The sequence below is a fragment of the Pigmentiphaga sp. NML080357 genome (assembly GCF_002188465.1).
Classification (GTDB): domain Bacteria; phylum Pseudomonadota; class Gammaproteobacteria; order Burkholderiales; family Burkholderiaceae_B; genus Pigmentiphaga.
This window is the reverse complement of the sequence record NZ_NINW01000037.1, coordinates 56,139-112,127: the sequence shown is the minus strand read 5'-3', so window position 1 is coordinate 112,127 and position 55,989 is coordinate 56,139. Positions and strand designations below refer to the sequence as shown.

Below are 55,989 nucleotides of genomic sequence, written 5' to 3'. Positions count from 1 at the left end.
GCCGCGGGATGTGGTTATCTACAAGCAGAAACCGTCGGGGTTCTTCGGCACCAGCCTGGCGAGCTTCATGACCTTGCTGGGCTGCGACAGTCTCATCGTGACCGGCACGACCACGTCGGGCTGCATCCGCGCCACCGTGCTGGACGGGTTCAGCATGAACTATCGGATGATCGTGGCCGAGGAGGGATGCTTCGACCGCTTTCCCGTCTCGCATGCCATCAATCTTTTCGACATGAACGCCAAATACGCCGACGTGCTCAAGACCGCCGAGATCCTCGACTACCTGGATACGTTGCCGCCGGGGCTGTTCGATCTTCCCAAAGGGCAAGCCTGAGCCCCCTGGGCGTTGCCCATGGAAAGGCCCCCACGCTTGCACTGCGGTGGCGCTGCCTCCAAGGGGGCGCTTTTGATCTTGGGGCGGTCCGGCAATGAAAAAACGCGCCCCTCGGGGCGCGTTCCGCGACCGGCGCCTCGGGCCGTCAGGCAGCGGCAGTCTTGCGGCTGCGGGCCGTGCGGCTGTCGGCGGCCGCCTTGAACGTCGCGTTGGCGGCGGCGTTCAGGTTGGACTCGGCCAGGTCGGCGGCCTGCTTGGCGGCCTTGGTGACCGATTCGTAGGCCGAAGTAGCCGTGGCGAGCGAAGACTTCAGCAGGGCCAGCGCGCTTTCCGAGCCGGCAGGTGCATTCTTGGCGAGTTGTTCGACCGCTTCCGAGAGCTGGCGCTGCTGTTCGGCGATCTGGGCTTCGCCCAGGCGCGCGAATTCGCTTTGCACGCCGGCCACGATGTCATAGACGTGCTTGCCGTAGGCGAGCGCCTTTTCGGCGCTGGGCTGGGCCAGCGCCGAGACGAACGCCAGCGCTTCCTGGCCGTCTTTCAGGGTGAAGGCTTCCTGGGCCTTGAGCGAGGCTTCTTCGAACGTAGCCTTGGTGACTTTAAGGTGAAGGTCGACGAGCTTCTCGAAGCCGGCGAAAGCGGTGTTCTGTGCGGTGAGCAAGGTTTCGAAAGCGGCTTTTTGCGTGGCCAGGGCGCGTTCGGGGGTAGCGAACATGGTGGGGCTCCTTGTGGACTGTCTACGACGAGGCGACCGGGAAACCAGGGGAATACGCCCCAAACAGCCCGATCCTGGGGCACGCGCAATGTCGCCGAACGGACATTGCTGCGTTGCACAAAATGAATTGTAAGGGTGCATGAGGGAAAGTCAAGGCCTTTCGAAAAAAAACGGATGGCGCGGGGAGTGCCTCTGTAAGTGGCTGATTGATAGGAAAAATTGCCCTCTGGAAGACGGGCGGGCAGAAAGGCCGCGGCGCGTTGGCCGCCCCGGAAGCGGTGGCGAGGCTTGTTGCGTTGCGCCATGCCAACGCCGGCGGTGCGGCGCGCACCAGACCGAGGCCCCGGCATGGTGCGCGCTCCGGGCGTGGGGCTACACTGCCGCGTGATCCGATCCGAAAGGCTCCTGCCGTGGGTTCATCGCTGCCGTCCCGCCTGATTTCCCCTTTCTTCGTTCTTATCTGGAGCACCGGTTTCGTGGTCGCCCGCTACGGCCTGCCGTACGCCGAGCCGCTGACCTTCCTGGCGATGCGCTTTGCCGGCGTGCTGGCGGTCATGGCGCCCTTGTCCTTCTCGGCCGCCATCGCGTGGCCCGACCGGCGCCAGAGTCTCCATATGGCCGTGGCCGGCGTGCTGCTGCAGGCCGGCTACCTTGGGGGCGTCTGGATCGCGATCCACCTGGGCATGGCCGCCGGCCTGGCGGCCCTGGTGGTGGGCCTGCAGCCCTTGTTGACGGCGGTGGCCGGCCGCTGGCTGGGCGAGCCTCCCACGATCCGCCAATGGGCGGGCCTGGCGCTCGGTTTCGTCGGCGTCGCGCTGGTGGTGGGCAATCGCATCGGCACGCTCGGGCTGACCTGGCAGGCGTTGGCCTTTGCGGTGGGGGCGCTCGTGTCCATTACCGCCGGGACGCTCTACCAGCGGCGGTACTGTCCCCGTGTGGACTTGCGCGCAGGCCTGCTGCTGCAGTTCGGCGCGTCGCTGGTCGTGGTCCTGCCCGCGGCCTGGGCCTTCGAGACCATGCGGATCGAATGGACGTGGTCGCTGGTCGGGGCCTGGGCCTGGTCGGTGTTCGCGCTGTCGATAGGCGCGATCTGCCTGCTCTTCCTGCTGATCCGGCGCGGCGCGGCCACCCGCGTGGCCAGTCTCATGTATCTGACTCCCACCGTCACCGCGCTCATGGCATGGGCGGCGTTCGATGAGCCGCTGACCGCGACGATGCTCGCGGGGATGGCGCTCTCGGCTTTCGCGGTCGCCTGGGCTCAGGGGAAACGATAGGCCGATTCCCTCTGGCACCCTCGTTGCGATCCCTTACACTTCTCCTCACTGCCGCGGGAGTTGTCAGCTCGCGGCGCATACTTTCCACAGGCAGGAGATACAACAATGGGCATTCAGAAGAAAGCAATGTCCGCGGCGATCGGGGCGGCAGCCCTGGCCGGTGCGGCCGTCCTCGCGCCGGCGCAGGCGGCGGACCAGAATTATCCCACCCGCCCGGTCACGATGATCGTTCCGTTCGCCGCCGGCGGCCCCACGGACGTGGTGGCGCGCTCGCTGGCCGAGTCCATGCGCAAGTCGCTGGGCCAGACCGTCGTGGTGGAAAACGTCGGCGGCGCCGGCGGCACCATCGGTACGGCGCGGGTAGCGAAGGCGTCGAACGACGGCTATACGGTGCTGCTCATGCACATCGGCTTCTCCACGGCACCGGCGCTGTATCGCAAGCTGAGCTACGACCAGGCGAACGACTTCCAGCCGATCGGCCTGACCGTCGACGTGCCGATGACCATGATCGCGCGCGAGAACTTCCCCGCCAACAACATCAAGGAATTCCTTACCTACATCAAGGCGAATGCCGGCAAGCTGTCGATGGCCAACGCCGGCATCGGCTCGGCCTCGCACCTGTGCGGCCTGATGTTCATGAGCACCATCGGCGCCGAGTTCCAGACCATCCCGTACAAGGGCACCGCGCCGGCCATGAACGACCTGCTGGGCAAGCAGGTGGACTTCATGTGCGACCAGACCACCAATACCACCGGCCAGATCAAGGCAGGCAAGGTCAAGGCCTATGCCGTCACCAGCAAGACCCGGGTGCCGAGCCTGCCCGACCTGCCCACGCTGGACGAGTCCGGCCTGAAGGATTTCTCGGTGGGCATCTGGCACGGCCTGTGGGCGCCCAAGGGTACGTCGCCCGCCATCGTGGCCAAGCTCGAAAGCGCGCTGAAGGCCGGCCTGGACGACCCCGCCTTCAAGCAGCGCATGAACGAGCTCGGCGCCATCGTCCTGGCCGACAAGGCCACGCCGGCCGCGCTCGATACGCTGGTCAAGTCCGAGACCGCCAAGTGGGGCGCGGTCATCAAGAAGGCAGGTGTCTACGCCGATTGAGCCCGCGGCTCCAAGGCGTGGCGGCAACCCGCGAGCAACGGGTTGCCGCTTTTTTTGGCGCTGGCCCGGGGGCTTTTCCGGCCTTTTTGTAATTCTTGCCGTAGCTTTTAAATTACGACTTAAAATAAGTGCGCTAAGTCGTTAATTTAATAGAGATTTTTGAGCAAAAATCTGATAAGCTGCGACGCCTGGGCCGAGTCGTTACTGGAGGAAACATGGCGCGCATCAGAAAACGTATTGTGTCGGTCTCGTTGCTCTGCGCGCTAACGGCCAGTCTCGTCCTTCCCGGTGCCATTCCTGCTGTCCAGGCGGCTTCCACCACCACCAAAAGCGCCTCCAAGGCCAAGCCGGCCAAGAAGGTGACGGCCAGCAAGGCGAAGTCCTCCAAATCGGTCAAGTCCGCCAAGTCCTCCAAGGCGACCAAGACGGCCGCGGCCACGCGCCACGCCGTCGCGAAGAAGCGGTCCGCCAAGCGAGCCTCCAGCAAGGAAGTCGCTGCCGCCAGCATCCGCCACGCGTCGTACGGCCCCTCGTCGTCGCTCGAGGACGCCGATGGCAACCTGGCGCTGCGCTCCAGCGTGGCGTTCGTGCAGGACCTCTCTTCGTCCGACGTGCTGTTCGCCAAGAACGAAGGCGCGGTCGCTCCCATCGCCTCGATCACCAAACTCATGACCGCGCTGGTCGTGGTCGATGCCGGCCAGCCGCTGGACGAGATGATCGAGATCACGTCCGACGACATCGATACCCATAAATTCACGCATTCGCGCCTGGCCGTCGGCACGCGGCTCTCGCGCGCCGACCTGCTGCACCTCGCGCTGATGTCGTCCGAGAACCGTGCCGCCCATGCCCTGGGCCGCAACTATCCGGGCGGGCTGACGGCTTTCGTGCAGGCCATGAACGCCAAGGCCGCATTGCTGGGCATGCACGACACGCACTACGTCGAGCCCACCGGCCTGTCCAGCGAGAACGTCTCCAGCGCGCGCGATCTCGTCAAGCTCATGCGCGAAGGGGCGCAGCGTCCGCTCATCCGCCACTACACCACCGATACCGAGTACGCGGTCGAAGTGGGAGGGCGGCAGCAGACCTTCCGCAACACGAATCGCCTGGTGGCGCGGCCCGACTGGAACATCACGGTGTCCAAGACCGGCTTCATCAACGAGGCCGGCCGATGCCTGGTCATGCTCGCCAACATCGGCGGCCGCGACCTGGCTATCGTGCTGCTCGACTCCGTGGGCTCGCTCACCCGCACCGCCGACGCCCAGCGTATCCGCCAGTGGGTCCAGCGCGAGATCGGCGCGCTGTGAAGCAAGCAGACCGCCACTCCTTTCCAGCCTGGTAGTACCCCAGGATAAGGCGGGTCTGGCTCGCCAGTCCGCCCGCATTGCCTCCGCGAGGACGGCCGTAGGCCGCCAGGGGGTGAACCCCTACGGCTCGTAACCCAGCGCGTCCGAAATCTGCCCGGCGGTTTCGACCAGAGATTCGATCCAGCCGTCCTGCATCCGGTCGGCGGGCGCCGAGATGGACAGCCCGGCTATCAACTTGCCGGTGTCGTCGTGGATGCCCGCGGCGATGCAGCGCACGCCCATCTCGAGTTCTTCGTTGTCGCGCGCGAAGCCTTTGGCGCGCACCTGTTCGAGCTCGCGTTCGAGCTTGGCAAGCTCGGTCAGGCTATTGGCGGTGTGGCCCTGCAGGCCGGTTCGCAATGCATAGGAACGGACCTGGCGAGGGTCGTCGGCCGAAAGGAAGAGCTTGCCGGTCGAGGTCAGGTGCAGCGGCGCGCGGCCGCCGATGGCACGGACGACCTGCATGCCCGAACGCTCGCTGTAGGCGCGGTCGATATAGACGATTTCGTCGCCCTGGCGAACGGACAGGTTGACGGTCTGTCCGGTGAGCCGATGCAGCGTGCGCATGGGCGCGATGGCGGCATCGCGCACGTTGAGGCGGCCCTTGACCAGATGGCCCAGCTCGAGCAGCCGCATGCCCAGGCTGTACATGCCGCTTTCCACGCGGTCGACGTAGCGTCCTGCGACGAGGTCGTTCAGGATGCGATGCGCGGTAGAAGGGTGCAGGCCCGTCGCCTGGGCGAGCTCCTTGAGACTGACCGGATCGGGATGCTGGGCGAGGGCATCGAGCAGATGCATGGTGCGTTCGAGCACCTGGATGGCGATCTGCGGCGCGGGAGCCGCGGAGGGAGGGGCGAAAGCCGCTGCCTCGGAGGTCATGACTCTTGGCATGTCGTGAATGAGTCTCTACGCGATGACGCTAGTTTATCCCATATGGTGAAATGTTGTAAGCATGATTACACCGGGCATGGGCGGACTTGCCGCGTTGCAGCAGTCCATTTCTTGTAGGGCAATTATAACGCCAAAGCAAGGGGTTTTTGCGTCGCAGCATGAAAGCTGCGGACGCATGCCGGAGACCGGCAGCGCGCAGGACCCGGCAGCGGGGCGCCGCCGGTCCGCTACCGGCCTACCGACAGGGCCGCCACGCAGTCGCCGACCAGGGCCGGCCCGCGATAGATCAGTCCCGTATAAAGCTGGACCGCATCGGCGCCCGCCGCGATCTTGTCGGCCGCATGCCGTCCGTCGAGGATGCCGCCCACGCCGATGATCGCGAGCGCCGGTCCGGCGCGGCGCCGCAGGCGTTCGATCACGCGCAGAGACATCTCGCGCACGGGCGTGCCGGACAATCCGCCGGCCTCGCCGGCGTTGGGCAAGCCCTGGACCGCGGCGCGTGACAAGGTAGTGTTGGTGGCGATCACGCCGTCGATACCGTGGCGCGGAAGGAGTTCGGCAATGGCGTCGATCTGGCTCTCGTCCAGGTCCGGCGCGATCTTGACGGCAAGCGGAACGCGCCGGCCATGCCGTGCGGCAAGATCGTCCCGCGCCTCGCCGAGCTGGCGCAGCAGTTCCGACAACTCGTCCGCGCCTTGCAGGCTGCGCAGGTTCTTGGTGTTGGGCGAAGAGATATTGATGGTGACGTAGTCGGCATGCGGATAGACCGCCGCGAGGCCGGCGAGATAGTCGTCGGCCGCTTTCTCGATGGGCGTATCCGCGTTCTTGCCTATGTTCAGGCCCAGGATACCGCCGCGTGCACGGTAGCGGCTGCTGCGGACATTGGCGAGGAAGGCGTCCAGCCCTTCGTTGTTGAAGCCCATGCGGTTGATCAACGCCTCGGCGCGGGGCAGCCGGAACAGGCGGGGCAGCGGATTGCCCGACTGGGGGCGCGGCGTGACAGTGCCGATTTCCATGAAGCCGAAGCCCAGGCCCCCCAGGGCGTCGATATGCGACCCGTTCTTGTCCAGGCCGGCGGCCAGGCCCACGCCGTTGGCAAGCGCAAGCCCCATGAGCTCGACCGGACGGCCCGGCGCGGGCGTGCGGCGGGTCAATCCCAGGTCGTGCACGCGTTGCAGCGCGGACAGGGTCAGGGTATGGGCGGTTTCGGGTTCCAGGGCGAACAGGGCGGGCCGCAGCAGCGGATAGGCTTGGAAAAACGCGGACATCAGCAGGTAGGGATCAGGTGGAGGAGGACGGCGCATCGTCGCGATGGCCGTGGCGGGTGGACGCTTGCAGGCGCGAGGTATCGATGACGGCGGGGCCGCAGGCCGATGGGCCGGCATATTCGCGCCATTCGCCGTTGACGAGCATTTCTATGGGCTGGAAGTTCACCTTGTAGGCCATCTTCGGGCTTTGTTCTATCCAGTATCCCAGGTAGAGATGGGGTAGTTCCAGCAGCCGGCATTGTTCCAGTTGCCAGAGGATGTTCCAGGTGCCCAGGCTCCCCTTGAGGTCCGGGTCGAAGAAGGTGTAGACCGACGACAATCCGTCGGACAGGATATCCATGATGGAGACCATGCGCAGCCGGCCCTGCTGGTCGCGGAACTCGACCAGCCGCGTATTGACCCGGCTTTGCAGGAGGAACTGAGCGTATTGCTCGCGGCTGTCCTGGTCCATGCCGCCGCCGCGGTGGCGTGTCGACTGGTAGCGCTGGTAGAGCGCGTAGTGCTCGGAGGAGTAGGCCAGCTCGGCCACGAACACCTGGAGGTCGGCATGGCGTTTCCAGGTGCGCGCCTGGGTGCGGTTGGGGCGGAACCGGTTCACCGGCACGCGCACGGGCACGCAGGCCCGGCAGCCGTCGCAGTGCGGCCGGTAGGTAAAGACGCCGCTGCGGCGAAAGCCCATGCGCACCAGCTCGGAATAGACGTCGGCGTTGATCAGGTGGCTGGGCGTGGCCACTTGCGACCGGGCCATGCGATCCCCCAGATAACTGCACGGATAGGGGGCGGTCGCATAGAACTGCAGCGCGGCGAAGGGGAGTTCTCGAAGATGCGTCATGCGCGGTTCAGCCGGAATCGGCCGCAGCGTAAGGTGCGTCCAGGTCGACGATTTCGCCGTCGGGGCGCAGCCTGCCCGATCGCCACGGAAGATCGGGCATGCGGGCGGATTTTACAATCAGCCGCTCGAATTCTGCGCGCGGGATGACCGTCCCGCCCAGCGAGGCGAGATGCCGGGTGTCCTGCTGGCAGTCGATCATGTCCACGCCATGGCGCCGCAAGAAACGCACCAGGTAGGCGAGCGCGATCTTCGAGGCGTCGGCTGCGCGCGTGAACATGGACTCGCCGTAGAACATCCGTCCCAGGGCCACGCCGTACAGTCCGCCGGCCAGCTTGCCGTCGATCCAGGTCTCCACCGAGTGGACCTCGCCGCGGCGGTGCCACTCGCGATAGGCGCGTTGCATGGGGACGGTGATCCAGGTGGCCGGCCGCTCGTCGCTGCGCGGCGCCGCGCAGGCGCGCATCACCTCGTCGAACGCCGTGTCGACGCGAACGTCGACGGCCGGGTTGCGCTCGATCTGCCGCAGCTTCTTGCGCAGCGAACGCGAGGGGGCGAAGCGGTCGGTGAACAGCACCATGCGCGGGTCCGGGCTCCACCACAGGATGGGTTCGCCCGGCAGGTACCAGGGGAAAATGCCGCGCGCATAGGCCATGCGCAGGCGCTCGATGGAGAGATCGGCGCCGACCGCCAGCAACCCGGGCGGATCTTCCAGCGCGTGCTCGAGCGGCGGGAAGGGCGTATCCGGCCCGAGCAGGGCCGGCATGCCGGGACGTGACGGCGAGGGGCTCAAGGGGCGGGCGTCGGGATCGCGGGCACGGGCTCGGGGCCGCGCAGCAGAGTATCGCTGTGGACCTGGAACGTGCCGCGCTCGCGATCGGCGAAGAACAGCTTGAGCGCGGTGGAGACCGAACGGAACGCCAGATCGTCCCAGGGAATGTCGTTCTCGTCGAACAGGCGCGCTTCCAGGCTTTCGGGGCCGGGCTCGAATTCGGGGTCGGTCAGGCGCGCCAGGTAAAAGATGTGGACCTGGTCGACATGGGGAATGTCCAGGACCGCGAACAGCGGACCCATCTCGATGCGGGCTCCCGCTTCCTCCTGCGTTTCGCGCGCGGCGCCCTGGGCCGTGGTCTCGCCCAGTTCCATGAAGCCCGCCGGCAGGGTCCAGTAACCGTGGCGCGGTTCGATCGCGCGGCGGCACAGGAGGACCTGCTTTTCCCACACGGGTATGGTGCCCAGCACCATGCGCGGGTTCTGGTAGTGGATCGCGCCGCAGTGGTCGCAGACGTCGCGTTCGCGGTTGTCGTCCTCGGGGATGCGGCGGGTCAGCAGGCTGCCGCATTGGGAGCAGTAGCGTTGGGAGCGCGGGGCCGGGAAGTAGGTGAGGGCGCGTGGAGAAGCGGTCATGGCGTGTCCAGAGGGCGGAGGCGGCGCTGCGCCCCGGCGATTACGGGAAATCCGCGGATTTCCAGCGACAAGTATACGGAACCTGGCCCGGCGCCGATGCATGGATGGGGGTATGCCCGCAGTCGCCGAGAGGGGCCGCCGGCGCGGTGAGACGCCTCGCGCGCGGCATCGCCGTGCGCATTATAGGGGCTACCTCGAGGATCGGCCCGGCGGCGCGGCGCGTGGCACGCCCGGCTGGCGTTCGCAGCCCACCGCGTAGACCAGTTCGCGCAGGAACTGGTTGGCCGGATCGCCCGCCACGCGCGAATGCCAGTACTGGTGCACGTCGATAGCGGGAATCTTCAGCGGCAGGCCGACCTTCTTGATCGGCGCGATGGGGCGGAAGAGCTCGTAGACCTCCTCGGGGATGATGGCGATGAGATCGCTGGCCGCGACGATGAAGGGAATGGCCGCCACGTGCTCGGTCGTCAGCCGGATCACGCATTGCAGGCCATGCTTGCGCAACTCGTCCGTGATCCACGCGAACGTGATGGGCACCGACGGGGTCTGGACCTGGGGCGTTTCGCAGAATTGGCGCAGCGTCATGGCGCTGCCGATGCGAGGGTGGTTCTTGCGGGCCACGCAGACGTAGGCGCGCCGGTAGAGATGCTGCTGCATCAGGGCCGCCTGGGGACGCGGGATGTGGCCGGCCACTACGTCGAGCTCGCCGGATTCCAGCGCCGCCGCCATCGTGTCGGCCGATATCGGCATGGGCGCCAGGCTCGCCCGCGGCGCGACTTCGGACAGGCGCTTCATGAGCTTGGGCACCAGGACGATGGCGCCGATCTCGTTCACGCCGATGCGGAATTCCCGCTCGGTCTGCGCCGGATCGAAACGCGTGAGGCCCGAAATCTCGGTTTCGACGATGCGCAGCACCCGCGAGGCGGGTTCGGCCAGGCGCTGCGCGAACGGGGTAGGCGCCATGCGATTGCCCACCCGCACGAACAGCGGATCGGCAAAGCGCTTGCGCATGCGGTCCAGGTGATAGCTGAGCGCCGACTGCGTCAGTCCGAGCCGGCGGGCCGCGCGCGTGACGGTGCCGTCCTCGATCAGGGCCAGCACGGCGCGCAGGTCCGCGATCTGCGGTTCCTGGTTATCCGATTTATTCATAACCTCTATCAAGGTAATGATCTTTCCAGAGCTTCGCCGAATGCCTAAGCTGCTGTCAACTCAAAGAGGGGGAACCTCATGGCGGGAGACACGGTGCTGGATACCGACGTGCTGGTCGTCGGGGCGGGGCCGGTAGGACTGGCGCTGGCGATCGAGCTGGGAATGCAGGGGCGGCGCTGCCTGGTTGTCGAACAGCACGATCGCGTGGGCCTGGCGCCGCGCGCCAAGACGACCAACGTGCGTTCGCGCGAACTGATGCGCCGCTGGGGCGTGGCCGCCAAGCTTGCGCTAGCGGCGCCGTTCGGCGTGGATTATCCGTCGGACGTGGTATTCGCCACTCGCCTGGCCGGACGCGAACTGGCGCGGTTTCGCAATGCGTTCTATTGCGCTCCCGCGCGGGACGACCGTTTCCCCGAGCATGCGCAGTGGATACCGCAATACAAGGTCGAGGACGCGCTGCGCGCGCATGCCGAGAGCCTGCCCGGGGTCGCGGTGCGGTTCTCGACGCGGCTCGAGGCGTTTACGCAGAATGCGCAAGGCGTCGAGGCGGAGCTTGAAACCGAGGACGGCAGGCGGCGCGTGCGGGCCTCCTATCTCGTGGGGGCGGATGGCGCCCGCAGCACCGTGCGCGCGCGCCTTTGCATAGGGATGGAAGGCGTCTCGCCGCTTTCCCATCACCGCAACGTCATCTTCCACGCGCCAGGGCTGGCAAGCATGCATGCCCTGGGGCCGGCCGTCATGTATTGGCTGGTGAACCCGGAGGCGCCCGCCGTCGTCGCGCCGCTCGACCGCAATGACCTATGGACCTTCGGCTATGCGCGCCGGACCGAGGGCGACGACATCGGCGCCCTGATCCGCGCCGCGCTGGGGCTCGACATCGACGTGGACATCCGCCACCGGGACGAGTGGACCGCGCATCGCCTGATCGCCCCACGCTATCGCGACGGCCGCGTATTCCTCGCGGGCGACGCCTGCCACCTGCATCCGCCCTTCGGCGGCCATGGGATGAACATGGGCATAGGCGACGCCGTCGACCTGGGATGGAAACTGTCGGCGGTCCTCGCGGGATGGGGAGGGCCGGCCTTGCTGGACAGTTACGAGGCCGAACGGCGGCCGGTGCATCGCCGCGTGGTCGACGAGTCGGTGGAGAACCTCGGACACAGCTCGGCAAGCCTGTGGCGCGACGGATTGGAGGACGACGGGCCGGCCGGAGAAGCCGCTCGGCTCGAAGCGGCCCGGATCATAGGCGCCACCAAGCGCCAGGAGTTCGATTCGCTGGGCGTCGTGCTGGGGAGCCGCTACGAGCAGTCGCCGGTACTGGCGCACGAAGCGCGCGGCGCGGATGCCGGCTGGGATTCGACGCGCTACGTGCCCAGCGCGCGTCCCGGATGCCGTGCGCCCCACGTGTGGCTGGAGGAAGGCCGCGGGCCCGGCGCTTCGCTGTTCGACCATTTCGCCTTGCGCGGCCTGACGCTGCTGGCGACCCGTCCGGCCGCGCGCGAAGCGGCATCGACCGTCGCGCGAGAGGCGGCCGGGGTCGGCATCCCGCTGACCGTCGTGGCCCCGGAGGCCGACGGCTTGCGGGATCTGTACGGCGCCGACCTGGTCCTGATCAGGCCCGACCAGTACGTCGCCTGGCGCGGCAACGATCCCCTGGCGGGATGCGCCGCGCTGGAGGTCGCGGCGGGGCGTGCGCTCGTTCCAGTCTGAGGCGGCGTTTTTCCCATTCCCCGATAAAACCAGGAGACAACGATGAACACGCAACGACGCAGATGGAGCGCGGCAGGCCTCGCGCTGGCGGCGGCCTGCCTGGCCGGGCCAGCGGCGCATGCCGCGCAGGACTGGCCATCCAGGCCGGTGCGCATGGTCTTGCCCGCGGCGGCCGGGACGGCGCCCGACATCATGGCAAGAATGCTGGGCGACAAGCTCTCCAAGATCTGGCGGCAACCGGTCATCGTCGAGAACAAGCCGGGGGCGGGCGGCCTGGTGGGCCTGGCGGCGGTCAAGTCCGCCGAGCGGGACGATCACATGTTCGTCTTCACGCCGGCCTCGGTGCTCACGCTCACCCCCTACATGTACAAGAGCTCCCAGGTCGACATCGTGCGGGATTTCCAGCCGGTGGCGATGGTCGGCCTCAGTCCGATGATGGCGGCGGTGAGCGCCTCGTCGCCGGCCAATTCGCTTGCCGACGTGCTGGCGATGGCGCGCAGGCAGCCGGACAGTTTCGTGGTGGCGACGACCTTCCTGTACTCGGTGCCGAACCTGGCGGCCGACATGTTGTCTCGCGCCAGCGGCGTGCCTTTGCGCGCCGTGCCTTTCGCCAGCAGCGCCCAGAGCATCTCGGCCGTCGTCGGCGGCGATGCGCAGATGCTCATCGACGGTGTGCCGCCCATCGAGCCCATGATCAAGGGCGGGCGGCTCAAGCCGGTGGCCATGTTCTCGGAGGGCCGCGTGGCGAAGCGGCCCGACCTGCCGGCCGCCTCGGAGACTTATCCGTCGCTCGTCATCAACGGCTGGTTCGCCGTCGTCGCGCCGCAGGGAACCAGCCGGCAGGCCGTGGAGCGGGTCAATCGCGACCTGTCGACCGTGCTGGCCGAGAACGATGTGATCGACAAGCTGGACACGCTCGGGGTCTATCCCAAGACCATGTCGGTCGAGGCGTTCGGAACCTATTGGCGCGATGAGCGCATGCGCTGGGAAAAGGTGCTGCGCGACGTCAACGCCCAGCCGGTACAGCAATAGGAGGCCGACGTGCACAGGGGACTCGAAGCGGCCTATATCGGCATCGAAAGCACCGATCCGGCCCGGCTGGGCAGCTATTTGACCGAGGTGGTGGGCCTGATGCCCGGCCAAGCGGCATCCGATGGCGCCGCCACTTGGCGCCTCGACCACAAGGCGCAGCGCGTCTGGGTGCGCGAGGGCGCGCGCGGCGACGCGGTTTGCATGGGGTTCGAGGCGGCCGATGCGCGCGTGTACGACCAGGTGCTGGAGCGCCTGTCCGGGCAGGGCTGGCGCGTTGCCGCTGGCGCCCCGGAGGCCAGGCGGGCGCGGCGCGTACGCGAGCTGGCCGTGGTCGAGACGCCGTGGGGCGTGCCGCTGGAATGGGTGACCGGGCTGGAGGAGGCGGCCACCCCGTTTTCCAGTCCGCACTATCCGGAAGGCTTCGTCACCCGCGGCCAGGGATTCGGGCACTTCGTCTTCGTGGTCGGCACCGCCGACGAATACGAGGCCGCGCGCCGTTTCGCCCTGGTGGGACTCGGGCTCGCGCTCTCGGACTGGCTGCGCCTGCCCATGGGCGGGACCGAGATGCACGTCTCGTTCTTCCATTGCAATCCGCGCCACCACTCGCTGGCCATTGCTTTCCTGCCGGGCGCGGACGTGTCGCAGCGCCTGCATCACATCAACTTCGAAGTGGCGCACGTGCGCAGCGTGGGCATGGCCTACGACCGCGCCCTGCGTACCGGCACCCCGCTTGCCAATGCCCTTGGCCAGCACGCCAACGACGGCATGGTGAGCTTCTACAGCGTCAGCCCGGACAGGTGGCGCGTCGAGATCGGCGCCACCGGGCGCACCGTGGGGGACGACTGGAGCGACGTGCGCGAATACGACCGCATCAGCGACTGGGGGCACCAGCCGCCGGACGCGCTGGCGCAGGCATTGGCAGGACCGTTTTCTTCACACGCTTGAGCAGGCATTCATGAAACTCGTCACTTTCTCCCACCGCGGCAGGACCTCCATCGGCAAGGTCGCCGGCGCGCGCGTCGTCGACCTTGCCGCGGCCGATTCCTCATTGCCGGGCACCATGCGCGAATTGCTGGCCGGCGGGCGCGCCATGCTGCAGCGGGCGGCCGCCGTCGACCCGCAACTCGCTCCCGGCTATCCGCTGGCCGACGTCAGGCTCGAGGCCCCGGTGCCCAATCCCAGCAAATACCTCGCCATCGGCATGAACTACGGCAAGCACGTGGTCGAGGCCAAGCGCGCCGGCGTCGAGGTGCCCGACAGCCAGGTCTGGTTCAACAAGCAGGTCAGCTGCATCAACGGACCCTACGATCCGGTCCACATGCCGCGCGTCTCCGACAAGCTCGACTACGAGGCCGAGCTGGGCGTCGTGATCGGCACCCGGTGCCGCCACGTGCCGGCCGACAAGGCGCGCGAGGTCATCGCCGGCTATCTCGTCTGCAATGATGTCTCGGTGCGCGACTGGCAGCGGCGCTCGGCCACCATGACGCTGGGCAAGTCGTTCAACACCACGGGCCCCATCGGGCCTTGGATCGTCACCGACGACGAAGTGCCCGATCCGCTGGCGCTGACCCTGCGCATGCGCATCAACGGCGAAACGCGCCAGGAAGCCAGGACGGGCGAGATGATCTACAGCATCTACGAGCAGATCGCCTACCTCTCCACCGTCATGACGCTGGAGCCGGGCGACATCCTCGCCACCGGCACCCCGTCCGGCGTAGGCGCCGCCATGGACCCGCCCTCGTTCCTCAGGGTCGGCGACGTGATGCGCGTCGAAATCGACGGCATCGGCCACATCGAAAACCGCGTCGTCGCCGAACCGGCGTGATGTCCAGCAAGGAGCCAGCCGTGCCCAGAAAAGTCATCATTACCTGCGCCGTCACCGGATCGGTGCACACGCCCAGCATGTCGCCCCACCTGCCCGTCACGCCCGAGCAGATCGCCGACCAGGCCATCGCCGCGGCCCGGGCCGGCGCGGCCATCCTGCACCTGCACGCCCGCCATGAGGCCGACGGGAGACCCGCCTTCGAAGCCGAGATCTACCGTCAATTCCTGCCGCGCATCCACGCCGAAACCGACGCCGTCATCAACATCACCACCGGCGGCTCCCACACCATGACGCTGGAGCAGCGCCTGGCGGGCGCCATCGACGCCTCCGCCGAAATGGCCTCGTGCAACATGGGTTCCATGAACTTCGGCCTGTTCCCGGTGCTCGACAAGATGAAGACCTTCGACTTCGCCTGGGAGCGCGAACACCTGGAGAAGACGCGCAGCGCCATCTTCCGCAACACCTTCGCCGACATCGAGACCATCTTCGAGCGCCTGGGCCAGGCGCACGGCACGCGTTTCGAATTCGAGTGCTACGACGTGGGCCACCTGTACAACCTCAAGCATTTCGTGGACCGCGGGCTCGTGCGCGGGCCGATCTTCCTGCAGTTCGTGCTGGGCGTGCTAGGCGGCATCGGCGCCGATCCCGAGAATCTCGTCCACATGAAGCGCATCGCCGACAAACTGTTCGGCGATGCCTACCAGTGGTCGGTGCTTGCCGCGGGCCGTCACCAGATGCCCATGGTCACGCAGGCCGCGCTGATGGGCGGCAACGTGCGCGTCGGACTCGAGGACTCCCTGTCGGTGGGGCCGGGCGAGCTGGCCACGTCGAACGCGCAGCAGGTGAGCAAGATACGCGGGATACTGGAGTCGTTCGGATTGGAAATCGCAACCCCCGATGAGGCGCGGGCGATGCTGGGGCTGAAGGGGAGGGAAAAGGTCGCGCTGGCGGCGTGAAGGAACGCCCCGGCGAGGCCGCGGGAAGCAAAGGCCGGGAACGCCTATTGCTGCACGACGCCACCACACCATGGAGGCGTCATGAGAGCTACCCATTTCATTCTTTGCGCGGTCGTATCCCTGGCCTCGCCGCTTGCCCTGGCCAACGACAGCCGCACCGACAAGGCGGTCGACGCCGCCAAGCCGACCCAAGGCCACGGCAAGACCCACGACCGCGGCGCCGAACAGAAGGGCGCCCAGGAACTTCCTTCGGGGGCACAGACCGGCGGCATGCGTTCGGGCATCCCCGAGGGAGCCGGCCGCGGCGGCAAAGACCCTGCCGCCAACAAGCCGAGCACGACCGGTCCGGACCAGGCCGCGAAACCGGACAACCGGCGCGGCGCGGGGACGCAGGAGAGCCGCGATTCCTCATCGCGGTAGCAGGTGGAGCGGAGCGCCGTCGCGACATGTCGACGGCATGGCGGCAGATTGTCGCGGCATTCTGCTCGCCAGCAATGCCGACCCTATCGGATGCAGCGCACATCGCTTCCCAGGAAAATAATCAAGCCAGCCGACCTCCCGGCTGACAAGCCAGGGACAGAGGGGACGGATGGGATATATTTGAGTCGCTTCCCAGGGCCAAAAAATTTTTAGGGCTCCTGTAACGAATTATTTGCCCGGTAAGAAGTTGATTCGAGATTGCAATGAGTGACCGCCTTCACACCCACTACGACAATTTGAAGGTGGCGAGAAATGCGCCCCCGGAAGTCATTCGCGCGGCGTACAAGATCCTCGCGCAGAAATACCATCCCGACAGAAACCCCGGGGACGCTGCCGCTGCAAGGGCAATGAAGTTCATCAACGCCGCATACGAAGTGCTGTCGGATCCGGACAGGCGGCGAGAGCACGACGAATGGATTGCAGCCAATGAAGCGGATATGGCCCGGCAAAGCCAGGCTGGGAAGAAAGATGCGCACCCGCATTTTCCACAGGGACAGACCGGAGGCCGGCCGGCCCGCGCCGCCACCTCATCAAGACGCCGGGACAGCGGCGAAAAGCCGCGAGGACGGGCCGTCACGTGGGGGCTGATCATTGCCGTGCTCATAGGCATCTACTACCTGGCCATGCCGACGAAGAAAGGACCGGCGCGCGTGCCGTACTCTTCGGCAGATCCCGTGCAGGCAGAGCCCGCCCCGCCGGCATACGCACCGCCGCTGCTGGCCCCGAACGGGCAGCCTTGGCCCGCTGCAGCAGGCTATGTCAGGGACTATCCGATTCTGAGCAACCGCGGCCTGTCGACGGTGACCATCGACAACACGCAAAGCGGCACGGCTATTTTTGGAAAGCTCAACCATCTGGCGGGATCGGGCTGGACGAGCGTCCGCCATTTTTATATTCCCGCGGGGCAGCAGTTCACGCTGGCGAATGTAGACGCCGGCCACTATGACGTCCGGTACATGTCCCTGGACACGGGCAGCCTATCCAGAACGGAGTCGTTTTACCTCCAGGAAATTCCGGGCTACCAGAGTACCCAGTACACCACGCTGACCATGACTATCTACAAGGTGCGCAACGGGAACATGCGTACTGCTACCATCAGTCCGGCCGAGTTCTGAGGCCCACGCAGGCATCGATGCATCAATGCCTGTGTCCACGTATTTCGGGGACAAGGCATGGGCTGTGCGCGTTCGATGGAAAAAACGGTCGGGCGAATTGCTGCTCGACATTTTTCGGTATCCGATCAGCGTGATGCGAGACGCCTGCTCGAGAGCACAAAACAAACAGCCCCGATGCGTATGCAATCGGGGCTGCTTTTAGATTGGTTGCGGGGACAGGATTTGAACCTGTGACCTTCGGGTTATGAGCCCGACGAGCTGCCAGACTGCTCCACCCCGCGTCTGAGTAAATGAATTATATACCTGCGATCTTCCCGATGCAAATCGACCCAGAGACACGTGACATTCATGCGCGCTCGTGCCGTCCGGCGGAGCCGCCTGTAGGCGACAGCATCGGTGCGGCGCGCGGCCATTCGAGGCGCGATGTGGCGCTGGAGAAAAACGCGGCGTGGGCAACCAGGCACGCGGCCGCTTCTTCCAGCCAGCGCGCGGCGGGCAAGGCGGCGGCATCGGTGGCGCGCAGTTCGCTGGCATAGCCTTGCAGCGCCGCCCCGGCATCGTGGGGCGCGGCGAGGGGCTTGCTCATGGCTTGCAGCGCGCGGCGTATCCACGGCGTTTCGGCCGCATCGGGCCGCTGTTGGAGCAGGGTGCCCATGCGCAGCAGTGCGTGGCCGAGCGCCAGCGCCGCCAGGGCGCCGTCCGCGGTGGAGGCGTCGCCGCCGGCGCGAGCCACCAGTCCCAATATCAGGAAGCGCAGCCTTGCGAGATGGCGTGCGGCCCGCTGCGGCGTGTCGGCACGCTGGGCGATGGCGGCGATTTCGGCGCGCAGCGCGCGCTGCAGGTGCCGCCGGCGCCTGCGCGTGCTCATGGGGATCAGCCATCGATAGACGGCATAGCTTGTGGCGATGCCCGCCAGCAGCAGTATTTCGATCGTCAGCATGGCGGAGGGGGCGGTCGATGCGACGTTGACCGGTTGCGCCAGCACCGCGAACAGCATGTTGAACGCGAGGCCGACGAATGCGGTGCGGCGGTCGGCCTGGACCGCGGCGGCGGCAAGCACGAGCGGAGCGGTCAGCGCGAGCGACAGCCACGCGCTTTCCAGCAGGGGCGCGATGGCGAGGCGCCATGCGAAGGCGATCGCGGCGGCGGCGACGGCGCCGACCAGTATCCGGCGCATGAGCGGAGCCGGTTCGTCGGCCGATGCGAACAACGTAATGAAAATGCAGCTGCCGAGCATGAGGTAGCGCATCGGTTCCCAACCGGAAGCCAGCCATGCCGCGGCCGCCAGGAAGCAGACCGAGAGTCCGCGCGATGCGGCCAGCCGCACGCCGGCGTAATCGGGCCGGCGTGCGGGCAGCGCGTTGACCTGACTGGAAGGCGCAACGCCGGGAAGCGACGCCGCCATGTCGCGATAGCTCGCGGCGATGCTGGCCAGTGTTTGTTCCAGGTCGTCGAGGCAGGTGTCGAACAGCGGATCCGCGCCGCGCAATTGCCGCGTTGCCGTTCGCACGATGGCCAGCGGCATGCCTCGTCCTGCTTCGATGGTGTCGGCCAGGTCGTACAGGCTGGCCTCGAGCTGTTGCAGGTCTTCGCGCAGGGCGGCGGGCAGTGCCGCGGCATGCCGGCGGAGCGCGGGTGCGATGGCGATCAGGTCCAGCAGGGCACCCAGCAGCGCGCGCATGGGCTTGAGGCGACGTCGGTGGGAGAGCGAACCGGCGGCGCAGTCTTCGGCCGTGGCGTCCAATTCGGCCAGCGCGGCCACCAGCCTGCGCGCCTGGGCCTGGGTATCGGGTAGCGGCCGGTTCTCGATGGTCGCCGCCGTGTGCACCAGCGCCTCGCGCACCAGTGCGCGCGCTTTTTCGACGACGGCCGCCGTGGGAGAGGTCGGGTTCCACAAGGCGACGACGAGCAGCGAGGCGGCGATGCCGATCGCGTTGTCGAGCATGCGGGCAATGGCGAAGGCCGTGGCGTCGATCTGCGTGCCTGCCGTCAACACCACGATCACGGCGGTGGTCAGTCCACACAGCGCGGCGCCGTAGGAACGCTGGTGCCGCAGCAGATTGCTGGCGCCGCAGCACAGGGCGACCCAGACGCCGAGGGCGGGCAGCAGCAGGGCGGGAACGCCCCCGGTGACCGTGGCCAGGAAGATGGCGGCAAGGCCGCCGGCCAGAGTGCCGAGCAGCTGGGCCAGGCTGCGTTCGAGCAGCAGGCCGCGCGTGGGCTGGCCGAGCATCCATACCGCCATGGCCGCCCACCAGGGATTGGCGATGGACAGGGCGTTGGCGGCCGCCATCGCCAGCAGCGAGGCAGCGGCCAGGCGCAGCGCAAAGCTGCGGGTGGTGGGATGGCGTAGCGCAGGGAACAAGCGGAAAAGCTGGGTGTGCATCGATGGCCCGTTGAAACTGAGCCTCCTCCAGCTCGGCCGGATCGTGGCGCCCGGCTTTGCGGTACCCGTCGTGGCGGACCGCGGTGGGGATTATAGAGGGTAGCAGCCCGCCCGGCCACGCAGTCGCGGCGGCGTTCAGCTTGCCGACAGGACGATGCAGTCGCGGCCGCGGCGCTTGGCTTCCAGCAAGGCCGCGTCGGCGCGTTCGACGGTTTCCGAATAGTGTTCGCCGTGGCGGTAGGCGCTGATTCCCACGCTGGCGCTGATGGACAGGTTGTTCTCGGGCGCGCAGGCGTGGTCGCGTATGCGCTGGCAGATCCGCTCGGCCAGGACCTGGGCCGACGCCGGCGTGGTGCCCGGCAGCAGCAGCATGAATTCCTCGCCGCCCCAGCGCCCGCACAGGTCGTATTCGCGCAGCGATCCTTCCAGGATGCGGCCGACCTCCACCAGTACGCGATCGCCGGCCGCATGACCCAGCGTGTCGTTGATCAGCTTGAAGTGATCGATGTCCAGCATCGCCACCGTGTAGGGCTGGCCGGAGCGCGAGGAGCGCTCGCTTTCCTCCTTGAGCCGGTGCATGAGATGCCGGCGGTTGGCCAGCCCCGTCAGCACGTCGCGATTGGACGCGTCGCTCAAGGCTACGTTCAGGTCCTGCATCATGCGCTGGTAGTGGTCGGAGATGCGCGCCAGTTTTTCCAATTTGCGAAGCTGCTTCTGGAATCGCTCATCGAGGTCGTTCTCGCGCTGCTTGGCCAGCGACTGATAGCCGTCGGAGATATGGGTGACGCGCTCCAGGCGGGCGGACTGGTCGAGGAAGGCATGCCAAAGCTGGCCCAGGGCCACGTGCAGCGGGTGGTCCAGGTATTCCGGCGTGGCCAGCAGGCGCTCGATGCGCCGGCCTAGGTCCTCGGTGTCGCGTTTCATGGCGGCGGGTCAGTCGTGAGCGACGATGGCGAACGGAAAGGTGCAGTCCTCCCTGAACTCCTCGGCCAGTTCCGCCACCCGCTCGTTGCGCCGGTCGTAGTGCCAGTTGACGGCAACCGGGTGGCCGGCGGCATGGGCGTCTTCGAGCAGATCGAATACGTCCATGATCGCGCGGACGCTGCTGGTATTCAAGTAGAGCAAATGCAGCTCGAGCGACAGCGGACGCTTGCCGTCGGCCAGGAAGCGCTCGACCCAGTCTATGACCTGGTTGAACAGATCGAAGGAGTTTTCCGGATACGAATCGCCGGTCATGGTAAGCACGCCCGCTTCCCAATCGCCGGAGATGGCGGGCGTGGACTGGCTACCCGATATCGTCAAATTGCTCATGCTGGGTACTCTTTACTCAAATGACGGCCCGCAGGCTGAAGAAAGCCCGCCCGGAACCGGTTTCCCGCAGGGACGCGGCGAGCGGCTCGCTGGCCTTGCGGGCGATGTCTATCAGCCCCAGGCCGGCGCCGCTGCTGGCATCGGCGTCGCGGGGCTTGCGCAACTGTTCCTTGTAGCTGGCCTTGAGCTGCGCCTTGTCGAGGCTGGCCAGGGCGTTGATCCGCGCAACCAGCGCCTGGCCGTCGGCGGTCTCGACCACGTTCCCGGCCGACACCACATGGCGGCCGTCTTCCTTGTTCGCGACGATGACCGTGGCGGTGGCCTCGTGCTCGGCATAGCCGTGGGAGCTGGCGTAGTGGCGGATATTCTGCGTCATTTCTATATAGGCGCCGAATACGTCCATCGCCGCCGAAGGCTGCACATGCTCGGCCTGCAGGTAGTTGCGCAGGGCATTGCCGATCTCCTCGATCAGGCTGCGCGAGATGGGGCCGTTGAAGCACAGCATGATACGGTCGCGGTTGAAGCTTTCGCGCATTGCGAATAGGTCGGTCGAATCCATCGTGACTCCGCGCAAAGGTGGCCTACTCGAATTTGAATGACAAAACGGTGATGTCGTCGCGCTGCGGTTGCCGGCCCTGGTAGTCTACCAAGGCCTGGGCAACGGCGCGGGCCTGGGCGTCGAGCGCCAGTCCGGACACCGATCGCAGCAGCTCGACCAGCCGGCGGTTGCCGAAACTGAAGCCGTGCTCTCCCCCGGACTGGTCCAGCAGTCCGTCCGTGACGAAATAGAACGTGCGGCCGGCCAGCGGTACGGTGATGTTGGCGTACTGGCCGATGCGTTTTTCTCCCAGGGCCCGGCGGCCCCCCTTGTATTCCTCGATTTCCGCGGCGCTGCTTGCGTACAGCGCCATTTTTGCGCCGGCGAAACGCAACTGTCCAGCCCCGCGGTCCACGTAGGCGAGGCCGACGTCCATGTTGGTCGCCAGAGCGCGGGGAAGCTCCGCGTCCCGCAGCATGGCCCGCATGGCGGCGTCCGTCCGTGCCAGGATCGCGGCCGGATCGCCCGGGCCGGCTTCGGCGATGGCATGGTCGATGGCGGCGCGCGCCAGCATGGTCATGAGGGCGCCCGCGACGCCATGGCCGGCGCAATCGACCACGCCCAGCAGGCAGTTCTCGCCGTCGGCCCGGAAGACGTAGAAGTCGCCGCCCACGACATCGCGCGGCTTCCACAGGACGAAGTGGTGCGGCCCCAAGGACTGCACCAGTTGCCGATCCGGCAGGATCGCGCGCTGGATCAGGCTGGCGTAGTCGATGGAGTCGTCGATGGTCTTGTGGGTCGCGGCCATGCGCCGGTTCGCTTCCTCCAGCGCCTGGGTGCGTTCGCGCACCCGGCTCTCCAGCTCCTCGGTATGCGAGCGGACTTTTTCGGCCATGACGCCGAAGGCCCGGCTCAGCTCGCCGATCTCGTCCTGGCCGTAGGCCGGCAGCCTGACGTCGTAGCGTCCCACCGACATGGCCTGGGCCGTGTGCTGCAGCCGCCGCAGGGGCGCCAGCACCAGGCGTTCGACCGCGTAGCCGAAGCCCAGCAGCAACAGGGCGAGTACCGCCAGCAGCGACACCAGGGCCGGCGTGAGCCATTGGGAATTGACCACCCGCGCCACGTTCAGGTCCACCGCGGTCATGACGTACCAGCGGAGTTTAGGCAGATAGGTCACCGCGATGGCGGACCTGGCGCCGTTCTGCGCGGCGAACAGCGACACGGCGCTGCCCGGGCTGGAGAACGCGTCGGCCATGGCCTGCTTGAACGCCGAGCGTTCGGAGTCGTTGTCCAGCAGGCCCAGCACCGAGCGGCGGGCGGCTTCCGCAGGGGGCATCGACTTGTAGGCAATGCGCTCGCGGTCCGGGTGGACCTGGATATTGCCCTCGCGATCGAAAATCACCGGCGTCACGCCGGGTTCCACGCCTTCCAGGAAACCTTTGAGGAACGTGCGCAAGTCCAGCCCGGTGCCTATCATGCCGAGCTTGCGGTCGCCGTCGCGCACCTGCACGTTGAACCACAACTTGGTGACGCCGAGATCGTGGTTGAGGTCGATCTGGATGTCGTAGGGCGAGGTGTCCTGCATGGTGGAAAAGAACCACGCGTCCTTGGCCTGGTCGGGCCGGAGCGTATAGCGGGCGGTCTCGACCACGGGGCTGCCGGCGGCGTTGAAGTAATACGAGGGCGTGCCGTCGATGACGAAGTACGAATGGTCGCTGAAGTCGCGCTGGTAGCCTTGCGCTTCCTGGAAGAAGCGGCTGCGCTTGGCGGCGTCGCCGGGATCGCGCAGCCACTCCAGGGTCAGCGTCGAGCCCGCCATGCGCTGGGCCAGCGCCAGTTCGCGCATGACGGGCGCCAGCAATTTCTGCTCGTTGAGCAGCGTGTGGTTGCGGGCATAGGCGACGCCGAAATACTCCCGTACCGCATTGATGCCCTGCCATGCGAGCAGCGCCGCCGGGATCAGCGCCAGGGCGCAGGCGAACAGCAAAGCCAGCAATGATTTTCCTCTCAGCCCCAGCATGGCCATGCGGGTTCCCCTCGACGAGCGCGACGTGCCGATTCGGCAAAGCCGCGATTGTGCCGGGCAGGCGCGGCACATGCAACGAAACGTTGCATGGCGCGGTGAGTAGTCCGCGGTTTCAGCTTATACCTCGCATTACACCGGTATCAGTGGACGCGGGCGGCCGCAGGGCCTAGAGTCAAGGATCGCGAAGCGCGAATCGATCCTTGATTCAGACTATCGGAGACAGGCTTATGACCACGGAGCTTGCCAGAGAGGTCCGGCCCGCCGTGCTTGACGGGGCCGTTCGCTTCACCGCCCGGTTCGAGGGCCGCAAAAGCCAGGAGTTCGAGATTTCGGCAGATGTCCTGCGCGAGCACTTCGGCGCACCCGATGCCTCCCCGGATGCCCTCCTGGCAGCCTTCCATCGTGGCCGGCACGAGATCCTGTCGGCCGCCGCCGAGACCGCCGGCACCCCAACCAGCGGCATCGTCCAGCTCGGCACCGGCGATTTCCGGGCCTGAGCCGCCCGGCCCGCGTTCTTAAGAGGTTTTCGCCGCGGCGCGCCGCCGTGCCGCCGTGGCCAGGCCTATGCCGGCGCCGATCAGCATGATGCCCGCCAGGTGGAAGGCGTGGACGCGCTCGCCCAGGAATGCCACCGCCAGTAGAGTGCCGAACACCGGCATCAGGTGGATGAACAGGCTGGCGGTGCCCGCGCCCACGAGTTCCACGCCGCGGTTGTAGAAGAAGTTGGCGACGATCCCTGGCAACACGATCACGTAGCCGATGGCGAGCACGCTGGGCACGCCGGCCGCGATGCGCGCGCCCTGCAGGTATTCGCGCACGTAGAAAGGCAGCAGTATGAGCGCGCCCATCGTGAAGATGACGGTCAGGAGGCTGAGCGGATGCATGGCTGGCCGCCTGGTGAGCAGGGTGGTATAGAGCCCCCAGACGGTGACCGCCGCGACGATCCACGCGTCGCCGGGGTTCAGCGCCAGCGCGAGGATGTCCTGTGGCCGGCCGCGGGTCGCAATGGTCGCCACGCCTGCCAGCGAGATCGCCACCCCGGCGATCTGCGGCAGCGAGGTCCGCTGGCCCAGCAGCAGGAACGAGAAGAGCAGCGTCACCATCGGGATTGCCGACTGCATCAGCAGTGCGTTCACGGCGGTCGTCCCGTGCAGCCCGATGTAGACCAGGGTGTTGAAGCCCGCGATGCCCAGTAGCGACAGCAGGAGCAGCATGGGCAGGTGCCGCTTGATGGCAGGCAGGTCCGCGCGCAGGTGCCCGCGGGCCAGCACGAGCAGGATCAGCGTGCCGCCGGCCCAGCGCCAGAAGGCCAGCGCGATGGGAGGCACGATCCCGTCGACCGCCCGCCCGACGATGAAGTTGCCCGACCAGAGCAGGACCGTGGTGGTCAAGAGGAAGTAGGCGGAATTCCAGAGCCGGGAAAGAGACATGGACGAGTTCGACGCAATGGTTGCCGGCGTCGCCCCTCGCGGAGCGGCGCGCGCAAGGCGGCATTTTTTGAAAGCTTGTGACAAGCGCGGTCAGACGCTACACTAAGAACCGCTGTAAGAGCTACCGCCCGCGCCGGCAAGGTGCGGCGCGGCCATGCCGGTGGTCATGAATCCGGTGCCGAAACTGCTCTTGCATCATCACAGGCCGGTTCAGCATAACGTAGAACTCCGCCAGCTCGCCCTGCAGGTCGGTCGGGCCGGTCGTCCAGGCCGCATGCTCTAAGAATCAGAACCCGTATTGGGAACCATACGGATTACGCCCGTTTGATCACACGCTCATGAACACCAGCGAGGCAAGACTCGTGCTGGAGACTGCGCTGTTGTGCGCGCAGGAACCGTTGCAATTGTCGGAATTGCGCAAGCTGTTCGCCGACGAAGTCGGCAACGATACGATACGTGGCCTCTTGCAGGACATACACCAGGCATGGGCCGATCGAGGCATCGAGCTGGTGGCCCTGGCCAGCGGCTGGCGGTTCCAGAGCCGCGCTTCCATGCGGCCTTACCTCGAGCGGCTCAACCCGGAAAAGCCGCCCAAGTACTCCCGGGCGGTCATGGAGACGCTGGCCATCGTGGCCTACCGGCAGCCCGTCACGCGCGGCGACATCGAAGAGATCCGCGGCGTCACGGTGTCTTCCCAGGTCATCAAGACGCTCGAGGACCGTGGCTGGATCGAAGTGATCGGCCATCGCGACGCGCCGGGCCGGCCGGCCCTGTTCGGCACGACCCGTCACTTCCTGGACGATCTGGGCCTTAAGGCGCTCGACGAGTTGCCGCCGCTGGAATCGGCCGAGTCCGTGGCCGCCTTGAGCGGCCTGGATGGCTCGGGCGATTTGTCGCTGGCCATGGACGGTCCCGGGCAGGACGTGGAACTGGAGGTCGAGACCGCCGCCAACGACGAGTCCGTGCCGGCGGAGGGCGCCGAAGAGCAGGGCGAGGCGCCGGACGCTGCCGCCGGCGAGCGGCGCGGCGCTGCCGAAGACGAGCTTGCCGCGGATGCGGGCGAGCCGGCCGAGAGTGATGCCGCGGCCGATGACGGCCTGCCGGAAGAGGCCGATGACCTGGCGGAGCCAGCCGGATCGGAAGCGGCGGCACCGGCCGATGCGGCGGATGTTGCCGGGGCCGATGGCTCGGGCGCCGAAACCGAGGCGCCTTTGCGCTTCGCGCACGACGAACAAATGGAAACGACCGTCGAGACCGGCACCGTGGCGGTCGAGGTCGATGATCAGGACGTCCGGATGGCCCGGGAAGCGGGGCCGGACGACGTTGCCGGCCCAGGCGCGGACGATCCCGGCGCCGATGTGGCCGCGGCGCCCGCCGGGCCGCAAACCGATGCCCGGATGCAGGAAGCGGTGGCGCAGGCCGACCAGGCCGGCCACGAAGACACGGATATGCAGTCGCCCGACGCCGAGCCGGCGTCCGGTGCCGAGGACGGTGAGTCCTCTGTTACGAAGACAAGCAACAAAGACCATACATGAACGACACTACGCACGATATGCCCTCTGCCGAGAGCGTGGAGGCGCCCGAGGCTCCGATGGAGACCGGGGCGCCCGCGCAGGAAAAGGCCCGGGGGCGGCGGAATTTGCGTACGCCTTTCCGCCGTCGCCGGCCCGCCGATGAGGCGGCGCCTCCGGCCGAGGCCGCGCCCGAGGCGGCGCCGGCCGCCGAAGGCGAGCAAGCCTCGCTGTTTCCCGCGGACGCCAAACCGCCGCGCCGCAAGCCGCGCGACGGCAAGAAAGCCAAGCCGCAGCGCCGCGAGGGCGCCAGGAACCGCGAGGCGCAGCCGCAGGCCGAGGTCGAGTCCGAATCCGCCCAGCTGGCGTTGCCGGAATTGAGCCCCGAGGCGCAGCGGGCGGCCGAGAAAGAGGCCGAACAGGCGCTGGCCTACCTCGAGAAGGCCCCCGACCTGAAGCGCCGCCTTGGCAAGTACCTTGCCAGCGAAGCGGTCATGCCCAAGCTGCACAAGGTATTGGCCGACGCGGGCATCGGCTCGCGGCGCGAGATGGAAGAACTGATCGTGGCCGGCCGCGTGTCGGTCAACGGCGAGCCGGCCCACATCGGCCAGCGCGTGGCGCCCAACGACCAGGTGCGCGTGAACGGCAAGCTGGTGCAGCGCCGCCATGCCTCGCGACCGCCCCGGGTGGTGCTCTATCACAAGCCTGCCGGCGAGATCGTCACCCAGGACGATCCGGAAGGCCGCGCCACGGTGTTCTCGCGCCTGCCCAAGATCAAGAACGGCAAATGGATCTCCATCGGCCGTCTCGACCTCAATACCGAAGGCCTGCTGATCTTCACGACTTCCGGCGATCTCGCCAACCGGCTCATGCATCCGCGCTACGGCCAGGAACGCGAATACGCGGTGCGCGTGCTCGGCGAAATGACCGATGAGCAGCGCGAGGCCCTGGTGCAGGGCGTGCAGCTCGACGACGGCATGGCCGCCTTCGGCGCCCTGGACTATCTGGGCGGCGACGGCAGCAATCGCTGGTATCGCGTCACGCTGCAGGAGGGCCGCAACCGCGAGGTGCGGCGCATGTTCGAATCGCAGGGCGTGGTCGTGAGCCGGCTCCTGCGCACCCGCTTCGGCGATATTTCCCTGCCGCGCGGATTGCGCCGCGGCCGCTGGGAGGAACTGGATCCCGCATTGGTGACCGCCTTGCAGGTCCAGCTAGGCCTGATCCGCGCCGACGACGAAGGCGGCGGGCGGCGGGGCCGGCGCAGCATCCAGCCCGTCTCGCACGAGGCCGCCTTGCCGCCCGGTTTCGGCACGCTCGAGCAGAACGGCATGCATGGCGCCCGCATCGGCCGCAAGGGCCGGATTCAGGGCGGCAAGGTCGGCGTGCCGGGCGTGGGGCAGAGCTTTCCTTCGGATCCCTACGGCACGGGCCTGAGCTTCGCGGGCGGCCTGCCCAACGGTCATCCTCACGGCGCGCCCGAGCGCGCCAATGGCGCGGGCCGCAAGCGCGGCAAGAAGCCGCAGCGCCCGGGAGGGCAGCCGGCCGCGGGCCGCAAGCCGCAGGACGGCGAGATCTCCGCCACCGGCCGCGCGCAGCGCGGCCGCCAGGGCAAGCCCGGCAACCGCCCCAAGGCCGGCAAGGGGCCGGCCCGTGGCGGCGCGGATGAGCGCCAGCCCCGCAGCGCCTCGGCCCACGAGTCGCACCTGGGGTTCCTGGGCGGCGCAGGCGGGCGTGCCCGCCGCGGTCGCGGATGACCCTCCCCGGGGTGTCACGGCGGTGTCAACTTGAAAAAAAGGCCGATTTGGCTTAACATTTACAGGCTAGACACCGCGTTTAGGGTCCAGTGCACGAACAGGCACTTTTCGAGCCGGTTTTATCCACAGTGATTTCCACCTTACGCGATGGGGCGGCCCGCGATGTTCCAATGGCCAGCGGGGGCTGCCGGTGGTGTGTATGGCGGGAGGGTTCCCCGGTTGAAAGGCGGCTTTCGGCACCCGTGCCCAGAGGCTGGTTCTCCGGTTGAGTCCTCCGACAACAGAACAGGCGAGCGTTCGGTACTTTGCAGCGCAGCTGCGCGCGGTCCGGGCGATGTCGCAAAATGGGCTGGGCCGTGCAGCCCATTTTTTTTTGGTTTTCCGGTTCGCATCCGTCGAGCCGTCGGCCAGGTGCCGGGCGACGGACCGCAGGCGGGCATGGCGGCATGCAGAACATGCCGATCACGAACGAGGGCGCATAACGAGGCATGGCAGATCTTTTTCAGCTTACCGAACAATCCCTGGCAGGCATGGGGATTGAACTGGTCGACGTGGAACGCGCCGGGCAGGGGCTGCTGCGTGTCACGATAGATCGCGAAGGCGGTGTGCGCATCGAGGATTGCGAAGCCGTATCCAGGCAGTTGTCGCGAGTCTACGAGGTCGAGAACATCGATTACGCGCGTCTGGAGGTCGGCTCGCCCGGCACCGACCGGCCCCTGCGCACCGCCAGGGATTTCACGCGTTTCGCCGGCGAACGCGCGCAGGTCAAGCTGCGCCAGCCGTTCGACGGCCGCAAGGTGTTCACCGGCACGCTGGTCGTGCCGGAAGCCGATCCGGCCGACCCGGCGGATGGCGCAAACAAGGGATCCGAACCCGCGACGTTCGGTATCGAATTCGAAGCAAAGGAAGGGGAAATCCAGGTGTTGCGGTTCACGCTCGATGAAGTCGAGCGTGCCAAGCTGGATCCGGTTCTGAATTTCAGGGGCAAAAAGCGATGAGCCGCGAGATTCTATTGTTGGTGGACGCGCTGGCGCGCGAGAAGAACGTCACGCGCGACGTGGTGTTCGGCGCGCTCGAAAGCGCGCTGGCTTCCGCCATGAAGAAGCTCTACAAAGAAGATGTCGACATCCGCGTCGCGATCGACCGCGACACGGGCGATCACGAGGCGTTTCGCCGGTGGCTGGTCGTGCCCGACGAGGCCGGCCTGCAGATGCCCGACCAGCAGACGCTGCTGTCGGAGGCGCGCGACGTCGTTCCCAACATCGAGGTTGGCGAATACATCGAGGAGCCGCTCGAACCCATCGAGTTCGGGCGCATCGGCGCGCAGGCCGCCAAGCAGGTCATCCTGCAGAAGATCCGCGACGCCGAGCGCGAGCAGCTGCTGAACGATTTCCTCGAGCGTGGCGAGTCCATCGTGTCCGGCACCATCAAGCGCATGGACAAGGGCGACGCCATCATCGAGATCGGCAAGGTCGAGGCGCGCCTGCCGCGCTCGGAAATGATCCCGAAGGAGAACCTGCGCGTGGGCGACCGCGTGCGCGCCTACCTGAAGGGCATCGACCGCCAGGCCCGCGGCCAGCAGATCATCCTGTCGCGCGCCACGCCGCTGTTCATCGCCCAGCTGTTCGAGAACGAAGTGCCCGAGATCGAGCAGGGCCTGCTGGAGCTCAAGGGCGCGGCCCGCGATCCGGGCGTGCGCGCCAAGATCGCCGTCGTGGCGCACGACCGCCGCATCGACCCGATCGGCACCTGCGTCGGCATGCGCGGTTCGCGCGTGCAGGCGGTGCGCAACGAACTGGGCGGCGAGCAGGTCGATATCGTGCTATGGTCCGAGGATCCGGCGCAATTCGTGATCGGCGCGCTGGCGCCGGCCAACGTTCAGTCCATCGTGGTCGACGAAGACCGCCATGCCATGGACGTCGTGGTCGACGAGGACAACCTGGCGATCGCCATCGGCCGCAGCGGCCAGAACGTGCGTCTGGCCTCCGAGCTGACCGGCTGGCAGATCAACATCATGACGCCGGACGAAAGCCAGGCCAAGCAGGAGCAGGAGCACACCGCCTTGCGCGAGACCTTCATGACGAAGCTGGACGTCGACCAGGAAGTGGCCGACATCCTGATCGAGGAAGGTTTCACGGGCCTGGAGGAAATCGCCTACGTGCCGATCCAGGAGCTGCTGGAAATCGAGGCCTTCGACGAAGACACGATCAACGAGCTGCGCAATCGCGCCCGCAATGCCTTGCTGACCGAGGCGATCGCGCAGGAAGAACGGGTCGAGACGGCACAGGACCTGCTGAGTCTGGAAGGCGTGACGCCGGAGCTGGCCGCCAAGCTGGCGGAAGGGCAGGTGTTCACGCGCGACGACCTGGCGGACCTGTCCGTCGACGAACTGACCGAATTGACCGGCATCGATGAAGAAGAGGCCAAGCAACTCATCGTCCGTGCGCGCGCGCACTGGTTCGAGCAGGCTTGAGTTTGCCCATACCGTCGATCAGCCACACCGGGGAAGAGAAACGAATGTCGAGTAACACTGTCGCCCAGTTCGCAACCGAGCTGAAATTGCCCGCCAACGTACTGCTGGAGCAGCTGCGCGCCGCGGGCGTAAGCATCAAGTCGGTCGACGACACCGTCACCGAAAGCGACAAGGCACAACTGCTCGAATCGTTGCGCCGCGCCCACGGTGCGTCGGAAGACCGCAAGAAGATCACGGTGACCCGCAAGCAGACCTCCGAGATCAAGCAGGCCGACGCCACCGGCAAGGCCCGCACGATCCAGGTCGAGGTCCGCAAGAAGCGCGTATTCATCAAGCGCGACACCGCCGACGGCGCCGAGCTCGAAACCGGCGGCCGCGACGAAGAGACGCGCGTTTCCGAGGCCGAGGCCGCGGCCCGCGAAGCCGAACGCATCGCCCGCGAACAGGAAGAGGCGCGCCAGCGCGCCGAAGCCGAGGAGCGCGAGCGCCGCGAGGCCGAGGCGCGCCTGCGCGAAGCCGAGGAACAGGCACGCCTGGCAGCCGAGCGCGCAGCCAAGGAGGCCGAGGAAGCCGCGGCCGAAGCCGAACGAGCCAAACAGGCTGCCGCCGAGGCCGCAGCCGCCCAGTCCACCCACCCTGCCGTGCCCGAGGGAGGGGCTGCAGTGAGCGATGTCGTAGCAAGCCAGGCTGCGTCGAGCGCCGAGGCGGCGCGCGTCAAGGCCGACGAAGCCCGCAAGAAGGCCGAAGAAATGCGCAAGGCGGATGCCAAGGCCGCCGAGGCCCGCGAGAAGGCCCGCCGCGCCGCCGAGGCCGAGGCCGCGGCCCTGCGCGAGATGCTGAACCGTCCGCGCAACAAGGTTCTGCACGCGCCGCAGCCCGCACCCGCGCCCGCGGCGCCTACGACCCCCATCGCCGGCACGCTGCACAAGCCGGCTGCCAAGGCCGCCACGCAGGAGGCCAAGGAAGCCGCCGCTCCCGCGGCCAAGAAGGACGACAAGCCGGCACCCGGCAAGAAGGTCCTCAAGGCCGGCGCCGTCGCGTCCACCTGGTCCGACGATGCCGCCCGCAAGAAGGGTCTCAAGACGCGTGGCGATTCCTCAGCCGGCGCGAGCCGCGACGGCTGGCGAGGCGGCGGCCGCGGCGGCAAGAACCGCCAGCAGGAGCAGAAGTCGCAGCAAGTGGTCGAGAACATCGTGCGCGAAGTGCACGTGCCCGAGACCATCTCGGTGGCCGACCTCGCCCACAAGATGGCGGTCAAGGCGGCCGAGGTCATCAAGGTCCTCATGAAGATGGGCCAGATGGTGACCATCAACCAGGTGCTGGACCAGGAAACCGCGATGATCGTGGTCGAGGAACTCGGCCACACCGCCATTGCGGCCAAGCTGGACGATCCCGAGGCCTTCCTGGACGAGGCGCCGGCTTCCGACGCGGTCGAGATGCCGCGCGCTCCCGTCGTGACCGTCATGGGCCACGTCGACCACGGCAAGACCTCGCTGCTGGACTACATCCGCCGCGCCAAGGTCGCCTCGGGCGAAGCGGGCGGGATCACCCAGCACATCGGCGCCTACCACGTGGAAACCGAGCGCGGCGTGATCACCTTCCTCGACACCCCGGGTCACGAGGCGTTCACGGCCATGCGGGCGCGCGGCGCCCAGGCCACCGACATCGTGATCCTGGTGGTGGCGGCCGACGACGGCGTCATGCCCCAGACCAAGGAAGCGATCCACCACGCCAAGGCGGCGGGCGTGCCCATCGTGGTGGCGATCAACAAGATCGACAAGCCCGAAGGCAACCCCGACCGCGTCAAGCAGGAACTGGTGGCCGAGGAAGTCGTGCCCGAGGAATACGGCGGCGACTCGCCGTTCGTTCCCGTGTCGGCCAAGACCGGCGAGGGCATCGACGAGCTGCTCGAGCAGGTGCTGCTGCAAGCCGAAATCCTGGAACTCAAGGCGCCTGTCGATGCGCCGGCCAAGGGCCTGGTCATCGAAGCCAAGCTGGACAAGGGCCGCGGCCCGGTCGCCACCATCCTCGTGCAGAGCGGCACGCTCCGGCGCGGCGACGTGGTGCTGGCCGGCGCGAGCTTCGGCCGCGTGCGCGCCATGCTGGACGAGATCGGCAAGCCGATCTCCGAGGCAGGACCGTCGATTCCGGTCGAGATCCAGGGCCTGACCGAGGTGCCGGCCGCGGGCGACGAGCTGATCGTGCTCAACGACGAGCGCAAGGCGCGCGAGATCGCGCTGTTCCGCCAGGGCAAGTTCCGCGATGTCAAGCTGGCCCGCCAGCAGGCCGCCAAGCTCGAGTCGCTGTTCGACAACATGGGCGAGGGCGTGCAGACGCTGGCGCTCATCGTCAAGACCGACGTCCAGGGTTCGCAGGAAGCGCTGGTGCAGGCGCTCACCAAGCTGTCCACGGACGAGGTGCGCGTGCAGGTCGTGCACGCGGCGGTCGGCGGCGTCTCCGAGAGCGACATCAACCTGGCCATCGCCTCGAAGGCCGTGGTCATCGGCTTCAACGTGCGGGCGGATGCCAGCGCCAAGAAGCTGGCCGAGAACAACGGCATCGACGTGCGCTACTACAACATCATCTACGACGCCGTGGATGACGTGAAGTCGGCCATGTCGGGCATGCTGGCTCCCGAGAAGCGCGAAGAGGTCATCGGCCTGGTCGAGATCCGCGAGGTCTACAACGTGTCGCGCATCGGCAACATCGCCGGCTGCATGGTGCTCGATGGCGTGGTGCGCCGCAATTCGCAGGTCCGCCTGCTGCGCAACAACGTGGTCCAGTGGACCGGCGAGGTCGATTCGCTGCGCCGCTTCAAGGACGACGTGCGCGAGGTCAAGGCAGGCTTCGACTGCGGTATCACGCTGCGTAACAACAATGACATCGCGATCGGCGACCAGCTCGAGGTGTTCGAGGTGAAGGAAGTGGCGCGCACCCTGTAAAGGGCGCGTTGCAGGCAGATGAGTCGTCACAGGCAGAAGAAGCTCCCCGGCGGCCGCAACCAGCGGCTCGCCGACCAGATCCAGAAGGACCTGGCCGAGATGATCCAGCGCGAGGTCGACGTGGGCCGCGCGGGCCTGGTCACGCTCACGGGCGTCGACCTGACGGCCGACTATGCCCACGCCAAGGTGTATTTCACGGTCATGGGCGCCGAGCCGGCCGAGGCCGAGGCGGCCCTGAACGAGAAGGCCGGCTGGCTGCATTCGCTGCTGTTCAAGCGCCTGCACATCCATACGGTCCCGACGCTGCACTTCCTCCATGACCGGCAGGTGTCGCGCGGCATCGCCATGAGCCAGCTCATCACCCAGGCCAATACGCCGGGGGTCAAGGCCGACGAACTGGAAGCCTCCCGATCCGCTGCCGACGAGGACGAGCGCGAGGACATCGCGCCGGCCGAACCGTCCGCGCCCGACGACGACCGCGCGTAAGCCGCGCCGCGTCCTTTTTTCCGACGATTGCGATGGCTTCCCGACGCGGGCGTGCGCTGGATGGTGTGTTGTTGCTGGACAAGCCGGAGGGGTTGTCCAGCAACCATGCCTTGCAGCGGGCGCGCCGCATCCTGGACGCGCGCAAGGCGGGGCATACCGGGACGCTGGATCCGTTCGCGACGGGCCTGATGGTGCTGTGCTTCGGCGAGGCGACCAAGTTCTCCGGCGGGATGTTCCATGCCGACAAGCGCTATACGGCCACGATGGCCCTGGGCGAGGAAACGGACAGCGGCGACCGTACCGGCCTGCCCGTGGCCTTTCCCGGGCAGGATCCGGCCCGGCCCGTGGACGAGGCCGGCATGCGCGACGCGCTGTCACGCTTCGTCGGCATGATCGCGCAAGTGCCGCCCATGTATTCGGCGCTCAAGCGCGAGGGCAGGCCGCTGTACGAGTATGCGCGGGAGGGCGTCACGCTCGAGCGCGAGCCGCGCGAAGTGACGATCCACGAGTTGCGGCTGGTGTCGATGCGCGGGCGCGAAGCCACGATCGACGTCGGCTGCAGCAAGGGTACGTACATCCGTACGCTGGCTCAGGATATCGGCCGCGTCCTGGGATGCGGCGCCCACCTGACGGCACTGCGGCGCACGCGCACCGCCGGTTTCGACCTGGCGCAGGCGTGGACGCTGGAAAGGCTGGAAGCGCTGGCCGACCCGGCGTCCGCCTTGCTGCCGGCGGACGTGCTGCTGGAAGGAATGGACGCAGTCAGGCTGGACGCGGCCGCGGCATCGCGGTTCATGCAGGGCCGCAAGGAAAGGCTGGAAGCTGTCGCGGCGATGGCCGCATCGATCGACAAGGTCCGGGTATATGGCCCGGAGGGAAAATTCCTGGGAACGGCTCGCCGCGACGATGGCTGGCTGCAGCCCGACAGATTGATTTCATTCAAGGAAACGACATGACACGCGCATTGCGCAACGTGGCGATCATCGCGCACGTGGACCATGGCAAGACCACCCTGGTGGACCAGTTGCTGCGGCAGGCGGGGACCTTCCGCGAGAACGAGCAGGTCGCCGAACGCGTCATGGACTCCAACGACATCGAAAAAGAACGCGGCATCACGATTCTGGCGAAGAATTGCGCGGTGGAGTACGAAGGCACCCACATCAACATCGTCGATACCCCGGGCCACGCCGACTTCGGCGGCGAGGTCGAGCGGGTGCTGTCCATGGTCGACGGCGTATTGCTGCTGGTCGACGCGGTCGAGGGCCCCATGCCGCAGACCCGTTTCGTGACCCGCAAGGCATTGGCGCTGGGCCTCAAGCCCATCGTGGTCATCAACAAGATCGACCGCCCGGGCGCTCGCCCGGACTGGGTCATCAACCAGACCTTCGACCTGTTCGACAAGCTCGGCGCGACCGAAGAACAGCTCGATTTTCCCGTGGTCTACGCGTCCGGACTGAACGGCTACGCCGGACTGACCGAAGACGTGCGCAGCGGCGACATGAAGCCGCTGTTCGAAGTGATCCTGGACAAGGTGCCGGTGCGCAACGACGATGCCGAGGGCCCCTTGCAGCTGCAGATCGTCTCGCTGGATTATTCGAGCTACGTGGGCAAGATCGGCGTCGGCCGGATCACCCGCGGGCGCGTGCGTCCGCTGCAGGACGTGGTGGTCAAGTTCGGCCCCGAGGGCAATCCCATCAAGGGACGCGTCAACCAGGTGCTCAAGTTCCGCGGCCTGGAGCGCGAGATCGTTCCCGAGGCCCAGGCGGGCGACATCGTGCTGATCAACGGCATCGACGAACTCGGCATCGGCTGCACCGTGTGCGCGCCCGATACGCCCGAGGCCCTGCCGATGATCAAGGTCGACGAGCCGACCCTGACGATGAACTTCTGCGTGAACACCTCGCCGCTGGCGGGCCGTGAAGGCAAGTTCGTGACCAGCCGCCAGTTGCGCGATCGGCTGGAACGCGAGCTGAAGTCCAACGTGGCGCTGCGGGTGCGCGATACCGGCGACGATACCGTGTTCGAGGTGTCCGGGCGCGGCGAGCTGCACCTGACCATCCTGCTCGAGAACATGCGCCGGGAAGGCTACGAGCTGGCCGTCTCCCGTCCGCGCGTGGTGTTCAAGGAGATCGACGGCGTCAAGTGCGAGCCATTCGAGCTGCTCACGGTGGACGTCGAGGACGGCCACCAGGGTTCGGTCATGGAGGAACTGGGCCGCCGCAAAGGCGAGCTGCTCGACATGGCTTCCGACGGCAAGGGCCGCACGCGCCTGGAGTATCGCATTCCGGCGCGTGGCCTGATCGGCTTCCAGGGCGAGTTCCTGACGCTGACCCGCGGCACCGGCCTGATCAGCCATGTATTCGATGAGTACGCGCCGGTGCGCGACGGCACCCTGGGAGAACGCCACAACGGCGTGCTGATCAGCCAGGAGGACGGCGATGCCGTGGCCTATGCGCTGTGGAAGCTGCAGGATCGCGGCCGCATGTTCGTCTCGCCGGGCGAGGCCCTGTACGAAGGCATGATCATCGGCATCCACAGCCGCGACAACGACCTGGTGGTCAACCCGATCAAGGGCAAGCAGCTCACCAACGTCCGGGCCTCCGGCACCGACGAGGCCGTGCGCCTGGTCCCGCCCATCCAGCTGACGCTGGAGTACGCGGTGGAATTCATCGCCGACGACGAACTGGTCGAGATCACGCCCAAGAACATCCGGTTGCGCAAGCAACACCTGAAGGAGCACGACCGCAAGCGCGCCAGCCGCGAAGCGGCCTGAGCCGGCCGGACACGGTAGCGGGAGCGGGGGAGCGTAAGCTCCCCTTTTTTCATTTCGGGGCCGTCCCGAGCCTTCTTGCGTGTTCCGCCATACAGATTCCGTCCCGCATGCCGTTAATGGCAGGAATGAGTTTTCGTTCCCACGCCGGCGCGCGATGCGCCGGCCGGTGCGAGCAAGGGGTCAGAATGAGCGCGGTAATGCATGATACGAGTGGTTTTTCGAGCGACGGGGAACGCGTGGCCCCCGTGTCTTTTGCGGCCAGGTCCTCGCTGAAGGGCAAGCTGGCGGCATTGGTGGCCCTGGCGGTGATACTGCTGCTGGCGGTCCAGGGATGGTCGATCTACAACGAGCGGCAATTGCTGCTGCAATCCAAGAAGGCGGAAATCCTGGCCGTGGCCCAGGGGGCCTGGGGAGTGGTCAATCACTACTACGAACAGCAGCAGAAGGGGCAACTGAGCCAGCAGCAGGCCCAGGACGCCGCCAAGGCGGCGCTGCTGGGCTTTCGCTACGGCGGCAGCAACGGCAAGACCGAATACGTCTTCATCACCGACGCCCAGGGCGTCATCATGATGAATGGCGGCAATCCCTCGCTGGCGGGTTCCAACGCGATCACCCGTTCCGGCGACAAGCGCGATCCGGCGCAAGCCATGCAGGAGCGCTTCGCCGCGATGCGCGAAGGCGGCGGGCAGACCTACATGCGCATCATGTTCGCGCGGCCCGGTGAAAGCGAACCCGTTCCGAAGCTGAATATCTACAAGAGCTTCGAACCCTGGAACTGGGCCATCGGCACGGGCGTCTACATCGACGACCTGGATGCGATCATCTCCCGGCAACTTCTTACCGGCGTCGCGACCGCAGTGGCGCTGGCCGTGGTGCTGCTGCTCGCCAGCGGTGTCATCGCACGCGGGGTCATCCGCCAGATCGGCGGCGAACCGCGGGTGGTGATCGAAATCATGCGCCGGGCGGCGCGCGGGGACCTGACCCAGAAGCTGCCCGCGGCGGAGCCCGGCAGCCTGCTCGACGGCTTCGCCAGCATGTCGGGCGCGGTGCGCAATCTCATCGCCACCGTGCGCAACGAGGCGGCCACCATGAAACGCGATGCCCAGCGCATCGCCGAATCGGTGAGCCAGGTCTCGGCGGCGGCGGTGCAGCAGAGCGATGCGACGTCGTCGATGGCGGCGGCGGTCGAGGAGTTGACCGTATCGGTGGCCCACATTTCCGATGCCGCGACGCAGACCCAGCACAATTCCGAGGGCGTCGCCGAGAAGTGCCGCAACGGCGAGGCAGGCGTGATGAGCGCGGCCGAGAGCATGAAGCGCATCGCCGCCGCCGTGGGCGAAGCATCCCACAAGATCCGGGGCCTGGAAGAGCGGGCGGTGCAGATCAACTCCATCGCCGCCTCGATCAAGGAGATCGCCGGCCAGACCAACCTGCTGGCGCTCAATGCCGCCATCGAGGCGGCCCGCGCGGGCGAGCAGGGCAGAGGATTCAGCGTCGTGGCCGACGAAGTCCGCAAGCTCGCCGAACGCACCTCGTCGGCCTCGGTGGAAATCGAGGAAATGGTGAGCGCTGTCCAACGCGAGACCGCCGAATCCACCGTCACGATGGAACACATCCTGCCCATGGTGGCCGAAGGCACGAGCCTGGCCGACCAGGTGGCGCTCTCGCTGCGCGAGATCAGCTCGAGCGCCAACACTTCGCTCGAGCGCGTGCGCGAGGTCGCGCATGCGACCAAGGAACAGTCGTCGGCCAGTACGTCCATCGCGCAGCAGGTGGAGAGCATTGCGCAGATGGTGGAGGAAACCACCGCCGCGATGGGCGAGACGGCTCGTTCGGCCGAGGAAATGCGGGAAATGGCCGAACGGCTGGATCGCGTGGTGGGAACCTTTAGGGTATAGCCTTCCGACGGCGGTTTCCACGCAACCGTGATGACACGCCTTAAGCAGAGGGCAAGGCGCTCTGGGGCGGAGCTTACTCGCCAGTCGTACCCAGGCGGATCAGGGCGTCGCCGGTGACGCGCACGATGCGCCAGTCGGGGAGCACGTCGGCGCCCATGGCCTGGTAGAAGTCGATGGCCGGCTGGTTCCAGTCCAGGACGCTCCATTCGAAGCGGCCGCAGCGCCGCTCGACCGCGATCGCGGCGAGGGTTTTCAGCATGCGCTTGCCCAGGCCGCGGCCGCGCTGGTCGGGACGCACGTAGATGTCTTCCAGGTACAGCCCGCGCCGCCCGAGGAAGGTGGAATAGTTGTGGAAGAAAAGGGCGTAGCCCACCACCGCGCCGTCCGCTTCGGCCACGAGGCATTCGGCGGCGGGATGGGGTCCGAACAGGGCGTCGAGCAAATCTTCCTCGCGCGCCAGGAATAGATGGGTGAGATGTTCGTACTCGGCCAGTCCCCGCATCAGGGACAGCACGGGCCCGACGTCGTCGGGCCGCGCCGGCCGGATGCATCCTCCGGATGCGCTCATATCCCGCCCAGGCACACGTATTTCAGTTCGAGATAGTCGTCCATGCCGTAGACGGAGCCTTCGCGGCCCAGGCCGGATTGCTTGACGCCGCCGAAGGGCGCGACCTCGTTGGAGATGAGGCCGGTGTTGACGCCCACCATGCCGTATTCCAGCGCCTCGGCCACCCGGAAGATGCGGCCCACGTCGCGGCTGTAGAAGTACGAGGCCAGGCCGAATTCCGTGTCATTGGCCAGGCGGATGACTTCCGCCTCGTCGCGAAAGCGCACGACCGGCGCGACCGGGCCGAAGGTTTCCTCGCGCATGCACAGCATGTCTTCGGTCACGTTGGACAGCACCGTCGGTTCATAGAAGCGTCCGCCCAGCGCATGGCGCTTGCCGCCGGCGAGGACCTTGGCGCCCTTGGCGATAGCGTCCTTGACTTGTTCGTCGACCTTGGCCACCGCGGCTTCGTCGATCAGCGGCCCCTGCAGGACGCCGGCATCGAACCCGTTGCCGACCTTGAGGCCGCCGCTCTTGGCCGCCAGTTTCTCGACGAAGGCATCGTAGATGCTGTCATGCACGTAGAAGCGGTTGGTGCAGACGCAGGTCTGGCCGGCATTGCGGTATTTCGAGGCGACCGCGCCCTCGACCGCGGCGTCCAGGTCGGCGTCCTCGAATACGATGAACGGGGCCAGGCCACCCAGTTCCAGGGACAGTTTCTTGATGGTGGGCGCGCTCTGCTGCATCAGGATGCGGCCCACGGGGGTGGAGCCCGTGAAGGTGAGCTTGCGCACCACCGGGCTCGCGCAGAGGGCCTTGCCGGCCGAGATGGAGCGTTCGCTGTCGGCAGTGACGATGTTCAGCACGCCCGGCGGCAGCCCCGCGCGATGCGCCAGTTCGGCCAGGGCCAGCGCGGACAGAGGGGTCTGCTCGGCCGGCTTGAGCACCATGGTGCAGCCCGCGGCCAGCGCGGGACCCGCCTTGCGGGTGATCATGGCAAGCGGGAAATTCCAGGGCGTAATGGCTGCGCACACGCCGATGGGTTCGCGCAGCACCAGCATCCGCGTGTTGGCCGCCACGGGCGCGAGCGTGTCGCCCGCCACCCGCTTGCCCTGTTCCGCGAACCATTCGATGAACGAGGCTGCATAGGCTACTTCGCCCTTGGCTTCCGCGAGCGGCTTGCCCTGTTCCAGCGTCATCAGGGCGGCCAGGTCGTCGGCATGGGCCAGCATCAGGTCGAACCAGCGCCGCAGGATGGCGGCGCGATCCTTGGCGGTCCGGGCCCGCCACGGACCGAAGGCGGCCTGCGCGGCGGCGATGGCTTCCTCGGTCTGCGCGGCCTCGAGGTCGGCGACGTGCGCGAGCACGGATCCGTCCGCCGGATTGTCGACGGTGAACGTGGCGCCATCGCGGGCGTCGACCCACGCGCCGCCTATGTAGGCCTGGGTTTTGAAAAGACGGGAGTCCGCCAACTGGGGCGGGGCGACTGCGCGATCCATGTACTCGTCTCCGGCGTGCGCTCCGATGCGGAGCTTTCCGGTCATTCTAGCGGATCGGCGCCTCGCCGGCCGGCTCCGGGGCGCTGTCGCCGGATGGCGGGGGGCTGCTTGGCGAGGCCGGCGACGCCCCGCCGGCGCCGGCTGGGGCAGTGGACGGAATGTACCGTTCCAGCAGCGTGAAAAAACGGCGGTAGAAATCCTCCGAGGCGATGGTTTCGCTGCCCGTCTTCACCATCGAGTCGTCGGACGAGGTGAACGGCATGGATACCGAGCCCAGCAGCCCGACGCCCACGCTGGCCGAGCTGTTGCTCTTCTTCAGCGCAAACGTGGACTCTACCGCGTTGACGAAGGCGATGGCATTGTCCTTGCCGGCATGGTCCGGTTCGCATACCAGCCGGAACGTGATCTCTTTGTAGTTCTCGCCATTCTGGAATTGCTTGTGTCCCTCGAGCGAGCGGGCGCCCGCGTCGGCCAGCGTGTAGCCCTGGCTCAGCAGCGATCGCTTGCCCGCCTCGCACACCGTTTCCGGCGGCACCGGATAGGGGCGCGAAAAAGTGTCCGTCTGGGAAAACTCGTTGCGCGTATAGGCCAATGGATCGGGCGGACGCGAGCAGCCTGCCGCCAGGGCACCGATCGCGGCGGCGCACAGCGTGGGGAGCCATCGGCGGAACGGGCGCGTCATGGAGGCCTCCTGTCAAGTGTGCCGGCCTGCTCGACCGCAAGATTCGTTCCCAGGAAACGGGGCACGCAGGCGGCTGGCGCGGTGTTGACAAGCCGCGCAGGCGTGGGTGAAGATGCAGGCCGTAACAAACGGGGGCCGCCAGGCCCCCGTTGATCGTACGGTCGCCGCGGTGCTCCATTGGCGCGACCTTCTTGCTCACAGCGCCCGCAGTGGTGAGCGATTGTCTCTAGCAGGAAGGGCATGGAAGCCTACATTCTTGATTGGGCCAATCTGTTGCTGCGCTGGCTGCACATCATCACCGCCATCGCCTGGATCGGGTCCTCGTTCTACTTCGTCTGGCTCGACAACAGTCTCATGAAACCGCGGGATCCCGAGCTTCTCGACAAGGGCGTGTCGGGGGAGCTCTGGGCCGTGCATGGCGGCGGTTTCTACAACCCGCAGAAATACCTGGTGGCGCCGCGGCAACTGCCCGAGCACCTGCACTGGTTCTACTGGGAAAGCTATTCCACGTGGATGTCGGGTTTTGCGCTGCTGGTGGTGCTGTACCTCTTCAACGCCCAGACCTACCTGATCGACAGGAACGTCTTCGACTGGGGGCCGGTGGCGGCCGTGGTCGCGGCCCTGTGCTTCCTGGTCGTGGGCTGGCTTGTGTACGACGTCATCTGCCGCATCGCGGGTACTGGCGAGCGGGCCGACCGCAAGGTCGGCATCGCCATCGCGCTGTTCGTGGCCGCCTCGGCCTGGCTGGCATGCCATCTATTCGCGGGCCGGGCGGCTTTCCTGATCGTGGGCGCCATGATCGCCACCATCATGAGCGCCAACGTGCTCATGGTCATCATTCCCGGCCAGCGCAAGGTGGTCGCCGCCATGCGGGCCGGCGAGCCGGTCGACCCCATCCACGGCCAGCTGGGCAAGCAGCGCAGCGTGCACAACACCTACTTCACGCTGCCGGTGCTGTTCGCCATGCTGTCCAACCACTACAGCATGGTGTATTCGGCCAAGTACAACTGGCTGGTGCTGATCGCCGTCATGCTGGCGGGTGCGCTGATCCGCCAGTTCTTCGTCCTGCGCCACAAGGGGGTCAACAATTTCTGGTATCCCGCCGCGGGCATCCTTCTCCTGGCGGCCGTGGCAGCGGCCATCGCGCCCGCCGGCCTGGGCAAGCCTGCCGCCCCGGCGGCGCCCCTCGGGGCGCAGGACATCGGACAGGTCCAGCAGGTCATCGCCCAGCGTTGCGTGATGTGCCATAACGCGCAGCTCGCCAACAAGGGCATACAGCTGCAAACGCCCGAGCTGCTCAAGTCGCATGCGCAGGTGGTGTACCAGCAGGCGGTCGTGCAGAGGACCATGCCGCTGAACAATGCCACGGCCATGACCGAGGAAGAGCGGGTATTGCTGGGGAGGTGGTTCCAGGCTGGCGCGCCGGTGGCGGCGGACCACTGAGCTTGCACGGCGGCGTCGGCCGCGACCCGGCCGGTGCCCGATATGTGCGTCGGCCTCCGGCGCGCTTCTGTCCTCTTGCGTTGATTTGTCCTTTCCAAGCGACGTGTCTCGTCGCGCCTGAATGCTAAGATTGTATGCGGTAAGATGTTTTTGTAGACAATTTGGCCCAGGCGACATCGATTCAAGGTTCCGACATGACGGACAAAGGACCCGGCAAGACACTTTCCCAAACCGTGGCGGACCAGCTGGCCGAAGAAATCGTGCGCGGGCATTTCCAGCCCGGGGAACGTCTGGACGAGCAATCCATCGCCACCCGTTTCAACGTCTCCCGCAGCCCCGTCCGGGACGCCCTGCGGCAATTGGCCTCGACGCGGCTGGTCGAATATCTGCCGCGCCGGGGGTTTTCCGTCGCCCTCATGGCGGAGTCCGACCTGGATGGGTTGTTCGAGGCCTCCGGCGAAGTGGAGGCGCTGTGCGCCAAACTGTGCGCGTTGCGGGCAGCGCCCAGCGACCGCAAGCGGATCGAGTTCATTCACCAGCAGGCGGCCGAGGCGGCCGCGCGGGGCGATTCGAAGGCCTATGCCGAGCTCAACGAAGAGTTCCACGCGCTCATCTATGCCGGAGCACGCAACAAGACACTGCAGGAAATCGCGGTCGGCCTGCGGCAGCGGCTGGCGCCGTTCCGCGCGCAGGGATTCTTCGTGGCCGAAAACCGCCTGCAGCACTCCCACGTCGAGCACGAAGCCGTCGTGAAAGCGCTGCTGGCGCACGACGGCGACGCCGCCGCGCGCGCCATGCAGAGCCATGCAGCCAATTCCGCGATGAACGTGCTGCAGCACTTCGGGCGCGAGCGTCATCCTTCCGCTTCCGCCGCCTGAGCGCCGCGCGCCGCGCGCCGCGCTCCCTGCCGCCTCCAGCCGGGCGGCGGGGCGCTTTCTTCTTTTTCTCCTCTTCCTGCTCTCGATCTTCCTTGCGGCGATGTCGCCGACGCGCGCCTGCGCGTTTCCCCCTAGTGCGCTTTTCTTGACTGGTTTGAATGCTAGAAAATAAAATTGCACACAATTTGATGAAAGTGAATGCAAATAATAACGAGGTTTCATCAACCGGAGGAGTCGCCGCATGTCCTGGATCGCCCTTGCCACCTACCGCCGGAACCACCGGCTAGCTCCCGCCTTGGTGCTGGACCAGCGCCTGTACGACCTGGACGCCGCCCTGGCGGCGGGCCTGCCCGCGTTGCCCGAGGCCTGCCGCGGCGGTGTCGCCCAGATGCTCAAGGAATGGGCCCGCACCGGCCCGTGGCTGCGCGAAGCCGGGCCGGCAGCCGCGCGGCTGGCGGCGGCCGGCGCGATCACGCCGGTCGAGGGTGGCGCGGTGGCCGCGCCCTACGTGCCGCAGCGCATTTTCTGCGCCGCTTCGAACTACGCGGCCCACGCCAATGAGATGGGTACCGTGCTGGCGGCGAAGTCGCAGAGCAAGCCCTACATGTTCCTGAAGCTGTCGAACACCGTGGTCGGCCATGGCGACGTCGTGCAATTGCCGCCCGAGACCGCGATGCTGGACTGGGAGGTCGAACTGGCTGCCGTCATCGGTACCCGTTGCCGCCGGGTGCCGGTCGAGCGCGCGCTGGATGCCGTGGCCTGCTACACGATCCTCAACGACGTCTCGGCGCGCGATCTCAACGTCCGCAACGACTACCCCTTCAAGCACGACTGGTTCCAGGGCAAGTGCCACGACACCTTCGCGCCGCTGGGGCCGTGGCTGGTACCGGCATGGCAGATTCCCGACCCGCAGGCCGTGCAGTTGCGGCTGGACGTCAATGGCCAGCCGATGCAAGAGGACAGCACGGCCAACATGATCTGGACCGTCCGCGAGCAGATCGCCTACCTGTCCACCATCGTCACGCTCGAACCCGGCGACGTGGTGGCCACCGGCACGCCCACGGGGGTCGGCATGGGACGGGGGATCTACCTCAAGTCCGGCGACACCATGGTCGCCAGCATCGACGGCATCGGCCGTCTGTCCAACCAGGTGCAAGCCGAACGGGTCTGAGCGCGCCGGGTGGTGGTCATTCGCTGTACGACGTATGGAGAAGAAGACATGCAACCCAGTAGGCAAGGCATCGCGGCGTGGGGGCGGGTACTCGGCCTGGCCGCGCTGATCGGCTGGACCGGCGCGGCGCTCGCGCAGGAGAAGGTCAGCTACAACATGGCGTGGCTGCCGCAAGGCAGCTCGGTGGGCGTGATCGTGGCGCAGGAACTGGGCTACTTCAAGGAGGCCGGCCTGGACGTCAACATCCAGCGCGGCTACGGCGGCAACCGCACGGCCAACGAGCTCGACCAGGGGCAATACGAGTTCGGCTACGTCGATCCGATCAGCCTGGTCCTGAACCGGGCCAACGGCGGAAAGATCCGCATGGTGGGCGCGCTCAACACGCGCTGGCCCGCCGGCATCTGCTTCGATACCAAGCGGCACCGTCCCAAGACCCCGGCCGACATGAAGGGCCTGCTCCTGGGCGGCGGCTCCGCCTCGCCGGTGCATAACGTCGTGCCCGCCTGGCTGGAATTGAATGGCCAGCCGCGCGACAGCATCCGGCTGCTGCGCATGGATCCCGCGGTGGTCGATGCTTCGCTCATCGAAGGCCGCATCGACCTGGCCGAATGCTGGCGGGCGAGCAATCGCGCGGTCACGCAGAAACAGGCCGACGCGGCGGGCGTAACGCTAGGGTGGATCGAATACAGTGACTTCGGGCTCGACGCCTACGGCAGCGGTTTTGCCGCCAGCGAAGACACGATCGGGAAGCGGCCCGACATGGTGCGCAAGTTCCTGAAGGCGTCCTATCGCGGCTACGAGTACGCGTTCGCCCATCCCGAGCGCGCGGCCGACCTCATGGTCAAGGCGTTTCCCGTCACCGACCGTGCGGTGGCGCTCGCGCAGATCAAGGACATGGCCGATCTGCTGATCGACCCGGCGGCCAAGGACAAGGGGCTGGGCCATCTGCGCGAGGACCGCATGCGGTCGACGGTGCAGTTCGTCGACAAGGCCTTCGGCCTGAACGGCAAGATCAAGCCGCAGGACACCTATACCAACGACTTGTTGAAGTAGGAGGCGACGCCATGGCGAATCGACCCTGTCCCCGCAGGCTGGGGCACGTCGGCGCAGATTCCGCCCGACGGGCCGCTGCGCGAGGCGACCTACGCACCGGGCCGTCCGGGCATGGAGCATTTCTCGTACGAGCTGGGCTCGCTGGCCGAGATAGAGGAGGCGGCGCGCTACATGCAGGACCGGGGCGTGGAGATCGTGCGCGGCATCGGCAAGCACGGTCCCGGCGAGAATCTGTTCCTGGTGTTCAAGGATCCGGACGGCAACTATTGCGAGTTCTATGCCGAGATGGTGCAGGTCACGCCCGAGCACCCGCATACCGCACGCGTGTGTCACCCGTCCCCGGGTGCTGCTGCTGGACGAGCCTTTCGGCGCGCTGGACGCGCTCACGCGCGACCAGCTCAACGTCGAGCTGCTCCGGCTCTGGCAGGAAATGAGGCAGACGGTGCTGCTGATCACGCACAGTATCGCCGAGGCGGTCTTTCTGTCCGACCGCGTGCTGGTCATGAGCGAAGGCCCGGGGCGCATCGTCGAGGACGTGCGCATCGACCTGCCGCGTCCGCGCGACCCGCGCACCACCAAGGAGCAGGCCGCCTTCGGGCAATACGTCGGCCACCTGGGCCGCCTCATGGGCGTTGGGGATTGACGCCGTTCTTCACTGGAGTCCACATGCAGACATCGAAGTTCCACGGCGTCGTGCCGGCCATGGCCACGCCGTTCACCCGCGACTATCGCCTGGACGAGGCGAAGGTGGGCGAACTGATCGAAGGCTACATTCAGGCCGGCGTGCACGGCATCTCGGTGGCAGGCAGCCAGGGCGAATTCTTCGCCCTGGATACCGACGAACACATCCGGCTGCTGGAATTGTCGATGCGCGCCATCGATGGCCGCGTGCCGCTGTATGCCGGCACAGGCGGCGCCACTACGCGCAAGTCCATCGAACTGACCCGGGCCGCCGAAGTCCTGGGCGTCGATCTCGCCCTGGTCATCACGCCGTACTTCGCCCAGCCCTCGCAAGACGAATTGGTGGAGCACTACACCGCGGTCGCGCGCGCGACGAGGCTGCCCGTGATGCTCTACAACAATCCGCCGCGCACCAGCGTCAACGTGCAGCCCGCCACCCTGGCCCGCTGCATGCGGGCGGCCGAGAACATCGTCGGCATCAAGGATTCGAGCGGCGACCTGACCCAATCCGTGGAGTACCTGCTGACCGCGCCTCGTCCCGCGCTGCTGTTCTCCGGACGCGACACGGTGGCGCTGGCCATGATGTTCCATGGCGGGCAGGGGACGATATCGCCGGCCGCGAATGTGTTTCCCGAACTGATGGTAAGGATGTACGACGCCCTGAAGGCGGGCGACCATGGCGAGGCGGTGCGCATTTCCAATGTCTTCGCGCCGTTGCGCGCGGCCTGGGCCTGGGGGTCCTTCCCGGTAGTCATCAAGGAGGCCATGGCATTGGCCGGGCGCGATGCAGGTCCGGCCCGTCCCCCTATCGGCGCCTTGGGCGAGAAGGTCCGCGCCGATCTTGCCGCGGTGGTCGAACGCATCCGCGCGTCGGCCTAGTCCGCGCCGAATCCGACGCCGGAAACGAGATGGCCCCGGGGCGCAGAATCTGCACGTCCGGGGCCGCGGGTAAAACCTGGAAGAAGAGGGCGCTCAGGCCAGGGGCTTGAATCCGTAGAGCTTTTCGGGATTCTCGACCAGCAGCTTGCGGCGCAGCGCCGGATCCGGGCAGAAGTCCAGCATCAGGTCGACCAGCTCGCCGTCGTTGGGCATGTCCTTCGAGATGTTCGGGTGCGGCCAGTCGGTGCCCCAGAGCACGCGGTCGGGAGCGGCCTCGATCAGCCGGGAGGCGAAGGGCGCGGCATCGGCGAAGGGACGCTTGCCGACCGACACGCGCTCGCCGCCGCACACCTTGACCCAGGCCAGCGGGTTCTTCATCAGCTCCAGCAGCGCGCGGAAAGGCTCCTGGTCCAGCCCCTTGGCGGCCTGTACGCGACCCATGTGGTCGATGACGAACGGCACCCGGATGCGGTTGATGCGATCGCTGTAGGTGACGATGTCCTGCGCGTCCAGGTGCAGCACGACGTGCCAGCCGAGCTCGCCCAGGCGGCCGACGGTCTTGTCGAAGATCTCCAGGTCGGGCGCGCCGCCCAGGTGCTGGACGAAGTTGAAACGCACGCCGCGCACGCCGCCGGCATGCAGGTCTGCCAGTTGCTCGTCGGTCTCGGAACCGTTGACGATGGCCACGCCGAGGTAGCGGCCCTCGCTGCGCGCGATGGCATCGAGCATGGCGGAGTTGTCGTCGCCGTGGCAGCTTGCCTGCACGATGACGGCGCGGTCCAGGCCCAGCCAGTCATGCAGCTCGCGCAGGCGCTCGAAGGGCGCATCGGGCGGCGTATAGCTGCGATCGGGCGCATAGGGGAAGCGGTCGGCGGGGCCGAACACGTGGCAGTGGGCATCGCAGGCGCCGGCAGGCAGCGCTTCGCGCGGTTTGACGGGATTGGGGTCAGGTGCAGCGCAGGTTTTCATGATTCAGCAACGATGAGGTTCGAGGATGGCCGCGGCGGATCGTCGCGGGGTCCGGTGGAGAGGTCTCCCCCCAAGGGCGGTCTCAGCCGTTCAATTCGTCCAGCGAATCGACATAGCGCAGGCCCGCTTCTTCCAGCTTGGGACGCATCTTGTAGATGTCCAGGCCCAGTTCGCCCGCGGCCAGGCGGGCACGCTTGCCTTCTTCTTCCTGGACACGCTTCTCGGCCTTCTGGACGACCGAGGCCACCTGGGCATTCGGCACGATCGCCACGCCGTCGTCGTCGGCGACGATGGCATCGCCCGGGTGGACCAGCGCGCCGGCGCATACGATAGGCACGTTGACCGAGCCGATGGTGGCCTTGACCGTGCCGCGCGCGTTGACGGCCTTGGACCAGACCGGGAAGCCCATGGCGGTGAGCGTGGCCACGTCGCGCACGCCGGCATCGATGACGAGGCCGCGCACGCCGCGGGCCTTGAGCGACGTGGCGAGCAGGTCGCCGAACATGCCGTCGGCATTCTCGGTGGTGCAGCCCACGACGAGGATGTCGCCCGGCGAGCACTGCTCGACCGCCACGTGCAGCATCCAGTTGTCGCCCGGCTGCGCCAGCACGGTCACCGCCGGCCCGGCAATCGCCGCGCCCGCATAGATCGGCCGCATGTAAGGCTTCATCAGCCCGACGCTGCGCCCCTGCGCCTCATGCACCGTGGCCACGCCCTGCGCGGCCAGCTTCTCCGCCGCGCCCTCGGGCAACGCCGGCTTTTTCCTTACGACTACACCCAACATCATGATTCTCCAAAGAGGGAAGCCATGGGAAGCCCACCCCCTCGCGCTTCGCGCTCCCCCTCAAGGGGGCGGCGCTGGCGGACCGGCAAAGCCGGAGCCGCGGCGCCCTGGGTTTAGGACGGCTTTCTCGGCCTGCGGCACCGTGGCTACCGCTGGCAGCCAGCGAAGCACAGGTGCCCCAACCCAAGATACCGGTCCTAGACCCAGGATGCGGTGGATCCGGCTCCGCCGGTCCACCCGCATCGCCCCCTGGGGGGCGCGCGTAAGCGCGTAGGGGGGGGTTATTGTTTTTCTATCTTGGCCGTATCAATAACCTTGCTCCACTTCTGGATTTCCGAAACCAGGAAATCCTGGAACTCCTTGGGCGTGTTGGTCTGCGGGATCATGCCCACTTCGATCAGCTTCTTATTGATGGCCGGGTCCTTGACCACTTCGCGGACGGCGGCGTTGAGCTTGTCGACGATCGCGGGCGGCGTGCCGGCGGGGGCGGCGAAGCCGTTCCACGAGACCGAGACGTAGCCTGGCACGGTTTCGGCAATGGTGGGCGTATCCGGGAACAGTTGGCTGCGCTTGGTCGAGGCGACGCCCAGCACGCGCAGGCTGCCGCCCTTGATGTTGCCGATGACCGCGGGCACGGTTTCGAACATGACTTGCACGCTCTTGCCCTTGATGGCGCTCAGGACTTCGCCGCTGGACTTGAAGGGAATGGTGGGCACGTCCAGGCCGGCCATGGCGCGGAACATTTCCGCCGACAGGTGCTGGGTGCTGCCGACGCCGATGGTGCCGAGGTTGAAGTGCTGCGGATCTTTCTTGGCCGCGGCGATGGCGTCGGCGACGGTACGCAGCGGGCTGCTCTGGTCCACGGCCATGACGATGTCGAACGAGCCGACCATGGAGATCATCGCGAACTGCTTGACTGGATCGTAGGGCAGCGACTTGAACAGCGACGGGCTGACGGCTTGCTGGTTGCTCACGAGGAACAGCGTGTGGCCGTCGGGCGTTGCGCGGGTCACGGTGACGGCGCCGGTGATGCCGCCGGCGCTGGGCATGTTCTCGACCACGACCGGCTTGCCGAACTTCTCGGACAGGCCCTGGGCGACGATCCGGGCGGTGACGTCGGCAACGCCGCCGGGCCCGAAGGGCACGATCAGGCGCAGCGGTTTGGCGGGAAACTCCTGGGCGTGGGCGCCGGCGGCGACCAGGGTAGCGGTGGCGCCAAGGCACAGGCGCGCGAGCAGGGATCGGATCATTGTCTTCCTCAATTCGTTGGAGCGGATGGTCCGCCCACCTTGTCGTCCGGCGGGGCGCAAGACGCCATCCGAACAAACTCGCATTGTGGCGCGGATCCGCCCATTGGAAACCGCAAATCGGGACTAGCTGTTATGCTTAAAAAACATGAATCGGGGCTTTCCGATGGACCTGAAACAACTCGAATGCTTTGTCCGCGTGGTCGAGTTCGGCAGCGTAACCCGGGCGGCCGTCACCCTCAACCTGTCGCAGCCCGTGGTCAGCCGGCACGTACGCCAGCTCGAGGTCGAGCTCAAGGAGCATCTGCTCGAACGCAACGGCCGCGGCGTCATCCCGACCGACGCCGGCAAGCGGCTGCTGGAGCGGGGCCGCGGCATCCTGCACCAGGTACGCCTGGCCCAGCAGGAGATCGAAGAGCTGCGCGGCTCGCCCTCGGGCAAGGTGGTGGTGGGCATGCCGCCCAGCGTCGGCAAGTCGATCACGGTGGATCTGGTGAGCGATTTCCGCGCGGCGTTTCCGCGCGCGTCGCTGGGCGTGGTGGAAGCGCTCACCGTCTCCATGTACGAGTGGCTGCTGCTGGGCCGTCTCGACTTCGCGCTCTTGTACAACCCGCCGGTAAGCCAGCAGGCCGTGTACGAACACGTCTGGTCCGAGGACCTGTACCTGATCGGCCGCCGGGGGCTCGGCGGCAAGGCGATGCCCGAGAGCGTCAAAATGCGCGACCTGGCGCACTATCCGCTGATCACCCCGGGCCAGCCGAATGCGATTCGCAATCTGCTGGACGTGCAATGCGCTCGCCTCGGCGTGCCGCTTTCCGTGGCTTTGGAAGTCGATGCCATCGAGTCGCTGCTGGACCTGGTCGACCGCGGCATGGGCTATGCCGTGTTGTCGCGCAACGCCATCTATGGCCGCTCGCAGCGGCCGCATCTGCGCGCGGCGCGCATCGTGTCGCCGGCGCTGACCAGCCAGCTGGTGATCGCGACGGCCGCGCAGCGGCCGTTGACCCGGCTGGCCCAGGCCACCATCGACCTGATCAAGAAGCGCATCGAGGGCGGCATCCTGGGCGGCAAGCCCGGATCCCACGCTCCGACGCGGCCGGATTCGTGACCGGCCTGGCGCAGGCGCGGACGCCGTTTCGGCGGCCGCGGGGAACGGTCGGCGGCGCTCCCGGTCGGAACCGGACGAGGGCGGTCAGGCAGGTGACGAGTTGTGAGCGGACGCTGCGCGCGTGTTGCGGCGCCATATCGCCGCCGCCATAATCGATGCATGCTTTGGAGGCGGTAATGGATTTCCCGACTAACAGGCAGGCGCCGCAGGTGGCGCTGCAGCCCGCTCCACGTTGCACCCTGGTCATCTTCGGAGCGACCGGCGACATGACCGGCCGGCTCCTGATGCCGGCGCTGTACAACCTCGCGCGCTTCAATTCGCTGCATCCGGATTTCCGCGTGATAGGCATCGGGCATCGCCGCCTGGACGATGAGGACTTTCGCCGCGGCCTGAAGGAATCCATAGACCAGGTCTTTGCCGCGCGAGGGCCCCAGGCCGCCTCCAGTTTCGATCCCTCCGTCTGGCAGTGGCTCATGGCGCGCACGTCCTACCTGATGGGCGACTTCGAGGACGAGCGGACCTACGCGGAACTGATCCAGGCGCTGGCCGCCGAGTCGGGCGGCGTCATCTTCTATTTCGCCACCGCGCCCGGCTATTTCCAGACGATTGCGCGGCACCTGCACGATGCGGGCCTTCTCAAGCAGGCCGGCGGCCGCTGGCGGCGCGTGGTGATCGAGAAGCCGTTCGGCCGCGACCTGCCGTCGGCCTGCGAGCTGAACAAGCAGCTGACGCGGGTGATCCATGAAAACCAGATCTTCCGCATCGACCATTTCCTCGGCAAGGAAACGGTCCAGAACATCCTCGTGTCCCGCTTTGCCAACAGCGTCTTCGAGAGCAGCTGGAACCGCCTGTACATCGATCACGTCCAGATCACGGCCGCGGAGGCCATAGGCGTGGAGCGCCGCTCGGAGTTCTACGAACAGACCGGCGCCCTGCGCGATATGGTGCCCAATCACCTGTTCCAGCTGCTGGCCATGGTGGCCATGGAGCCGCCCAATTCGTTCGACGCCGATGCGGTGCGCACCGAGAAGGAAAAGCTGCTCGATGCGATCCACATCCAGACGCCGTTCGAGGCGCTGCAGAATAGCGTACGCGGCCAATACCAGTCAGGCCTCGTGGGCGGCAAGCCCATGCGGGGCTACCGCGAGGAAGAGGGTGTCGCGCCCGACAGCCGGACCGAGACCTATGTGGCGCTCAAGCTCGGCATCGACAACTGGCGCTGGGCCGGCGTGCCCTTCTACCTTCGCACCGGCAAGGCGCTTGCGCGGCGGCAGACCCAGATCGTCATCGCCTTCAAGGACGCGGGCCATGCGCTGTTCCGCCAGAGCGCGCAGGAGAAGCCTCCGGCCAACACGCTGGTGCTGCAGATCCAGCCGGACGAGGGGCTGTTCTTCCACATGAAGGCCAAGGTGCCGGGCTCCAAGATCCGCATCGCCCCGGTCAGCATGGATTTCCGCTACGCGGACCACTTCCTGACCGGCCACAGTTCGGGTTACGAGACCCTGATCTACGATTGCATGGTCGGCGATGCGACGCTGTTCCAGCGCGCGGCCGACATCGAACTGGGCTGGGAGGCCGTCCTGCCGTTCCAGCAGGCGTGGGCCGAAGGCGGGGAGATCCATTCCTATCGTGCGGGCAGCCAGGGGCCCGCCGCGGCGGACGTGCTGCTGGCGCGTGACGGCCGCCAGTGGCTGTCGCTGGAATAGCCGGGAACGGTTCTTGCGGTCGGCGTCCGCATGAACCAGGATATCGACAGTCGGACGCCCGACGGGCAGGACCGGTTGACCTTCCGTGTCCTTACCGTCAATGTCCATAAGGGATTCAGTTTTTTCAACCGCCGCCTGATCCTGCACGACTTGCGCGAAGCGGTTCGCAGCGTGTCGGCCGACATGGTCTTCCTGCAAGAAGTGCTTGGCGGCCATGTCAAGCACTCGCTGCGCTTTGCCGATTGGCCGGCCACACCGCAGTACGAGTTCCTGGCCGACACCATCTGGTCGGATTTCGCCTATGGCCGCAATGCGGTGTATCCGGAGGGTCACCACGGCAACGCGGTACTGTCCAAGTTTCCTATCGTGCGTTTCGAGAACCGCGACATCTCGATCAGCGGGCCGGAACGGCGGGGGCTCCTGCACTGCATCATCAAGGCGCCCGACGCCGGCGGCGACCTGCACGCCATATGCGTGCATCTGGGCCTGCAGGAAAGGCATCGCCGGCGGCAGCTGGAGCTGCTGTGCCATCTCGTGCAGAAGGAAATCCCGGCCGACGCGCCGCTGGTAGTCGCCGGCGACTTCAACGATTGGCGGCAGCGTGCCGGCCGGGTGCTGGATGGCTGCGCCGGCCTGCGCGAGGTGTACGAGCACGCCGGCGGCCGCCTGGCCCGGACCTTTCCCGCCTGGTATCCGATACTGCCGCTCGACCGGATCTACGTGCGCGGCGCGCGGGAGCTGCGGCCCATCCACCTGGGCCGGCACCCGTGGACCTCATTGTCGGACCATGCCCCGTTGGCGGCGGAGATCGTGCTATGAGCGGCTCGTTCCAACGCAGATCTCCCTCGCGAGGGGAGGACACTCCCCCCGCCACCGCGCGCGAGCGTGGCCGGCGTCCCGCGCCGGGCCGGCGGGATGACCGGCACCGTCGCGGCATGCCGGCGGCGCCGGCGAGCCAGCAATGGGTCCCGGGCAACAAGATCGAACTGCTGGAGAACGGCGAAGCGTTTTTCCCCCGCGTGTTCGACGCGATCAGGCAGGCGCGCAGCGAAGTATTGCTCGAGACGTTCATCCTTTTCGAGGACAAGGTGGGCAACACGCTGCGCGACGTGCTGGTCGAGGCGGCGCGGCGCGGCGTTTTCGTGACCGTCCTGGTCGACGGCTATGGGTCGGTCGACCTGTCGGACGAATTCCTCGCCAGCCTGACCGACGCGGGAGTGCACTTCCAGGTGTTCGACCCGCGTCCCAAGCTGCTGGGCATGCGCACCAACGTGTTCCGCCGCATGCATCGCAAGCTGCTGGTCGTGGATGGCGAAACGGCCTTCGTGGGCGGGATCAATTTCTCGGCCGACCACCTCGCGGATTTCGGCCCGAGCGCCAAGCAGGACTATGCCATCGAGGTGCGCGGCCCGATCGTGGCGCAGATCCGCGATTTCGTCCGGACCGGGACGATGCGGCGCGAAAAGACGCGGCGGCAGGCGAGGAACGGCCAGGGCGCCCGGGCCGGCGAAACGCGGAGCGAAGGCGGCGCCGATTGCCTGTTCGTCGTGCGCGACAACGAAGCGCACCGGACCGACATCGAACAGCACTACCGGATTGCCGTGCGCGCCGCGCGCCACGACCTGACGATCGCCAACGCCTATTTCTTTCCCGGGTACCGGCTGCTGCGCGACCTGCGCAACGCCGCCCGGCGCGGCGTGCGCGTGCGGCTGATCCTGCAGGGCGAGCCGGACATGCCCATCGTCAAGGTCGGGGCGCGCATGCTGCACGATTATCTGCTGGGCGCAGGGGTGCGCATCTACGAGTATTGCGAGCGTCCGCTGCATGGCAAGGTAGCGGTGGCGGACGACAGCTGGTCCACCGTGGGATCGAGCAACCTGGATCCCTTGAGCCTGTCGCTGAATCTCGAGGCCAACCTCGTCATTCGCGACGAGCAATTCAATCGCGTGCTGCGCGAGCGGCTAGACACGCTGGTCGAGCGCTACTGCCGCGAAGTCTCGGCCCGCGACACCCGGCCCCGGCCGATCTGGCGGATGGCGACCTCGTTCATCGTGTTCCACTTCCTGCGTCGTTTCCCTGCGTGGGCCGGCTGGCTGCCCGCGCATACCCCCAAACTCGAGGAGGTCGGGCCGCGCAAGCAGCGCCTGGCCGAAACTGCCGATGCCCACCCTCGCGAAACCGGATAGGCGCGCCGCACCCGCGGCACGCGATGCTCAACGCCCACGCAAGCGCCGCACGTGGCGGTGGTGGGGCCGGCACGCGCTCACGCTGGGATTCCTGGCGGTCGTGGCGGTGTTGCTGATCGAACAGGTCGGCAAGATCGAATGGGACCGCGTGCTGCAGTCTCTGAGGGCATATTCGCCCTGGACGCTGGCGGCCGCTGCCGGC

The 55,989-nt window shown here is 67.0% G+C and carries 51 protein-coding genes, 1 tRNA gene and 1 pseudogene (2 of these 53 running past the window's edge); 33 read left to right on the top strand and 20 right to left on the bottom strand.

Annotated features, from left to right (window positions below; genetic code table 11):
* Positions 1-334: the final stretch of an isochorismatase family protein gene (locus CDO44_RS15715; protein ID WP_087781161.1), read on the top strand. 401 nt of this gene lie to the left of the window's left edge; only the last 334 of its 735 coding nucleotides appear in the window; its start codon lies beyond the left edge, outside the window; its stop codon occupies positions 332-334.
* Positions 335-479: 145 nt separating this feature from the next.
* On the opposite strand, the gene phaP is transcribed toward CDO44_RS15715, so the two are convergent.
* Positions 480-1,046 (bottom strand): TIGR01841 family phasin, encoded by a 567-nt coding sequence (gene phaP, locus CDO44_RS15710; RefSeq protein ID WP_087781159.1) that lies wholly within the window; start codon positions 1,044-1,046, stop codon positions 480-482.
* Between the two features lie 410 nt (positions 1,047-1,456).
* Between phaP and CDO44_RS15705 the strand changes: the two genes are divergently transcribed.
* From CDO44_RS15705 to pbpG, 3 genes are all read left to right on the top strand, one after another.
* Positions 1,457-2,320 (top strand): DMT family transporter, encoded by an 864-nt coding sequence (locus CDO44_RS15705; RefSeq protein WP_233146205.1) that lies wholly within the window; start codon positions 1,457-1,459, stop codon positions 2,318-2,320.
* 126 nt (positions 2,321-2,446) lie between these two features.
* Positions 2,447-3,421: a tripartite tricarboxylate transporter substrate binding protein BugD gene (locus CDO44_RS15700; RefSeq protein ID WP_233146204.1), complete on the top strand. Its 975-nt coding sequence runs from the start codon at positions 2,447-2,449 to the stop codon at positions 3,419-3,421.
* A 215-nt stretch (positions 3,422-3,636) separates the two neighbouring features.
* Entirely contained in the window at positions 3,637-4,725 is a 1,089-nt protein-coding gene (gene pbpG / locus CDO44_RS15695; RefSeq protein WP_087781155.1) for a D-alanyl-D-alanine endopeptidase, read from the top strand.
* 120 nt (positions 4,726-4,845) lie between these two features.
* Here pbpG and CDO44_RS15690 read toward each other — a convergent pair whose 3' ends face one another.
* From CDO44_RS15690 to CDO44_RS15665, 6 genes are all read right to left on the bottom strand, one after another.
* A complete protein-coding gene (locus tag CDO44_RS15690) occupies positions 4,846-5,643 on the bottom strand; it encodes an IclR family transcriptional regulator (RefSeq protein WP_233146203.1) in 798 nt (265 codons plus the stop codon).
* 239 nt (positions 5,644-5,882) lie between these two features.
* Entirely contained in the window at positions 5,883-6,923 is a 1,041-nt protein-coding gene (locus tag CDO44_RS15685) for a quinone-dependent dihydroorotate dehydrogenase (RefSeq protein ID WP_087781152.1), read from the bottom strand.
* Between the two features lie 13 nt (positions 6,924-6,936).
* Positions 6,937-7,755 carry an arginyltransferase gene (locus CDO44_RS15680; protein WP_087781150.1) on the bottom strand — a complete coding sequence of 273 codons (819 nt, stop codon included), beginning with the start codon at positions 7,753-7,755 and terminating at the stop codon, positions 6,937-6,939.
* A gap of 7 nt (positions 7,756-7,762) precedes the next feature.
* Positions 7,763-8,518: a leucyl/phenylalanyl-tRNA--protein transferase gene (gene aat / locus CDO44_RS15675; RefSeq protein ID WP_087781148.1), complete on the bottom strand. Its 756-nt coding sequence runs from the start codon at positions 8,516-8,518 to the stop codon at positions 7,763-7,765.
* A 23-nt stretch (positions 8,519-8,541) separates the two neighbouring features.
* Positions 8,542-9,159 (bottom strand): NUDIX hydrolase, encoded by a 618-nt coding sequence (locus CDO44_RS15670; RefSeq protein ID WP_087781146.1) that lies wholly within the window; start codon positions 9,157-9,159, stop codon positions 8,542-8,544.
* 189 nt (positions 9,160-9,348) lie between these two features.
* Entirely contained in the window at positions 9,349-10,308 is a 960-nt protein-coding gene (locus tag CDO44_RS15665) for a LysR family transcriptional regulator (RefSeq protein WP_087781144.1), read from the bottom strand.
* A gap of 78 nt (positions 10,309-10,386) precedes the next feature.
* Here CDO44_RS15665 and CDO44_RS15660 point away from each other — a divergent pair, with 78 nt between their 5' ends.
* The 7 genes from CDO44_RS15660 to CDO44_RS15630 all read left to right on the top strand — a co-directional run bounded on the left by CDO44_RS15660 (position 10,387) and on the right by CDO44_RS15630 (position 17,426).
* Positions 10,387-12,018 carry an FAD-dependent monooxygenase gene (locus CDO44_RS15660; protein ID WP_087781142.1) on the top strand — a complete coding sequence of 544 codons (1,632 nt, stop codon included), beginning with the start codon at positions 10,387-10,389 and terminating at the stop codon, positions 12,016-12,018.
* A gap of 42 nt (positions 12,019-12,060) precedes the next feature.
* Positions 12,061-13,050 carry a tripartite tricarboxylate transporter substrate binding protein gene (locus CDO44_RS15655; protein ID WP_087781140.1) on the top strand — a complete coding sequence of 330 codons (990 nt, stop codon included), beginning with the start codon at positions 12,061-12,063 and terminating at the stop codon, positions 13,048-13,050.
* A 9-nt stretch (positions 13,051-13,059) separates the two neighbouring features.
* Entirely contained in the window at positions 13,060-13,995 is a 936-nt protein-coding gene (locus CDO44_RS15650) for a VOC family protein (protein WP_087781139.1), read from the top strand.
* 10 nt (positions 13,996-14,005) lie between these two features.
* Complete coding sequence (locus tag CDO44_RS15645) at positions 14,006-14,875, top strand: fumarylacetoacetate hydrolase family protein (RefSeq protein ID WP_087781137.1); 870 nt, start codon at positions 14,006-14,008, stop codon at positions 14,873-14,875.
* Positions 14,875-15,831 (top strand): 3-keto-5-aminohexanoate cleavage protein, encoded by a 957-nt coding sequence (locus tag CDO44_RS15640; RefSeq protein WP_087781136.1) that lies wholly within the window; start codon positions 14,875-14,877, stop codon positions 15,829-15,831. Before CDO44_RS15645 ends, CDO44_RS15640 begins: the two co-directional genes overlap by 1 nt.
* A gap of 81 nt (positions 15,832-15,912) precedes the next feature.
* On the top strand, positions 15,913-16,251 hold the full coding sequence (locus tag CDO44_RS15635; RefSeq protein ID WP_087781135.1) for a hypothetical protein: 339 nt from the start codon (positions 15,913-15,915) through the stop codon (positions 16,249-16,251).
* Between the two features lie 263 nt (positions 16,252-16,514).
* Complete coding sequence (locus CDO44_RS15630) at positions 16,515-17,426, top strand: J domain-containing protein (RefSeq protein ID WP_087781134.1); 912 nt, start codon at positions 16,515-16,517, stop codon at positions 17,424-17,426.
* Positions 17,427-17,630: 204 nt separating this feature from the next.
* On the opposite strand, the gene CDO44_RS15625 is transcribed toward CDO44_RS15630, so the two are convergent.
* The 6 genes from CDO44_RS15625 to siaA all read right to left on the bottom strand — a co-directional run bounded on the left by CDO44_RS15625 (position 17,631) and on the right by siaA (position 23,681).
* A tRNA-Met gene (locus tag CDO44_RS15625) sits at positions 17,631-17,707 on the bottom strand.
* A 65-nt stretch (positions 17,708-17,772) separates the two neighbouring features.
* A complete protein-coding gene (locus CDO44_RS15620; protein WP_087781133.1) occupies positions 17,773-19,812 on the bottom strand; it encodes an FUSC family protein in 2,040 nt (679 codons plus the stop codon).
* Between the two features lie 135 nt (positions 19,813-19,947).
* Entirely contained in the window at positions 19,948-20,736 is a 789-nt protein-coding gene (gene siaD, locus CDO44_RS15615) for a biofilm regulation diguanylate cyclase SiaD (RefSeq protein ID WP_087781132.1), read from the bottom strand.
* A 9-nt stretch (positions 20,737-20,745) separates the two neighbouring features.
* Positions 20,746-21,123, bottom strand: a complete 378-nt coding sequence (gene siaC / locus CDO44_RS15610; RefSeq protein ID WP_087781131.1) for a biofilm regulation phosphoprotein SiaC — start codon at positions 21,121-21,123, stop codon at positions 20,746-20,748.
* A gap of 16 nt (positions 21,124-21,139) precedes the next feature.
* Positions 21,140-21,682 (bottom strand): biofilm regulation protein kinase SiaB, encoded by a 543-nt coding sequence (gene siaB / locus CDO44_RS15605; protein WP_087781130.1) that lies wholly within the window; start codon positions 21,680-21,682, stop codon positions 21,140-21,142.
* A gap of 22 nt (positions 21,683-21,704) precedes the next feature.
* Entirely contained in the window at positions 21,705-23,681 is a 1,977-nt protein-coding gene (siaA, locus tag CDO44_RS15600) for a biofilm regulation protein phosphatase SiaA (protein WP_369824687.1), read from the bottom strand.
* Positions 23,682-23,914: 233 nt separating this feature from the next.
* On the opposite strand from siaA, the gene CDO44_RS15595 reads away from it, so the two are divergent.
* Positions 23,915-24,184, top strand: a complete 270-nt coding sequence (locus CDO44_RS15595) for a DUF1488 family protein (RefSeq protein ID WP_087781128.1) — start codon at positions 23,915-23,917, stop codon at positions 24,182-24,184.
* Between the two features lie 18 nt (positions 24,185-24,202).
* On the opposite strand, the gene CDO44_RS15590 is transcribed toward CDO44_RS15595, so the two are convergent.
* Positions 24,203-25,117, bottom strand: a complete 915-nt coding sequence (locus CDO44_RS15590; RefSeq protein ID WP_087781127.1) for a DMT family transporter — start codon at positions 25,115-25,117, stop codon at positions 24,203-24,205.
* A 338-nt stretch (positions 25,118-25,455) separates the two neighbouring features.
* Here CDO44_RS15590 and scpB point away from each other — a divergent pair, with 338 nt between their 5' ends.
* The 9 genes from scpB to CDO44_RS15545 all read left to right on the top strand — a co-directional run bounded on the left by scpB (position 25,456) and on the right by CDO44_RS15545 (position 38,954).
* Positions 25,456-26,652, top strand: coding sequence for an SMC-Scp complex subunit ScpB (gene scpB, locus CDO44_RS15585; RefSeq protein WP_087781126.1), 1,197 nt, complete (start codon positions 25,456-25,458; stop codon positions 26,650-26,652).
* Positions 26,649-28,382, top strand: coding sequence for a 23S rRNA pseudouridine(2605) synthase RluB (gene rluB, locus CDO44_RS15580; RefSeq protein ID WP_087781125.1), 1,734 nt, complete (start codon positions 26,649-26,651; stop codon positions 28,380-28,382). The genes scpB and rluB overlap by 4 nt, the downstream gene beginning before the upstream one ends.
* Positions 28,383-28,870: 488 nt before the next feature.
* On the top strand, positions 28,871-29,380 hold the full coding sequence (rimP, locus tag CDO44_RS15575) for a ribosome maturation factor RimP (RefSeq protein ID WP_087781124.1): 510 nt from the start codon (positions 28,871-28,873) through the stop codon (positions 29,378-29,380).
* Positions 29,377-30,855, top strand: coding sequence for a transcription termination factor NusA (gene nusA / locus CDO44_RS15570; protein WP_087781123.1), 1,479 nt, complete (start codon positions 29,377-29,379; stop codon positions 30,853-30,855). Before rimP ends, nusA begins: the two co-directional genes overlap by 4 nt.
* Before the next feature lie 44 nt (positions 30,856-30,899).
* Positions 30,900-33,797, top strand: a complete 2,898-nt coding sequence (gene infB / locus CDO44_RS15565; RefSeq protein WP_087781122.1) for a translation initiation factor IF-2 — start codon at positions 30,900-30,902, stop codon at positions 33,795-33,797.
* An 18-nt stretch (positions 33,798-33,815) separates the two neighbouring features.
* A complete protein-coding gene (gene rbfA / locus CDO44_RS15560) occupies positions 33,816-34,283 on the top strand; it encodes a 30S ribosome-binding factor RbfA (RefSeq protein WP_087781121.1) in 468 nt (155 codons plus the stop codon).
* Positions 34,284-34,315: 32 nt separating this feature from the next.
* Complete coding sequence (gene truB / locus CDO44_RS15555; protein WP_087781120.1) at positions 34,316-35,239, top strand: tRNA pseudouridine(55) synthase TruB; 924 nt, start codon at positions 34,316-34,318, stop codon at positions 35,237-35,239.
* A complete protein-coding gene (gene typA, locus CDO44_RS15550) occupies positions 35,236-37,056 on the top strand; it encodes a translational GTPase TypA (protein ID WP_087781119.1) in 1,821 nt (606 codons plus the stop codon). Before truB ends, typA begins: the two co-directional genes overlap by 4 nt.
* Before the next feature lie 197 nt (positions 37,057-37,253).
* A complete protein-coding gene (locus CDO44_RS15545) occupies positions 37,254-38,954 on the top strand; it encodes a methyl-accepting chemotaxis protein (RefSeq protein ID WP_158213303.1) in 1,701 nt (566 codons plus the stop codon).
* Between the two features lie 73 nt (positions 38,955-39,027).
* Here the strand turns inward: CDO44_RS15545 and CDO44_RS15540 are convergent, their stop codons facing one another.
* The 3 genes from CDO44_RS15540 to CDO44_RS15530 are packed head-to-tail and all read right to left on the bottom strand — an operon-like array spanning position 39,028 to position 41,682.
* Positions 39,028-39,522, bottom strand: coding sequence for a GNAT family N-acetyltransferase (locus tag CDO44_RS15540; protein ID WP_087781117.1), 495 nt, complete (start codon positions 39,520-39,522; stop codon positions 39,028-39,030).
* The gene (locus CDO44_RS15535; protein ID WP_087781444.1) at positions 39,519-41,000 is read right to left on the bottom strand and encodes an NAD-dependent succinate-semialdehyde dehydrogenase; all 1,482 of its coding nucleotides are present in this window, start codon (positions 40,998-41,000) and stop codon (positions 39,519-39,521) included. The genes CDO44_RS15540 and CDO44_RS15535 overlap by 4 nt, the downstream gene beginning before the upstream one ends.
* 46 nt (positions 41,001-41,046) lie before the next feature.
* On the bottom strand, positions 41,047-41,682 hold the full coding sequence (locus tag CDO44_RS15530) for a DUF2242 domain-containing protein (RefSeq protein ID WP_087781116.1): 636 nt from the start codon (positions 41,680-41,682) through the stop codon (positions 41,047-41,049).
* A gap of 240 nt (positions 41,683-41,922) precedes the next feature.
* Here CDO44_RS15530 and CDO44_RS15525 point away from each other — a divergent pair, with 240 nt between their 5' ends.
* The 7 genes and pseudogenes from CDO44_RS15525 to dapA all read left to right on the top strand — a co-directional run bounded on the left by CDO44_RS15525 (position 41,923) and on the right by dapA (position 47,787).
* Complete coding sequence (locus tag CDO44_RS15525) at positions 41,923-43,125, top strand: urate hydroxylase PuuD (RefSeq protein ID WP_087781115.1); 1,203 nt, start codon at positions 41,923-41,925, stop codon at positions 43,123-43,125.
* Positions 43,126-43,319: 194 nt separating this feature from the next.
* Positions 43,320-44,003: a GntR family transcriptional regulator gene (locus tag CDO44_RS15520; RefSeq protein ID WP_087781114.1), complete on the top strand. Its 684-nt coding sequence runs from the start codon at positions 43,320-43,322 to the stop codon at positions 44,001-44,003.
* Between the two features lie 241 nt (positions 44,004-44,244).
* A complete protein-coding gene (locus CDO44_RS15515; protein WP_087781113.1) occupies positions 44,245-45,174 on the top strand; it encodes a fumarylacetoacetate hydrolase family protein in 930 nt (309 codons plus the stop codon).
* A gap of 48 nt (positions 45,175-45,222) precedes the next feature.
* Positions 45,223-46,227, top strand: a complete 1,005-nt coding sequence (locus CDO44_RS15510; RefSeq protein ID WP_087781112.1) for an ABC transporter substrate-binding protein — start codon at positions 45,223-45,225, stop codon at positions 46,225-46,227.
* Between the two features lie 18 nt (positions 46,228-46,245).
* A pseudogene (locus CDO44_RS28395) lies at positions 46,246-46,491 on the top strand (VOC family protein); the annotation flags it as partial.
* Positions 46,492-46,570: 79 nt separating this feature from the next.
* On the top strand, positions 46,571-46,870 hold the full coding sequence (locus CDO44_RS28110) for a hypothetical protein (RefSeq protein ID WP_369824683.1): 300 nt from the start codon (positions 46,571-46,573) through the stop codon (positions 46,868-46,870).
* 23 nt (positions 46,871-46,893) lie between these two features.
* Positions 46,894-47,787, top strand: coding sequence for a 4-hydroxy-tetrahydrodipicolinate synthase (gene dapA, locus CDO44_RS28105; RefSeq protein ID WP_233146202.1), 894 nt, complete (start codon positions 46,894-46,896; stop codon positions 47,785-47,787).
* 93 nt (positions 47,788-47,880) lie between these two features.
* On the opposite strand, the gene CDO44_RS15500 is transcribed toward dapA, so the two are convergent.
* From CDO44_RS15500 to CDO44_RS15490, 3 genes are all read right to left on the bottom strand, one after another.
* On the bottom strand, positions 47,881-48,756 hold the full coding sequence (locus CDO44_RS15500) for an amidohydrolase (RefSeq protein ID WP_087781110.1): 876 nt from the start codon (positions 48,754-48,756) through the stop codon (positions 47,881-47,883).
* Positions 48,757-48,838: 82 nt separating this feature from the next.
* Positions 48,839-49,546 (bottom strand): 4-carboxy-4-hydroxy-2-oxoadipate aldolase/oxaloacetate decarboxylase, encoded by a 708-nt coding sequence (locus CDO44_RS15495; RefSeq protein WP_369824686.1) that lies wholly within the window; start codon positions 49,544-49,546, stop codon positions 48,839-48,841.
* A gap of 275 nt (positions 49,547-49,821) precedes the next feature.
* Positions 49,822-50,790 (bottom strand): tripartite tricarboxylate transporter substrate binding protein, encoded by a 969-nt coding sequence (locus tag CDO44_RS15490; RefSeq protein WP_158213302.1) that lies wholly within the window; start codon positions 50,788-50,790, stop codon positions 49,822-49,824.
* Between the two features lie 163 nt (positions 50,791-50,953).
* Here CDO44_RS15490 and CDO44_RS15485 point away from each other — a divergent pair, with 163 nt between their 5' ends.
* The 5 genes from CDO44_RS15485 to CDO44_RS15465 all read left to right on the top strand — a co-directional run.
* Positions 50,954-51,895, top strand: coding sequence for a LysR family transcriptional regulator (locus CDO44_RS15485; protein ID WP_087781107.1), 942 nt, complete (start codon positions 50,954-50,956; stop codon positions 51,893-51,895).
* A 176-nt stretch (positions 51,896-52,071) separates the two neighbouring features.
* Positions 52,072-53,601, top strand: coding sequence for a glucose-6-phosphate dehydrogenase (zwf, locus tag CDO44_RS15480; RefSeq protein ID WP_087781106.1), 1,530 nt, complete (start codon positions 52,072-52,074; stop codon positions 53,599-53,601).
* Positions 53,602-53,631: 30 nt separating this feature from the next.
* Positions 53,632-54,420: an endonuclease/exonuclease/phosphatase family protein gene (locus CDO44_RS15475; protein ID WP_087781105.1), complete on the top strand. Its 789-nt coding sequence runs from the start codon at positions 53,632-53,634 to the stop codon at positions 54,418-54,420.
* A gap of 116 nt (positions 54,421-54,536) precedes the next feature.
* The gene (gene clsB, locus CDO44_RS15470) at positions 54,537-55,787 is read left to right on the top strand and encodes a cardiolipin synthase ClsB (RefSeq protein ID WP_087781104.1); all 1,251 of its coding nucleotides are present in this window, start codon (positions 54,537-54,539) and stop codon (positions 55,785-55,787) included.
* Positions 55,762-55,989: the beginning of a lysylphosphatidylglycerol synthase domain-containing protein gene (locus tag CDO44_RS15465; protein ID WP_087781103.1), read on the top strand. 759 nt of this gene lie beyond the right edge of the window; only the first 228 of its 987 coding nucleotides appear in the window; the start codon lies at positions 55,762-55,764; the stop codon falls past the right edge of the window. The genes clsB and CDO44_RS15465 overlap by 26 nt, the downstream gene beginning before the upstream one ends.

What these genes read in the sequence shown, in the direction of transcription:
- phaP (WP_087781159.1), bottom strand. Translation starts at nt 1,046, where the DNA reads ATGTTCGCTACCCCCGAACGCGCCCTGGCCACGCAAAAAGCCGCTTTC.
- CDO44_RS15700 (WP_233146204.1), top strand. Translation starts at nt 2,447, where the DNA reads ATGTCCGCGGCGATCGGGGCGGCAGCCCTGGCCGGTGCGGCCGTCCTC.
- pbpG (WP_087781155.1), top strand. Translation starts at nt 3,637, where the DNA reads ATGGCGCGCATCAGAAAACGTATTGTGTCGGTCTCGTTGCTCTGCGCG.
- CDO44_RS15690 (WP_233146203.1), bottom strand. Translation starts at nt 5,643, where the DNA reads ATGACCTCCGAGGCAGCGGCTTTCGCCCCTCCCTCCGCGGCTCCCGCG.
- CDO44_RS15685 (WP_087781152.1), bottom strand. Translation starts at nt 6,923, where the DNA reads ATGTCCGCGTTTTTCCAAGCCTATCCGCTGCTGCGGCCCGCCCTGTTC.
- CDO44_RS15680 (WP_087781150.1), bottom strand. Translation starts at nt 7,755, where the DNA reads ATGACGCATCTTCGAGAACTCCCCTTCGCCGCGCTGCAGTTCTATGCG.
- aat (WP_087781148.1), bottom strand. Translation starts at nt 8,518, where the DNA reads ATGCCGGCCCTGCTCGGGCCGGATACGCCCTTCCCGCCGCTCGAGCAC.
- CDO44_RS15670 (WP_087781146.1), bottom strand. Translation starts at nt 9,159, where the DNA reads ATGACCGCTTCTCCACGCGCCCTCACCTACTTCCCGGCCCCGCGCTCC.
- CDO44_RS15665 (WP_087781144.1), bottom strand. Translation starts at nt 10,308, where the DNA reads ATGAATAAATCGGATAACCAGGAACCGCAGATCGCGGACCTGCGCGCC.
- CDO44_RS15660 (WP_087781142.1), top strand. Translation starts at nt 10,387, where the DNA reads ATGGCGGGAGACACGGTGCTGGATACCGACGTGCTGGTCGTCGGGGCG.
- CDO44_RS15655 (WP_087781140.1), top strand. Translation starts at nt 12,061, where the DNA reads ATGAACACGCAACGACGCAGATGGAGCGCGGCAGGCCTCGCGCTGGCG.
- CDO44_RS15645 (WP_087781137.1), top strand. Translation starts at nt 14,006, where the DNA reads ATGAAACTCGTCACTTTCTCCCACCGCGGCAGGACCTCCATCGGCAAG.
- CDO44_RS15640 (WP_087781136.1), top strand. Translation starts at nt 14,875, where the DNA reads ATGTCCAGCAAGGAGCCAGCCGTGCCCAGAAAAGTCATCATTACCTGC.
- CDO44_RS15635 (WP_087781135.1), top strand. Translation starts at nt 15,913, where the DNA reads ATGAGAGCTACCCATTTCATTCTTTGCGCGGTCGTATCCCTGGCCTCG.
- CDO44_RS15630 (WP_087781134.1), top strand. Translation starts at nt 16,515, where the DNA reads ATGAGTGACCGCCTTCACACCCACTACGACAATTTGAAGGTGGCGAGA.
- CDO44_RS15620 (WP_087781133.1), bottom strand. Translation starts at nt 19,812, where the DNA reads ATGCACACCCAGCTTTTCCGCTTGTTCCCTGCGCTACGCCATCCCACC.
- siaD (WP_087781132.1), bottom strand. Translation starts at nt 20,736, where the DNA reads ATGAAACGCGACACCGAGGACCTAGGCCGGCGCATCGAGCGCCTGCTG.
- siaC (WP_087781131.1), bottom strand. Translation starts at nt 21,123, where the DNA reads ATGAGCAATTTGACGATATCGGGTAGCCAGTCCACGCCCGCCATCTCC.
- siaB (WP_087781130.1), bottom strand. Translation starts at nt 21,682, where the DNA reads ATGGATTCGACCGACCTATTCGCAATGCGCGAAAGCTTCAACCGCGAC.
- siaA (WP_369824687.1), bottom strand. Translation starts at nt 23,681, where the DNA reads ATGCTGGGGCTGAGAGGAAAATCATTGCTGGCTTTGCTGTTCGCCTGC.
- CDO44_RS15595 (WP_087781128.1), top strand. Translation starts at nt 23,915, where the DNA reads ATGACCACGGAGCTTGCCAGAGAGGTCCGGCCCGCCGTGCTTGACGGG.
- CDO44_RS15590 (WP_087781127.1), bottom strand. Translation starts at nt 25,117, where the DNA reads ATGTCTCTTTCCCGGCTCTGGAATTCCGCCTACTTCCTCTTGACCACC.
- scpB (WP_087781126.1), top strand. Translation starts at nt 25,456, where the DNA reads ATGAACACCAGCGAGGCAAGACTCGTGCTGGAGACTGCGCTGTTGTGC.
- rluB (WP_087781125.1), top strand. Translation starts at nt 26,649, where the DNA reads ATGAACGACACTACGCACGATATGCCCTCTGCCGAGAGCGTGGAGGCG.
- rimP (WP_087781124.1), top strand. Translation starts at nt 28,871, where the DNA reads ATGGCAGATCTTTTTCAGCTTACCGAACAATCCCTGGCAGGCATGGGG.
- nusA (WP_087781123.1), top strand. Translation starts at nt 29,377, where the DNA reads ATGAGCCGCGAGATTCTATTGTTGGTGGACGCGCTGGCGCGCGAGAAG.
- infB (WP_087781122.1), top strand. Translation starts at nt 30,900, where the DNA reads ATGTCGAGTAACACTGTCGCCCAGTTCGCAACCGAGCTGAAATTGCCC.
- rbfA (WP_087781121.1), top strand. Translation starts at nt 33,816, where the DNA reads ATGAGTCGTCACAGGCAGAAGAAGCTCCCCGGCGGCCGCAACCAGCGG.
- truB (WP_087781120.1), top strand. Translation starts at nt 34,316, where the DNA reads ATGGCTTCCCGACGCGGGCGTGCGCTGGATGGTGTGTTGTTGCTGGAC.
- typA (WP_087781119.1), top strand. Translation starts at nt 35,236, where the DNA reads ATGACACGCGCATTGCGCAACGTGGCGATCATCGCGCACGTGGACCAT.
- CDO44_RS15545 (WP_158213303.1), top strand. Translation starts at nt 37,254, where the DNA reads ATGCATGATACGAGTGGTTTTTCGAGCGACGGGGAACGCGTGGCCCCC.
- CDO44_RS15540 (WP_087781117.1), bottom strand. Translation starts at nt 39,522, where the DNA reads ATGAGCGCATCCGGAGGATGCATCCGGCCGGCGCGGCCCGACGACGTC.
- CDO44_RS15535 (WP_087781444.1), bottom strand. Translation starts at nt 41,000, where the DNA reads ATGGATCGCGCAGTCGCCCCGCCCCAGTTGGCGGACTCCCGTCTTTTC.
- CDO44_RS15530 (WP_087781116.1), bottom strand. Translation starts at nt 41,682, where the DNA reads ATGACGCGCCCGTTCCGCCGATGGCTCCCCACGCTGTGCGCCGCCGCG.
- CDO44_RS15525 (WP_087781115.1), top strand. Translation starts at nt 41,923, where the DNA reads ATGGAAGCCTACATTCTTGATTGGGCCAATCTGTTGCTGCGCTGGCTG.
- CDO44_RS15520 (WP_087781114.1), top strand. Translation starts at nt 43,320, where the DNA reads ATGACGGACAAAGGACCCGGCAAGACACTTTCCCAAACCGTGGCGGAC.
- CDO44_RS15515 (WP_087781113.1), top strand. Translation starts at nt 44,245, where the DNA reads ATGTCCTGGATCGCCCTTGCCACCTACCGCCGGAACCACCGGCTAGCT.
- CDO44_RS15510 (WP_087781112.1), top strand. Translation starts at nt 45,223, where the DNA reads ATGCAACCCAGTAGGCAAGGCATCGCGGCGTGGGGGCGGGTACTCGGC.
- dapA (WP_233146202.1), top strand. Translation starts at nt 46,894, where the DNA reads ATGCAGACATCGAAGTTCCACGGCGTCGTGCCGGCCATGGCCACGCCG.
- CDO44_RS15500 (WP_087781110.1), bottom strand. Translation starts at nt 48,756, where the DNA reads ATGAAAACCTGCGCTGCACCTGACCCCAATCCCGTCAAACCGCGCGAA.
- CDO44_RS15490 (WP_158213302.1), bottom strand. Translation starts at nt 50,790, where the DNA reads ATGATCCGATCCCTGCTCGCGCGCCTGTGCCTTGGCGCCACCGCTACC.
- CDO44_RS15485 (WP_087781107.1), top strand. Translation starts at nt 50,954, where the DNA reads ATGGACCTGAAACAACTCGAATGCTTTGTCCGCGTGGTCGAGTTCGGC.
- zwf (WP_087781106.1), top strand. Translation starts at nt 52,072, where the DNA reads ATGGATTTCCCGACTAACAGGCAGGCGCCGCAGGTGGCGCTGCAGCCC.
- CDO44_RS15475 (WP_087781105.1), top strand. Translation starts at nt 53,632, where the DNA reads ATGAACCAGGATATCGACAGTCGGACGCCCGACGGGCAGGACCGGTTG.
- clsB (WP_087781104.1), top strand. Translation starts at nt 54,537, where the DNA reads ATGCCGGCGGCGCCGGCGAGCCAGCAATGGGTCCCGGGCAACAAGATC.